The organism is Pseudomonas sp. S07E 245 (genome assembly GCF_019599025.1).
Lineage (GTDB): Bacteria > Pseudomonadota > Gammaproteobacteria > Pseudomonadales > Pseudomonadaceae > Aquipseudomonas > Aquipseudomonas shirazensis.
Window position 1 is genome coordinate 3,462,672 of record NZ_CP080625.1, and the last position, 57,671, is coordinate 3,520,342.

Annotated in this window: 44 protein-coding genes, 1 other RNA gene and 1 pseudogene (2 of these 46 cut by a window edge); 23 read left to right on the plus strand and 23 right to left on the minus strand. The window is 56.5% G+C overall.

Translation table 11 applies throughout. The features are described 5' to 3' along the window. From dapB to grpE, 4 genes are all read right to left on the minus strand, one after another. Positions 1-768, minus strand: partial view of a 4-hydroxy-tetrahydrodipicolinate reductase gene (gene dapB, locus K3F44_RS15925; protein ID WP_150571317.1) — the 5' portion only. Its footprint begins 39 nt before the window's first position; only the first 768 of its 807 coding nucleotides appear in the window; its start codon is at positions 766-768; its stop codon lies off the left edge, out of view. A 13-nt stretch (positions 769-781) separates the two neighbouring features. Then, entirely contained in the window at positions 782-1,906 is a 1,125-nt protein-coding gene (gene dnaJ, locus K3F44_RS15930; RefSeq protein WP_101322168.1) for a molecular chaperone DnaJ, read from the minus strand. Between the two features lie 213 nt (positions 1,907-2,119). Then, positions 2,120-4,048, minus strand: a complete 1,929-nt coding sequence (gene dnaK / locus K3F44_RS15935; protein ID WP_101322169.1) for a molecular chaperone DnaK — start codon at positions 4,046-4,048, stop codon at positions 2,120-2,122. A 100-nt stretch (positions 4,049-4,148) separates the two neighbouring features. Beyond that, positions 4,149-4,703 (minus strand): nucleotide exchange factor GrpE, encoded by a 555-nt coding sequence (grpE, locus tag K3F44_RS15940; protein ID WP_220632554.1) that lies wholly within the window; start codon positions 4,701-4,703, stop codon positions 4,149-4,151. A 193-nt stretch (positions 4,704-4,896) separates the two neighbouring features. Here grpE and recN point away from each other — a divergent pair, with 193 nt between their 5' ends. Beyond that, positions 4,897-6,567, plus strand: coding sequence for a DNA repair protein RecN (recN, locus tag K3F44_RS15945; protein WP_220632555.1), 1,671 nt, complete (start codon positions 4,897-4,899; stop codon positions 6,565-6,567). 175 nt (positions 6,568-6,742) lie between these two features. Here recN and fur read toward each other — a convergent pair whose 3' ends face one another. Next, a complete protein-coding gene (gene fur, locus K3F44_RS15950; protein ID WP_101322172.1) occupies positions 6,743-7,147 on the minus strand; it encodes a ferric iron uptake transcriptional regulator in 405 nt (134 codons plus the stop codon). A gap of 97 nt (positions 7,148-7,244) precedes the next feature. Between fur and K3F44_RS15955 the strand changes: the two genes are divergently transcribed. Next, complete coding sequence (locus K3F44_RS15955) at positions 7,245-7,775, plus strand: outer membrane protein assembly factor BamE (protein WP_101322173.1); 531 nt, start codon at positions 7,245-7,247, stop codon at positions 7,773-7,775. Between the two features lie 69 nt (positions 7,776-7,844). On the opposite strand, the gene K3F44_RS15960 is transcribed toward K3F44_RS15955, so the two are convergent. Beyond that, on the minus strand, positions 7,845-8,279 hold the full coding sequence (locus tag K3F44_RS15960) for a type II toxin-antitoxin system RatA family toxin (protein ID WP_101323113.1): 435 nt from the start codon (positions 8,277-8,279) through the stop codon (positions 7,845-7,847). Between the two features lie 163 nt (positions 8,280-8,442). On the opposite strand from K3F44_RS15960, the gene smpB reads away from it, so the two are divergent. After that, positions 8,443-8,925 carry an SsrA-binding protein SmpB gene (gene smpB / locus K3F44_RS15965; protein WP_101322174.1) on the plus strand — a complete coding sequence of 161 codons (483 nt, stop codon included), beginning with the start codon at positions 8,443-8,445 and terminating at the stop codon, positions 8,923-8,925. Positions 8,926-9,084: 159 nt separating this feature from the next. On the opposite strand, the gene K3F44_RS15970 is transcribed toward smpB, so the two are convergent. Further along, positions 9,085-9,852, minus strand: coding sequence for an FCD domain-containing protein (locus K3F44_RS15970; protein WP_188036683.1), 768 nt, complete (start codon positions 9,850-9,852; stop codon positions 9,085-9,087). A gap of 457 nt (positions 9,853-10,309) precedes the next feature. On the opposite strand from K3F44_RS15970, the gene K3F44_RS15975 reads away from it, so the two are divergent. From K3F44_RS15975 to K3F44_RS16015, 9 genes are all read left to right on the plus strand, one after another. Continuing rightward, a complete protein-coding gene (locus K3F44_RS15975) occupies positions 10,310-11,980 on the plus strand; it encodes a lactate permease LctP family transporter (protein WP_220632556.1) in 1,671 nt (556 codons plus the stop codon). Positions 11,981-12,049: 69 nt separating this feature from the next. Then, the gene (lldD, locus tag K3F44_RS15980) at positions 12,050-13,195 is read left to right on the plus strand and encodes an FMN-dependent L-lactate dehydrogenase LldD (protein ID WP_101322177.1); all 1,146 of its coding nucleotides are present in this window, start codon (positions 12,050-12,052) and stop codon (positions 13,193-13,195) included. 75 nt (positions 13,196-13,270) lie between these two features. After that, positions 13,271-16,081, plus strand: a complete 2,811-nt coding sequence (locus K3F44_RS15985) for an FAD-binding and (Fe-S)-binding domain-containing protein (RefSeq protein ID WP_220632557.1) — start codon at positions 13,271-13,273, stop codon at positions 16,079-16,081. 352 nt (positions 16,082-16,433) lie between these two features. Beyond that, positions 16,434-16,706: a hypothetical protein gene (locus K3F44_RS15990; protein ID WP_220632558.1), complete on the plus strand. Its 273-nt coding sequence runs from the start codon at positions 16,434-16,436 to the stop codon at positions 16,704-16,706. Beyond that, positions 16,703-16,963: a DUF3077 domain-containing protein gene (locus tag K3F44_RS15995; protein ID WP_150572266.1), complete on the plus strand. Its 261-nt coding sequence runs from the start codon at positions 16,703-16,705 to the stop codon at positions 16,961-16,963. The genes K3F44_RS15990 and K3F44_RS15995 overlap by 4 nt, the downstream gene beginning before the upstream one ends. A 105-nt stretch (positions 16,964-17,068) precedes the next feature. Further along, the gene (locus tag K3F44_RS16000; RefSeq protein ID WP_101322181.1) at positions 17,069-17,362 is read left to right on the plus strand and encodes a hypothetical protein; all 294 of its coding nucleotides are present in this window, start codon (positions 17,069-17,071) and stop codon (positions 17,360-17,362) included. Between the two features lie 107 nt (positions 17,363-17,469). Continuing rightward, positions 17,470-17,861: a transfer-messenger RNA gene (ssrA, locus tag K3F44_RS16005) on the plus strand. Positions 17,862-18,099: 238 nt separating this feature from the next. Beyond that, a complete protein-coding gene (locus K3F44_RS16010) occupies positions 18,100-18,348 on the plus strand; it encodes an AlpA family transcriptional regulator (RefSeq protein WP_220632559.1) in 249 nt (82 codons plus the stop codon). Beyond that, positions 18,345-19,850 (plus strand): YfjI family protein, encoded by a 1,506-nt coding sequence (locus K3F44_RS16015; RefSeq protein WP_220632560.1) that lies wholly within the window; start codon positions 18,345-18,347, stop codon positions 19,848-19,850. Before K3F44_RS16010 ends, K3F44_RS16015 begins: the two co-directional genes overlap by 4 nt. Positions 19,851-20,012: 162 nt before the next feature. On the opposite strand, the gene K3F44_RS16020 is transcribed toward K3F44_RS16015, so the two are convergent. Further along, entirely contained in the window at positions 20,013-20,867 is an 855-nt protein-coding gene (locus K3F44_RS16020) for a hypothetical protein (protein WP_220632561.1), read from the minus strand. Positions 20,868-22,558: 1,691 nt separating this feature from the next. Between K3F44_RS16020 and K3F44_RS16025 the strand changes: the two genes are divergently transcribed. Both K3F44_RS16025 and K3F44_RS16030 read left to right on the plus strand, forming a co-directional pair. Then, entirely contained in the window at positions 22,559-22,897 is a 339-nt protein-coding gene (locus K3F44_RS16025) for a hypothetical protein (RefSeq protein WP_220632562.1), read from the plus strand. A 150-nt stretch (positions 22,898-23,047) separates the two neighbouring features. Continuing rightward, entirely contained in the window at positions 23,048-24,055 is a 1,008-nt protein-coding gene (locus tag K3F44_RS16030; protein ID WP_220632563.1) for a hypothetical protein, read from the plus strand. A 3-nt stretch (positions 24,056-24,058) separates the two neighbouring features. Here the strand turns inward: K3F44_RS16030 and K3F44_RS16035 are convergent, their stop codons facing one another. Beyond that, positions 24,059-24,673: a recombinase family protein gene (locus K3F44_RS16035; protein ID WP_220632564.1), complete on the minus strand. Its 615-nt coding sequence runs from the start codon at positions 24,671-24,673 to the stop codon at positions 24,059-24,061. Between the two features lie 167 nt (positions 24,674-24,840). Further along, on the minus strand, positions 24,841-25,677 hold the full coding sequence (locus K3F44_RS16040; RefSeq protein WP_220632565.1) for a hypothetical protein: 837 nt from the start codon (positions 25,675-25,677) through the stop codon (positions 24,841-24,843). Between the two features lie 142 nt (positions 25,678-25,819). Between K3F44_RS16040 and K3F44_RS16045 the strand changes: the two genes are divergently transcribed. The 4 genes from K3F44_RS16045 (at position 25,820) to K3F44_RS16060 (ending at position 30,503) form a co-directional block, all read left to right on the plus strand. Then, complete coding sequence (locus tag K3F44_RS16045; protein WP_220632566.1) at positions 25,820-26,185, plus strand: hypothetical protein; 366 nt, start codon at positions 25,820-25,822, stop codon at positions 26,183-26,185. 477 nt (positions 26,186-26,662) lie between these two features. Next, positions 26,663-27,868: an Arm DNA-binding domain-containing protein gene (locus K3F44_RS16050; protein ID WP_220632567.1), complete on the plus strand. Its 1,206-nt coding sequence runs from the start codon at positions 26,663-26,665 to the stop codon at positions 27,866-27,868. A 56-nt stretch (positions 27,869-27,924) separates the two neighbouring features. Next, complete coding sequence (locus K3F44_RS16055) at positions 27,925-28,983, plus strand: ParA family protein (RefSeq protein WP_220632568.1); 1,059 nt, start codon at positions 27,925-27,927, stop codon at positions 28,981-28,983. A gap of 263 nt (positions 28,984-29,246) precedes the next feature. Beyond that, positions 29,247-30,503 (plus strand): integrase domain-containing protein, encoded by a 1,257-nt coding sequence (locus tag K3F44_RS16060; protein WP_220632569.1) that lies wholly within the window; start codon positions 29,247-29,249, stop codon positions 30,501-30,503. A gap of 65 nt (positions 30,504-30,568) precedes the next feature. On the opposite strand, the gene K3F44_RS16065 is transcribed toward K3F44_RS16060, so the two are convergent. Beyond that, positions 30,569-32,224, minus strand: coding sequence for a hypothetical protein (locus K3F44_RS16065; protein ID WP_259406998.1), 1,656 nt, complete (start codon positions 32,222-32,224; stop codon positions 30,569-30,571). Positions 32,225-32,320: 96 nt separating this feature from the next. Further along, entirely contained in the window at positions 32,321-33,484 is a 1,164-nt protein-coding gene (locus K3F44_RS16070; protein ID WP_220632571.1) for a dsDNA nuclease domain-containing protein, read from the minus strand. Between the two features lie 228 nt (positions 33,485-33,712). On the opposite strand from K3F44_RS16070, the gene K3F44_RS16075 reads away from it, so the two are divergent. From K3F44_RS16075 to K3F44_RS16095, 5 genes and pseudogenes are all read left to right on the plus strand, one after another. Then, the gene (locus K3F44_RS16075; RefSeq protein WP_220634199.1) at positions 33,713-34,042 is read left to right on the plus strand and encodes a hypothetical protein; all 330 of its coding nucleotides are present in this window, start codon (positions 33,713-33,715) and stop codon (positions 34,040-34,042) included. A 90-nt stretch (positions 34,043-34,132) separates the two neighbouring features. Further along, positions 34,133-35,101, plus strand: a pseudogene (locus tag K3F44_RS16080) (DUF932 domain-containing protein). 79 nt (positions 35,102-35,180) lie between these two features. Continuing rightward, a complete protein-coding gene (locus K3F44_RS16085; RefSeq protein WP_220632572.1) occupies positions 35,181-36,185 on the plus strand; it encodes a YqaJ viral recombinase family protein in 1,005 nt (334 codons plus the stop codon). 106 nt (positions 36,186-36,291) lie between these two features. Further along, positions 36,292-37,212 (plus strand): hydrolase or metal-binding protein, encoded by a 921-nt coding sequence (locus K3F44_RS16090; RefSeq protein WP_220632573.1) that lies wholly within the window; start codon positions 36,292-36,294, stop codon positions 37,210-37,212. A gap of 45 nt (positions 37,213-37,257) precedes the next feature. Then, complete coding sequence (locus tag K3F44_RS16095; protein ID WP_220632574.1) at positions 37,258-37,755, plus strand: JAB domain-containing protein; 498 nt, start codon at positions 37,258-37,260, stop codon at positions 37,753-37,755. 163 nt (positions 37,756-37,918) lie between these two features. On the opposite strand, the gene mcrC is transcribed toward K3F44_RS16095, so the two are convergent. From mcrC to K3F44_RS16150, 11 genes are all read right to left on the minus strand, one after another. Continuing rightward, positions 37,919-39,052: a 5-methylcytosine-specific restriction endonuclease system specificity protein McrC gene (gene mcrC / locus K3F44_RS16100; RefSeq protein ID WP_220632575.1), complete on the minus strand. Its 1,134-nt coding sequence runs from the start codon at positions 39,050-39,052 to the stop codon at positions 37,919-37,921. Continuing rightward, on the minus strand, positions 39,052-41,268 hold the full coding sequence (locus K3F44_RS16105; RefSeq protein ID WP_220632576.1) for an AAA family ATPase: 2,217 nt from the start codon (positions 41,266-41,268) through the stop codon (positions 39,052-39,054). The genes mcrC and K3F44_RS16105 overlap by 1 nt, the downstream gene beginning before the upstream one ends. Positions 41,269-41,277: 9 nt before the next feature. Next, the gene (locus K3F44_RS16110; RefSeq protein WP_220632577.1) at positions 41,278-44,265 is read right to left on the minus strand and encodes a type I restriction endonuclease subunit R; all 2,988 of its coding nucleotides are present in this window, start codon (positions 44,263-44,265) and stop codon (positions 41,278-41,280) included. 4 nt (positions 44,266-44,269) lie between these two features. Continuing rightward, complete coding sequence (locus K3F44_RS16115; RefSeq protein WP_220632578.1) at positions 44,270-45,424, minus strand: restriction endonuclease subunit S; 1,155 nt, start codon at positions 45,422-45,424, stop codon at positions 44,270-44,272. Next, the gene (locus tag K3F44_RS16120) at positions 45,417-46,943 is read right to left on the minus strand and encodes a class I SAM-dependent DNA methyltransferase (RefSeq protein WP_220632579.1); all 1,527 of its coding nucleotides are present in this window, start codon (positions 46,941-46,943) and stop codon (positions 45,417-45,419) included. Before K3F44_RS16120 ends, K3F44_RS16115 begins: the two co-directional genes overlap by 8 nt. Further along, positions 46,940-48,436, minus strand: a complete 1,497-nt coding sequence (locus tag K3F44_RS16125; RefSeq protein WP_220632580.1) for a class I SAM-dependent DNA methyltransferase — start codon at positions 48,434-48,436, stop codon at positions 46,940-46,942. Before K3F44_RS16125 ends, K3F44_RS16120 begins: the two co-directional genes overlap by 4 nt. Positions 48,437-48,650: 214 nt before the next feature. Further along, positions 48,651-50,219, minus strand: coding sequence for a hypothetical protein (locus tag K3F44_RS16130; protein ID WP_220632581.1), 1,569 nt, complete (start codon positions 50,217-50,219; stop codon positions 48,651-48,653). Beyond that, a complete protein-coding gene (locus K3F44_RS16135) occupies positions 50,212-54,138 on the minus strand; it encodes an N-6 DNA methylase (protein WP_220632582.1) in 3,927 nt (1,308 codons plus the stop codon). Before K3F44_RS16135 ends, K3F44_RS16130 begins: the two co-directional genes overlap by 8 nt. Positions 54,139-55,172: 1,034 nt before the next feature. Continuing rightward, positions 55,173-55,832: an inovirus Gp2 family protein gene (locus K3F44_RS16140; protein WP_220632583.1), complete on the minus strand. Its 660-nt coding sequence runs from the start codon at positions 55,830-55,832 to the stop codon at positions 55,173-55,175. Positions 55,833-56,316: 484 nt separating this feature from the next. Continuing rightward, positions 56,317-56,529: an AlpA family transcriptional regulator gene (locus tag K3F44_RS16145; RefSeq protein WP_220632584.1), complete on the minus strand. Its 213-nt coding sequence runs from the start codon at positions 56,527-56,529 to the stop codon at positions 56,317-56,319. A 61-nt stretch (positions 56,530-56,590) separates the two neighbouring features. After that, on the minus strand, positions 56,591-57,671 hold the 3' portion of the coding sequence (locus K3F44_RS16150) for an Lrp/AsnC family transcriptional regulator (RefSeq protein ID WP_220632585.1). Its footprint extends 287 nt past the window's final position; 1,081 of the gene's 1,368 nt are visible here — the last part of the coding sequence; its start codon lies off the right edge, out of view; the stop codon is at positions 56,591-56,593.

The window sequence follows — 57,671 nt, forward strand, 5'->3', positions numbered from 1 at the left end:
TGGCTCACGCCCATCCAGCCACAACGCTGCACGCACCGCGCCCTTGGCGAAGGTCATGCGGCTCGAGGCCTTGTGGGTGATCTCGACGCGCTCGCCATCAGCGGCAAACAGCACCGTGTGATCGCCCACGATGTCACCCGCCCGCACAGTAGCAAAACCAATGGTCTTGCGATCACGCGCGCCGGTCTGGCCTTCACGGCCATACACCGCCACTTCCTGCAGATCACGACCCAGCGCCTGAGCAACCACTTCACCCATGCGCAGCGCGGTACCCGACGGTGCATCAACCTTGTGCCGGTGATGCGCTTCGCTGATCTCGATGTCGACCTCGTCACCCATCACCCGGGCAGCGATGTCGAGCAGCTTCAGGCACAGGTTGACGCCAACACTGAAGTTGGCGGCAAACACGATCGGGATGTCTTTACCGGCTTCGGCCAGCAGCAGTTTCTCTTCTGCCGAGAACCCGGTCGTACCAATGACCATGGCCTTGCCCGCCTTGCGGCAGAACGCCAGGTTCTTCAGGGTCACCGACGGGTGCGTGAAGTCGATCAGCACGTCGAACTCATCGGCAACCTTGGCCAGGTCACCCGAGATGGTCACACCGATCCGGCCCAGCGCCGCCAATTCGCCTGCGTCAGCGCCGACCAGCGAGCTGTCGGGCTTGTCGATGGCAGCCGTGAGGCCAGCGCTTGGCGCCTGTTGCTGCACAGCCTCGACGAGGATCTTGCCCATCCGCCCTGCTGCACCCATTACCGCAATACGTCGCATAGCCTGTTCCTTGTCAGAGATCGCCGAAGAAGCGCTTCACACCCTCGAACCAACCGTTGGCCTTGGGCGAATGGGAGCTGTCACCTTCGAGCGAGTCACGCAGCTCTTCGAGCAGCTCACGCTGACGACGGCTGAGGTTGACCGGGGTTTCCACCGCGACCCGGCACAGCAGGTCACCAGCACCACCGCCACGCACCGGCGCGACGCCCTTGCCACGCAAGCGGAACTGCTTGCCGGTCTGGGTGCCTTCAGGGATCCTCAGTTTGACCCGACCATCCAGAGTCGGCACTTCCAGCTCGCCACCCAGGGCGGCATCGGTGTAGCTGATCGGTACTTCGCAGTACAGATGCTTGCCGTCACGCTGGAAGATCGCGTGCTCACGCACGTTGATCACCACATACAGGTCGCCAGTCGGGCCGCCATGGGCACCCGCCTCGCCTTCGCCGGACAGGCGAATGCGGTCGCCGGTATCGACCCCAGCCGGGACCTTGACCGACAACGTCTTGTACTCTTCGACACGGCCTTCGCCGTGGCACGAACCGCACGGGTCGGTGATGATCTTGCCCTGGCCATGGCAGCGCGGGCAGGTTTGCTGCACCGAGAAGAAGCCCTGCTGCATGCGCACCTGGCCGATACCGCCGCAGGTCGGGCAGGTCGACGGGGTCGAGCCCTTCTTCGCACCACTGCCGTCGCACGGCTCGCAGTTGACCAGCGTCGGTACACGGATGTTGACCGTGGTGCCGCGCACGGCTTCTTCCAGGTTCAGCTCGAGGGTGTAGCGCAGGTCGCTGCCGCGTGCGGCGCCACCACGGCCACCACCCCGGCTGCCGCCGAAGAAGTCGCTGAACACATCACCAAAGATGTCGGAGAAGTTGGCGCCACCGAAGCCTGCACCGCCGCCGCCCATGCTTGGGTCGACACCAGCGTGACCGTATTGGTCGAACGCTGCACGCTTGCTCGCATCAGACAGCACTTCGTAGGCCTCGTTGGCCTCCTTGAACATGTCTTCGGATTCTTTGTCGCCCGGGTTACGGTCCGGGTGGTACTTCATCGCCAGTCGGCGGTAGGCCTTTTTGAGGTCACCTTCACTGGCGCCGCGCTCGACCCCCAGGACCTCATAATAATCACGCTTGGACATAGGTCATTTGCACTCTTGTGGGCGTTCGGCAAAGCTCTGCGCGTTCCGCGCCGTGCCGCCAGCACCTGCCGCTACACATGACTCATGCGCCCTGACAGATGCTGTAAAAATTCTCGTATTCCAGACACACCAACGCGGGAGCAAGCCCCCGCGCGGCGACATCCTACCAGCTCAACACCAAGCGGCGCTGAGCTGGCCGACAACTAGCAGGGATTACTGCTTGTTGTTGTCTTTCACTTCTTCGAACTCGGCGTCAACCACGTCATCGTGCTTGGCTTCCGGCTCGGCTTGCTGCTGGGCGCCGCCCTGAGGCTGTTCAGCCGACTGCTCGGCGTACATCTTCTGGGCAACTGGTGCGGAGACCTTGGACAGCTCTTCGACCTTGGCGTCGATGGCAGCCTTGTCGTCGCCTTTGACAGCGGCTTCCAGAGCAACCACAGCAGCTTCGATCGCGGTTTTTTCTTCCGCGGTCACTTTGTCACCGGCATCGGCGACCATTTTGCGAGTCGAGTGGACCAGCGCGTCACCCTGGTTACGGGCAGCGGCCAGCTCTTCGAACTTGCGGTCTTCTTCGGCGTTGGCCTCGGCGTCACGCACCATGCGCTCGATCTCTTCGTCGGACAGACCGGAGTTGGCCTTGATCACGATCGACTGAGTCTTGCCGGTGGCCTTGTCTTTCGCGCCGACGTGCAGGATGCCGTTGGCGTCGATGTCGAAGGTCACTTCGATCTGTGGCACGCCACGTGGTGCTGGTGGAATGTCGGCCAGGTCGAATTTACCCAGCGACTTGTTCTGACCAGCCTGCTTACGCTCACCTTGAAGCACGTGAATGGTCACGGCGTTCTGGTTGTCGTCGGCAGTCGAGAACACCTGCGACTTTTTGGTCGGGATGGTGGTGTTCTTCTCGATCAGCGCAGTCATCACGCCGCCCATGGTTTCGATACCCAGGGTCAGCGGGCTGACGTCCAGCAGCAGTACGTCTTTGACGTCGCCGGCCAGTACCGCGCCCTGGATAGCAGCGCCCATGGCAACGGCTTCGTCCGGGTTGACGTCTTTACGTGCTTCTTTACCGAAGAAATCGGTAACCAGCTTCTGTACCAGCGGCATACGGGTCTGGCCGCCGACCAGGATCACGTCGTTGATCGCGCCAACGTCGATACCGGCGTCTTTCAGAGCGATGCGGCAAGGCTCGATGGTGCGCTGCACCAGGTCTTCAACCAGCGATTCCAGCTTGGCGCGGGAAATCTTCACGTTCAAGTGCTTAGGACCGGTCGCATCTGCAGTGATGTACGGCAGGTTGACGTCGGTCTGCTGGCTCGAGGACAGCTCGATCTTGGCTTTTTCAGCGGCTTCTTTCAGGCGCTGCATCGCCAGCGGGTCACCTTTGAGGTTCATGCCGCTTTCTTTCTTGAACTCGTCGACGAGGTAGTCGATCAGGCGAATGTCGAAGTCTTCACCACCGAGGAAAGTGTCACCGTTGGTGGCCAGTACTTCGAACTGGTGCTCGCCGTCGACTTCGGCAATTTCGATGACCGAAACGTCGAAGGTACCGCCGCCCAGGTCATAAACGATCACGGTGTGATCGCCCTTGGCCTTGTCCATACCGTAAGCCAGCGCAGCTGCGGTTGGTTCGTTGATGATACGTTTTACGTCCAGACCTGCGATGCGGCCGGCGTCTTTGGTGGCCTGACGCTGGCTGTCGTTGAAGTAGGCCGGAACGGTGATGACCGCTTCGGTAACTGGCTCGCCCAGGTAGTCTTCGGCGGTTTTCTTCATCTTTTTCAAGATTTCAGCCGAGATTTGTGGCGGTGCCATTTTCTGGCCGTTTACTTCAACCCAGGCGTCGTTGTTGTCAGCCTTGACGATCTTGTACGGGACCATCTGAATGTCTTTCTGCACGACTTCTTCGTCGAAGCGGCGACCGATCAGACGTTTTACCGCGTACAGGGTGTTGTGCGGGTTGGTGACTGCCTGGCGCTTGGCCGACTGACCGACGAGGATTTCGCCGTCGTTGGCGTAAGCGATGATCGAAGGGGTAGTACGCGCGCCTTCGGCGTTCTCGATAACCTTGACGTTACCGTTTTCCAGGATGGAGACGCACGAGTTGGTGGTCCCCAGGTCGATACCGATGATTTTGCCCATGTTAACTCTCCCGAAACTGAATTAGCTGGCAGCGGCTACATTGGCCAACTGCGGTAATACTTGAATGCTTGACACTAAGATGGGGTCACCCAAACAGATTTCAAGCCTGTTCGTTGATCGAAGGTTGCGCTGCCGCAGGCGCCTTGCTGACCACCACCATGGCAGGGCGCAGCAGACGGCCGTTGAGCATGTAGCCCTTCTGGAACACCTTGAGCACGCTGTTCGGCTCGACCTCGGCGCTCTCTTGCATGGCCATCGCCTGGTGATGTTCGGCGTTGAACGGTTCACCGTGCGGGTCAATGGCTTCGAGGTTGTAGCGCTTGAGGGTGTCGCTGAACATCTTCAGAGTGAGCTCGATACCATCGCGCATTGGCTTGATGGTTTCGTCGTCGGCGCTGGACAGTTCCAGGCCGCGCTCGAGGCTGTCGATTACCGGCAGCAGGTCGCTGGCAAACTTCTCCAGGGCGAACTTGTGCGCTTTCTCGACATCCTGTTCGGCACGACGACGCACGTTCTGCAGGTCGGCAACGGCGCGCAGGGATTGATCCTTGGCCGCGGCCAGCTGCTCCTCGAGCACCTGAACACGGGTACCGAGATCCTCAGAACCTGCTTCTTCGGTGTTTGGGGTGTTTTCGTCCAGCTGTTCGTCAGCCATTGGGTATCTCCTCCGCAATTTCTGTTGTGCGAGCCTTGCTCGCTCCGTTGACGGCTATATGGGGTCGGAAAAATCAGCTTCAAGGGCTGAGGCGGTTTTCCATGGGCGCGAAAGCAATCTACCAATGGATATTGTCAGGCAGGCAAAAAGCACTGTATAAATATCCAGACCTGACCTTTCGGGAGCCGCCCTCATGCTGGTGCACCTGTCCATCCACAACTACGCCATCGTCGAACACCTGGACCTCGAGCTGTCTCGCGGCATGAGTGTGATTACCGGTGAAACCGGCGCGGGCAAATCGATTATGCTCGACGCCCTCGGCCTGGCCCTGGGCGATCGCGCCGACAGCGGCGTGGTCCGCCCCGGCGCCGACAAGGCCGACATCCTCGCCACCTTCGACCTGGTCGACATTCCCGAGGCCAGCGTCTGGCTCAAGGAGCGCGACCTCGACGGCGAAGGCCTGTGCATCCTGCGCCGGGTGATCACCGCCGAAGGCCGCAGCCGTGGCTATATAAATGGCACGCCCTGCCCGCTCGGCGACCTCAAGGCCCTCGGCGAACTGTTGATCGACATCCACAGCCAGCATGAGCACCAGTCGCTACTGAAAACCGACACCCACCGCCGGCTGGTCGACGAGTACGCCGGTGCCAGCGACCTCTCGCGCCAGGTGCAACTGGCGGCGCAGCGCTGGCGGCAGACCCGCCAGGAGCTGGAGCGGCTGTCCAACTCCGGCGACGAACAACGCGCCCGGCAACAGCTGCTGAGCTATCAGCTGGAAGAACTGGACAACCTCGCCCTCGGCGAAAACGAGCTGGAGCAACTGGAGCAGGAACACAAGAGCCTGACCAACGCCGAAGCCCTGTTCGGCATCTGCCGCCAGGTCATTGATCAATGCAGTGAGAGCGACTCGGGCAATGTGCTCAATGCCCTGACCGCCAGCCTCAACCGCCTCAGCGCGGTAACCGGCGGGCCGAAGGCGCTGGACGAAGCGGCGACCATGATTGCCAGTGCGCAGATCCAGGTAGAAGAAGCGGTCGGCGAGCTCAATCGCTTCCTCGACAACTTCGACGCCGACCCGATGCGCCTGCAAGCGCTGGAAGAGCGCCTCGACACTATTTATACGTTGGCGCGCAAACACCGCGTGCACCCGACCGAACTGCCGCACCTGCAACAGCGCTTGATGGAAGAGCTTGAAGGCCTCAACGCCAGTGACGAGTCACTTGAGCGCCTGGGTGAAGAGCTGGCCGCCTATGCCCAGCACTATCAAACCAAGGCCCAGGAGCTCAGCGCCCTGCGCAAACAGGCGGCTGCGCAACTGGCCACGGCGGTCGAGCAGGAAGTGCAGCGCCTCGGTATGCCGGGTGGGCGTTTCTGTATCGAGCTGAACCCGTTTGAAAGTGCCGAGCCTTCGCCGCATGGCCTGGAGCAGATCGAACTGCTGGTCAGTGCCAACCCAGGGCAGCCGCTTAAAGGTTTGGCCAAGGTAGCCTCCGGTGGTGAGCTGTCGCGGATCAGCCTGGCGATTCAGGTGATCACTGCGCAGACCTCGCGGATTCCGACTTTGGTGTTCGACGAAGTGGACGTCGGTATCGGCGGGCCCACTGCGGAAATTGTCGGCCAGTTGCTGCGCCGACTTGGCGAACGCGGGCAAGTGCTGACCGTGACCCACCTGCCACAGGTGGCGGCGCAAGGGCATCATCATCTGTTTGTGCACAAGGTGCGTGACAGCGAAACCACGCACACGGCGGTGGCCAGTCTCGGCAAGCGTGAGCGGGTTGAGGAAGTGGCGCGGATGTTGGGCGGGATTGACCTGACCAAAGAATCGCTGGCGCATGCGCGCAAGATGGTCGTTACCAGCAAATAAGTGATTGGGGCCGCTGCGCGACCCTTTCGCGACACAAGGCCGCTCCTACAGATGACCGCGTGCTTTCTGTAGGAGCGGCCTTGTGTCGCGAAAGGGCCGCAAAGCGGCCCCAAAAACACAACTGGCGGGCACGACCTCGAAAGATCGCCCCGCCAGCCGTCAACGATCTAAATCGTTACCGCTTCTTACGCACATAAAGAACCAGATTATGGTCCACGAGCTCAAAGCCATGCTCGGCCACGATCTCTTTCTGGCGCTTTTCGATTTCCGAATCGAAGAACTCGATGACTTCGCTGGTCTCCACGTTGACCATATGGTCGTGGTGGCCGCCATCAGCCAGTTCAAACACCGCGTGGCCGCCGTCGAAGTTATGACGAACCACCAGGCCCGCTGCTTCGAACTGGGTCAAAACCCGGTAAACAGTGGCCAGACCGACGTCCTCGCCAGCCTCCATCAGCGCCTTGTAGACATCCTCGGCACTCATGTGTCGCTGCTCGGTAGAATCGAGCATCTGAAGGATCTTAACTCGAGGCAGTGTCACCTTGAGACCAGCTTTACGTAGTTCGCTATTTTCAACCATGGTCAGCTTTCTCGCCGATGCTGCTTCGCAGCTTCTCTTAATACGGGTATGATCGGGGTTTACGTTGTCCAGCCAAGATAGTGGAAGTCGCCCACCGATGCAAAAGTCCAAGCTCTTGCTAACCAGCCTCACCCTAGTGGGACTGCTCGCACTCGCCGGTTGCTCGTTTCCCGGGGTTTACAAAATCGACATCCAGCAGGGCAATGTCGTCACGCAGGACATGATAGACCAATTACGCCCGGGAATGACCCGTCGGCAAGTAAGGTTTATCATGGGCAACCCGCTGATTCAGGATACTTTCAACACCAACCGTTGGGATTATCTCTACAGCTTGCAGCCTGGTGGCGGTAAACGTCAGCAAGAGCGCATGAGCATCTTCTTCAATGAAGGTGATCAGCTGGTCAGTCTGTCCGGTGACTTCATGCCTGGCGTCAGCCGAGATCAAGAGATCCTCGGTGGCAGCGGTGATACTACCGTCAGCCCGGACGCTCAGCCTGGCCAACCCACCCAGCCAGAAGAAAAACCAGCTCGTCGCGGCTCGACCGAAGAATCGATCCAACGCGAAATCGACACCATCGAAGCCACACCGGTGCCGACCCCAGCTCCGCTGGATACCAATCCGCAGTAAGCAGATTGGCTCCAAGAAAAAGCCCGAACCTAGGTTCGGGCTTTTTTGTGCCTGCGCTTTGCCAAATCGTCAGCCGTTGAGCTGCTTGGCTCGCTGGCAGAAGGCATCAACCAGAGTATTCGCGGCCTGGTTGAACAGCGGCCCGAGGGTGGCGCGCACGATCGGCCCGGCATAATCAAACGACAGGTCGAGGCTGATCTTGCAGGCCTTGTCACCCAGCGGCTTGAACACCCACACGCCGTGCAACTGGCTGAACGGGCCTTCTTCAAGGTTCATCTCGATCGACTGCCCCGGCACCAGCACATTGCGCGTAACAAAGTGCTGGCTAAGCCCGCCTTTGGCCACTTCCAGTTTGGCGCGCATGCTCGTCTCGCTGCTCTCGAGCACCGTCGAGGCCGAGCACCACGGCAGAAATTCTGGGTAGCTGGCGACGTCATTGACCAGGTCATACAGCGCCTGGGCAGGGTACGGCAGCAGGGCAGAGCGTTGAATATGGGTAGTCATCCAGGCATCGATTCCAAGGCTGGGCGGCAGCACTTCGCAGCTCACCGAAAACAGGTTCTGTGGGTTACACAGTGTGTCCATTGTCCGGGATTCACCCGGCAGGCTCAAGCGCACCGAAAACCCCGTAGCCGACAACGCCATGACTGCCTATAATGCGGCCCCTATGGCTAAGCAAAAGAAACATCCGACCGGGACCATCGCGCAGAACAAGAAAGCGCGTCACGATTACTTCATCGAACACAAGTTCGAGGCCGGGCTGGTCCTGTCCGGTTGGGAAGTAAAAAGCCTGCGGGCCGGTAAGGCACACCTGACTGACAGCTACGTGCTGCTCAAGGACGGTGAAGCCTGGTTGTTCGGTTGCCACATTGCGCCGCTGACTGCCGCCAGCACCCACGTCATCGCTGACCCGATCCGCACCCGTAAACTGCTGCTGAACAAGCGCGAGCTTGAGCGCGTGCACGCTGCCGTGGCGCAGAAAGGCTACACCTGTGTGGCCTTGTCGCTGTACTGGAGTAAGCACCTGATCAAGTGCGAAATCGCCCTGGGCAAGGGCAAGAAGGAATTCGACAAGCGCGACACCGAGCGCGAGCGCGATTCCAACCGCGAGATGCAGCGGGCTGTGCGCAACAAAGGCAAGGAAGACTGATTCCTCGTTGATTTGTGGTGGCTGCTTTGGGGCTGCTTTGCAGCCCTTCGCGGGCAAGCCCGCTCCCACAGGGCACTAAGCTGCACTCAGATACCTGTGGGAGCGGGCTTGCCCGCGAAGGGCCGCAAAGCGGCCCCAGCCATCTCAAGCCAAACCCCATCACCGCCCACTGCGCCGCTCCGCCCGCGCCACCCGATGCGCCTCCTCCTGCGCCTCTTCGAGCACCTCCTGCACATACAGGATATGCCGGCTCGACACCTCCCTAGCCTCCTCCGCCCTACCCTCAACAATCGCCTGATACAGCTCGCGGTGCTGCCCAATCAACATATCCCGCGTCTCGCTACGCTGCTGATACATCCCGCCAATGTTGGTCACCACATTGCGCTTGAGCAAATCAAACAAGCCACGAATAGTGTGCAGCAACACCGCGTTATGGCTCGCCTCGGCAATCGCCAGATGGAACCGCGCATCCGCCGCGCCCTCCTCCGCCCGGCTCACCTCGGCCTTGCGTGAATAACAATCCTGCAGCTCATCGAACGCCGCCTTGAGTCGCTCACGGTCAGGTTCGGTCGCCCGCTGCGCCGCATAAAACGCACACGACGCCTCCAGCGTATGGCGAAACTCGAGCAAGTCTCGCTGCGCCTCCGGGCTGTGTTCAAGCAGCTGCAGCAGCGGGTCACTGAAGGTTGCCCCCAGCGACGCCGCCACATAATTGCCGCCACCCTGGCGACTCACCAGCAGCCCCTTGGCCACCAGCTTCTGGATCGCCTCGCGCAGCGATGGCCGCGACACGCCGAACTGCTCGGCCAGGGCGCGCTCGGCCGGCAGGCGCTGACCCGAGGTCAAGGTACCTTCAAGGATCATCCCTTCCAGGCGCTCGACAATGTCGTCGGACAGGCGCCGTTGGCGAACCTGATCAAAAACCATCACTTACTCTCCACAAACCCTCGCACACACAGCGAGGCCTACTATTTTGGCCTATCCAGGCTGCGCTCACACGTATCAGTTGCGTAATAAAAGCTGGGTATTCGTATGCCGCGCTGGCTTTGGTGCAAGCGAGCATCGCTGGGGGCGCTACGCACCCCTTTCGCGACACAAGGCCGCTCCTACAGTTGACCGCGCTGTCTTGGCGTTGCGCGGTCGGCGTAGGAGCGGCCTTGTGTCGCGAAAGGGCTGCAAAGCAGCCCTAGCACCCTCAAGACAAACGCAACGCCCAAAAACACCCCAACCCCAAGCCATTCATCGACATTCCACCAAAGTACAAGCCGAGACAAATTGACACAGGCCCAGCTGCGCTTTTAACCTAGCATCCGCACATTGTAAATTGGTCTTACCAATTACCCAGTGCCAGTGCTGACCAACAACAATTAGGGGCCAACCCATCATGCAAACCTGGCAACAAATCTATAGCCCATTGGGCAGTCTTGGCCTGTCCGCGCTGGCGGCAGTGATCCCGATCGTATTTTTCTTCCTCGCCCTGGCCGTATTCCGCCTCAAAGGCCATGTGGCCGGCAGCATCACCCTCGGCCTGTCGATCCTGGTCGCCATCTTTGCCTTCAACATGCCGGTCGACATGGCCCTGGCAGCTGCCGGTTATGGCTTCCTCTACGGCCTGTGGCCAATCGCCTGGATCATCGTTGCCGCGGTGTTCCTGTACAAACTGACGGTCAAGAGCGGCCAGTTCGAAGTGATCCGCAGCTCGGTGCTGTCGATCACCGACGACCAACGCCTGCAAGTGCTGCTGATCGGCTTCTGCTTCGGCGCCTTCCTTGAAGGTGCCGCCGGCTTCGGCGCACCCGTGGCAATCACTGCTGCCCTGCTGGTCGGCCTGGGCTTCAACCCCCTCTACGCCGCCGGCCTGTGCCTGATCGCCAACACCGCGCCAGTCGCCTTCGGCGCGCTCGGCATCCCGATCATCGTCGCCGGCCAGGTGACCGGTATCGACGCCTTCCACATCGGCGCCATGACCGGCCGCCAGCTGCCGCTGCTGTCGCTGTTCGTACCGTTCTGGCTGGTGTTCATGATGGACGGCCTGCGCGGCGTCAAAGAAACCTGGCCTGCCGCCCTGGTCGCCGGCCTGAGCTTCGCCGTGACCCAGTACTTCACCTCCAACTACATTGGCCCAGAACTGCCCGACATCACCTCGGCGCTGGCCAGCCTGATCTCGCTGACCCTGTTCCTCAAAGTCTGGCAGCCAAAACGCTCGATGGCCGTAGCCCAGGGCAGCGTCGGCGCCGCCGTGGTGCAGTCCAGCGGCAGCCAGCCAACCCCGTACAGCTTCGGTGAAATCTTCAAAGCCTGGTCGCCGTTCCTGATCCTCACCGTGCTGGTAACGATCTGGACCCTCAAGCCATTCAAGGCCGCGTTCGCCCCCGGCGGCGCGATGTACAACTTCGTCTTCAACTTCGCCATCCCGCACCTCGACCAGCTGGTGATCAAGACCGCGCCGATCGTTGCAGCCCCAACCGCCATGCCAGCGGTGTTCAAGCTCGACCCGATCTCCGCCACCGGCACCGCGATCTTCCTCTCGGCACTGGTCTCGATGTGGGTGCTGAAGATCAACTTCAAAACTGGTATTACCACTTTCAAAGAAGTGCTGTGGGAGCTGCGCTGGCCAATCCTGTCGATCGGCATGGTGCTGGCGTTCGCCTTCGTCACCAACTACTCCGGCATGTCCTCGACCATGGCCCTGGTCCTGGCCGGCACTGGCGCAGCGTTCCCGTTCTTCTCGCCGTTCCTCGGTTGGCTGGGCGTGTTCCTGACCGGCTCGGACACCTCGTCCAACGCCCTGTTCAGCTCGCTGCAAGCCACCACCGCGCACCAGATCGGCGTCAGCGACACCCTGCTGGTAGCGGCCAACACCAGCGGCGGCGTGACCGGCAAGATGATCTCGCCACAATCGATCGCCGTGGCCTGCGCCGCGACCGGCCTGGTTGGCAAGGAATCGGACCTGTTCCGCTTCACCGTCAAGCACAGCCTGTTCTTCGCCACCATCGTCGGCGTGATCACCCTGGTGCAAGCCTACTGGCTCACCGGCATGCTGGTTCACCACTAAAGTGACAGGGGCCGGGCGCACTCGACTGCGCCCGGCAGCCACCCCTCACCACCTTTGCAGCGAGCATCCATGATCATTTCTGCCTCCACCGATTACCGCGTCGCGGCCCAGCGCAAGCTGCCACCGTTCCTGTTCCACTACGCCGACGGTGGCGCCTACGCCGAATACACCCTGCGCCGCAACGTCGACGACCTGGCCAGCATTGCCCTGCGCCAACGCGTGCTCAACAACATGTCCGAACTCAACCTGCAGACGCAGCTGTTCGGCGAAACCCTGAGCATGCCGGTCGCCCTCGCCCCGGTCGGCCTGACCGGCATGTACGCCCGCCGCGGCGAAGTGCAGGCCGCCCGCGCCGCCGCCGCGCACGGCATCCCCTTCACCATGTCGACCGTCTCGGTGTGCCCGATCGAAGAAGTCGCCCCGGCGATCGACCGGCCGATGTGGTTCCAGCTGTATGTGTTGAAAGACCGCGGCTTCATGCGCAACGCCCTCGAGCGCGCCAAGGCCGCCGGCGTTAAAACCCTGATCTTTACCGTCGACATGCCCGTCCCCGGCGCGCGCTACCGCGATGCCCACTCCGGCATGAGCGGCGCCAACGGCCCGATGCGCCGCGTGCTGCAAGCCATGACCCACCCACAGTGGGCCTGGGACGTCGGCGTGATGGGCCGCCCGCATGACCTGGGCAACATCTCCACCTACCGCGGCAACCCCACCGGCCTTGCCGACTATATAGGCTGGCTGGGCAACAACTTCGACCCGTCGATCTCGTGGAAGGACCTTGAGTGGATCCGCGAATTCTGGGACGGCCCGATGATCATCAAAGGCATCCTCGACCCGGATGATGCCCGTGATGCGGTCAAGTTCGGCGCCGACGGCATCGTCGTCTCCAACCACGGCGGCCGCCAGCTCGACGGCGTGCTCTCCAGCGCCCGCGCGCTGCCGGCGATTGCCGATGCGGTCAAGGGCGACATCAAGATCCTCGCCGACTCCGGCATCCGCAGCGGCCTCGACGTGGTGCGCATGATCGCCCTCGGCGCCGACAGCGTGCTGATCGGCCGCGCCTTCCTCTGGGCGCTGGCCACCCACGGCGAAGCCGGGGTGAAAAACCTGCTGGCCCTGTTCGAAAAAGAAATGCGCGTGGCCATGGTGCTGACCGGCGCCAAGTCGATCAGCGAAATCAGCCGCGACTCGCTGGTCCGCGAACTGGGCGCCTGACGCGCCCTACCCCACACCGCCTGATTGCCCGGGGCACGTTGCGCCACAGATGCGACGGCCCCGCGAGGAGATTGCATGAGCCTGCCTGCCGCGTTCCTCAGAGATGCCGAGCGCCTGATCCCCGCCAACCGCCGCTTCAGCGACCCGACCTCAACCCTGGCCTTTGGCACCGACGCCAGCTTTTACCGGCTGATCCCCCAACTGGTGGTGCGCGTCGAATCAGAAGACGAAGTGGTCGGCCTGCTACAACTGGCCCAGCGCGAACGCGTGCCGGTAACCTTCCGCGCCGCCGGCACCAGCTTGTCTGGCCAGGCCCTCAGCGACTCGGTGTTGATCGTGCTCGGCGACAGCTGGAACGGCAAGGAAATCCGCCGCCAGGGCGAGCAGATCCGCCTGCAACCCGGCGTCATCGGCGCTCAGGCCAACGCCTGGCTGGCCCCGTTTGGGCGCAAGATCGGCCCCGACCCAGCTTCGATCAACGCCTGCAAGATCGGCGGCATCGTCGCCAACAACGCCAGCGGCATGTGCTGCGGCACCGCGCAAAACACCTACCACACCCTCGCCGGCCTGCGCCTGGTGCTGGCCGACGGCACCCGCCTCGACAGTGAAGACCCAGCCAGCGTCGCCGCCTTCGAGCAAAGCCACGGCGCCCTGCTCGCCGAGCTGGCCCGACTCGGCCAGGAGACCCGCGCCAACTCTGAACTGGCTGCGCGAATCCGCCACAAGTACCGCCTGAAAAACACCACCGGCCTGTCGCTCAATGCCCTGATCGACTACGACCAGCCGCTCGACATTCTCCAACACCTGCTGGTCGGCTCCGAAGGCACCCTCGGCTTTATCAGCGCCGTGACCTACGACACCGTGCTCGACCACCCGCACAAAGCCTCGGCGCTGATCGTCTTTCCCACCGTGGAAAGCTGCTGCAAGGCCGTCACCGTGCTCAAGAACCAGCCGGTGTCCGCCGTCGAGCTGCTCGACCGCCGCAGCCTGCGCTCCGTGCAGAGCAAACCCGGCATGCCGGTGTGGGTCCGCGCCCTGTCGGACAACGCCTGCGCCCTGCTGATCGAGTCCCGCGCCGCCAGCCAGACGCTGCTGCACGAGCAACTCGAGCTGATCATGGCGTCGATTGCCGAGTTCCCGCTGGAGCAGAAGGTCGACTTCAGCGAAGACCCGACCGTGTACAACCTGCTGTGGAAAATCCGAAAAGACACCTTCCCCGCGGTCGGCGCCGTGCGTCAGACCGGGACTACAGTCATCATCGAAGACGTCACCTTCCCCGTCGAAGTGCTCGCCGAAGGCGTCAACCGCCTGATCCAGCTGTTCGACAAACACGGCTACGCCGAGGCGATCATTTTCGGTCACGCCCTGGAAGGCAACCTGCACTTCGTCTTCACCCAAGGCTTCAACAACGCCGCCGAAGTCGCCCGCTACCAGGCCTTCATGGACGACGTCGCGCAACTGGTCGCCGTCGAATTCGGCGGCTCGCTCAAGGCCGAGCACGGCACCGGCCGCAACATGGCGCCCTTCGTCGAGCTGGAATGGGGCAAAGACGCCTACCAACTGATGTGGCAACTCAAGCGCCTGCTCGACCCCAACGGCATACTCAACCCCGACGTGGTGCTCAGCGAAGACCCGGATATCCACCTGAAAAACCTCAAACCGCTGCCCGCGGCCGACGAAATCGTCGACAAGTGCATCGAGTGCGGTTTCTGCGAACCGGTGTGCCCGTCCAAAGGCCTGACCCTCAGCCCCCGCCAGCGCATCGTCATGTGGCGCGACATCCAGGCGAAAAAGCGCGCCGGCGAAGACGTGCGCCAACTGCTGCGCGACTTCCAGTACCAAGGCATCGACACCTGCGCCGCCACCGGCCTGTGCGCCCAGCGCTGCCCGGTCGGCATCAACACCGGCGAGCTGGTGAAAAAGCTGCGTGGCCAAGCCGCCGACCACGGCAAAACCGCCGACTGGCTTGCCGAGCACTTCCAGGCCACCCTGCGCGGCGCCCGCTTCACCCTCGCCGCCGCCAACGGCGCCCGCAAACTGCTCGGTGCGCCGCGCCTCGCACGTCTCAGCGCCTCATTAAGTAAAGCCAGCAACGGCCGCCTGCCGCAGTGGACCAGCGCCATGCCGCAACCGCTGCGCGCCATCGACTTCGGCCCGGCCAGCAACGACGCCCGCCCCCGCGTGGTGTACCTCGCCGCCTGCGTGTCGCGGGTGATGGGCCCGGCCTACGCCGATCGCGAACAAAGCTCGCTGCTGGACAAAACCCAACGCCTGCTGGAAAAAGCCGGTTACCAGGTGGTATTCCCCGAAAACGCCGACAGCCTCTGCTGCGGCCAGCCATTTGCCTCAAAAGGTTACGCCGAGCAGGCCGAACACAAGCGCCAGGAGCTGATCAACGCCCTGCTGCTGGCCACCCGCGGCGGCATCGACCCGGTGTACTGCGACACCAGCCCGTGCACCTTGCGCCTGGTGCAGGACCTTGGCGAAACCCGCCTCGACCTGTACGACCCGGTGCGCTTCATCCGCACCTTCCTGGTCGACCGACTGGAGTTCACCCCGCAGGAGGAGCCGGTGGCGGTGCACGTCACCTGCAGTACCCAGCACCTCGGTGAAAGCCAGGCGCTGATTGACCTGGCGCGGCGTTGCAGCAAGCAGGTGGTGATCCCCGAGGGGATTCATTGCTGTGGGTTTGCCGGCGACAAGGGCTTTACCACGCCGGAGCTGAACAACCATGCGCTGCGCAGTTTGAAGGATGCGGTGCAGTACTGCAGCGAGGGGATTTCGACCAGCCGTACGTGTGAAATTGGGCTGTCGAGCAATAGCGGGATCGACTATCACGGGTTGGTTTATCTGGTGGATCGGGTGACTCGGGCGCGGGTGATCTGAATCTGGGGTCGGCGGTGTCTGGTTGCGGGTTTCCGTAGGACATTTCCGAACCTGAAACCAAATGCTTCTGGATTGGGGTCTTGGGAATTATCCTACGGGCGCTGACGCCGTTTCGCTGTTGTTGATCTTGGCCATCAGGGCTAATTTCCTCGGGTCGCCATTTTCAGGCGACAAGGGTGTGAGAGCCCGGGATGGTCGGTAGCACTGCAATGGCAGCCGCAATGCGGGCAGGCTTCGGTCTGGCCGGATTTTACCGATCTTTGCCGGTCTCTCACCCCGCATTCGGCTGCCACCCAATTCTGTGAGAGGAATCTACTTGGCAGCTCCTGATGACCTAGATCGGTAAGGTGCCATGAAAAAATTAGTTCCAGATCCGCCCCGCTTCAAAATGCTCAACAACCCCTTCTTCTCGCTTCACAACGACCTGCCCACGCCCGACGCGCTCGCTCATTCCAGCGAACTGCTACGCGGTGTAATCGAGACCATCGACGAGCACTGCCGCCATCACGCCGGCGAGCCCGGCCTGAACATGCTCAGCAACGCCGCCCACGCCGCTGAAACCGCCCGCGCCCTGGTCGAACACGTCATGCGCCGCGCCACCGTTGAAGAAGGAGCGCCGCAATGACCCACGACCTTGACAGCTGGACCACCGTTGGCACCGAAACCTGCCACGACCTCTACCGCATCAAGCCCGGCGTGCACGTCGAGCGCGCCTTCCAGGAACTGTCCGCGCTACTGAGCATGGTCCGCCACCTCACCCAGCAAGCCGACAAAAACGACGACCCCGTCGCCCTCGAAGCCGCCCGCTACCTGAGCGCTCTAGCCCGAGCCCTCGGCACCGACATAGAAAGCGGCAAAGCCCTACGCGACGCGATCCAATAACGACAGCCATGTCAGCAGGCCAGCATTTGCATTGAACCCTCGCGGAAACCGCGCAGTCCATCTTTACAGGCCCGCCTTCCAGAGGCCTTCCAGAAGGAGACACCCATGAAAGGTACTGCGCTTTCCGCTCTCTTCGCGGCTGCCACACTGCTGGCCTCGCCAGCGTTTGCTGCCGACGACCTCTGCGCGATCAACCTGCAGAAAATCGACGACAGCATGGCCACCGCTGGCGCCACCTCCGAAGGCCTCGACAAAACCCTGACCGAGCACGTCGACAAAGCCAAGGCCGCCCAAGCCAGCGGCGACACCAAAGAATGCATCACCATCACCAGCAAAGTGCTCCAGCGCCTCGAAAAGACCGACAAAGGCAGCGGCACCGCTGGCGGCAGCGGGACCTAAGCAACACGCGGCAAACGGACGACGGCACCCGCAGTCGACGTCGTCCGCATAAAGGCGTATACTCCGCCTTGCGTGCTGAAAAGCACGCTCAGCTCTAGAGCTGAGTTGGGGCCGATTAGGATTCGACGCCGGTCGCGAAACTCTAGGTGCATGCCGAGTTGGTAACAGAACTCGTAAATCCACTGTTGCAACTTTCTATAGTTGCCAATGACGAAAACTACGAGGGTTACGCTCTCGCTGCGTAAGCAGCTGAGCCCGCTCTCCTGGTAGCTTCGGCTCCAGCAATCACTAGGGGATGCCTGTAAACCCGAAGTGATTGTCATACAGAACAGGATCGTCGTGTAGCACGTTGGGGGCAAAGCGACTAAAACTTACCCAACTCGTCCAAAGCACCCTGCCACTCGGGCGGCTGCGGATTAACTTAGTTGAGATGGCTACGCATGTAGTACCGACAGCGGAGTACTGGCGGACGGGGGTTCAAATCCCCCCGGCTCCACCAAACACGTTAAACAAATCAGGCACTTAGCGAATCTCGCAAGTGCCTTTTTTGTGTCCAAATGGGCTGTTTTGGCTGGGGAATGCCAGCTTTATGACAGCCTCCCTGCCCGCGAAACCTATCCTCGGCTGCCTCAACATCCGGCAAAGCGTTTTCCGACGTTTTTCCGGTTTGAAATCGCGTCCCAGAAGTCTGTAAGGGTTATTAAATATGTGTCCGGCTTACACACAGAGACCCAAGCATGCCGACACATGCCCACAAGAAATACCTGATCAACAACACCTCTCTGCAGCAGTGCTTTGACAAGAGCCGCTCCGGCCTTGAAAAGCTGCGCGAAAGCGACCCCAGCTTCCCTCGCCCTATCAAATTTGGCCCGAGCAAACAGGCTGGCGTTTACTTCGTAGTTGCGGAGGTGGAGGCCTGGCTGGAGAGCAAGATCAGCGAGCGTGATGGCGTCACTCAGGATCTCTCCGAGAGAGATGAGCAATGACCACGCACGAGCAGATGCCGCCCTTCTTGGCAGAGATGCCCGAGCCGGCACTTACCTCATATCTGAGTCTGGAAATTGCGCCAAAGCCGCTCCCGAGCGGGCTGTCTCGGGTCACGCCCTGGCGTGACGAGCTATTGCCAGCCGATCTGCGGGAGTATGTACGCGATGTTGCTGAACGCACCCAGTGCCCACCAGACTTTATTGGGGTCGCACTTGTGGTTGCTGCCAGCGCTGTGGTGGGTCGCAAATTTACCATCCACCCGAAACAACACGACGACTGGATGGTCGTCCCCAATCAATGGGGCGTCATCATCGGTCGGCCATCAGCGATGAAATCGCCAGCACTCAAACAGGCATTGCGCCCACTGCATGCCCTGGAGTCCAGGGAGCGAAAACAGTACGGCCTGGCTGAGGCTGAGCACAAGGCCAGAAGCGAGCTGCTCGAAATGGAGCGCAACGCCGCCAAGGTCAAGGCAAAAAAACTTCTCGGTAGCGGTGACAAGAACGCAGCTTTGGCGGAACTGAACAGACTTTCCAGCGACATGCAGGCTCCAGTCCTGCGCCGGTACATCGTCAACGACTCATCTGTCGAGAAACTCGGCGAACTGCTCAACGAAAACCCCAACGGCCTACTGCTTGTGCGTGACGAGCTGGGAGGCTGGCTGGCGACGATACAGAGCGAGGACGGTTCTGTTGCGCGAGCGTTCTACCTGGAATGTTTCGATGGCAACGGCTCATTCACCTACGACCGCATTGGGCGCGGCACCATTTTCATCGAGTCGTGCTGTTTATCCTTGATCGGCGGCACTCAACCGTCACGAATCGCATCGCTGGTGCGCGCCGCGATCAGCGGCGAATTGGATGACGGCCTGATTCAGCGCCTGCAACTCGCCGTTTATCCCGACGATGTCCACGAATGGCGTCTGGTGGACCGCTGGCCGAACAAAGCCGCCACTGAGCGTGTGGATTGGGTTATCGAGCAGCTCGACCAAATACCCGATGAGCCTCGTTCTGCACTCAGGTTCAGCCCGGAGGCTCAGGAGATATTTAACGCTTGGTATACCCGTCACATGCAGGAAAGCCGGAGGGAAGAATTACATCCAGCATTGCAATCCCACTTCCTAAAGATGCCGCAGACCATTGCCGGATTAGCACTTCTATTCGAGCTTATCGGCGGAGGACAGCAAGTGGTCAGTGCAGAGGCTGCTAGCCGAGCAATTGGCTGGGCGGACTACCTGATGAGCCATGCACAGCGGTTGTACGGTGCAGCAATTAACGCCCCACTACTGGGGGCCCGGTTGCTCCTGGAACGTCAGCAGAAATTACCCGAGCCGTTTACCGCACGAGAGGTGCGCCAGAAGGACTGGACGGGATTGGGCTCGCAGGACGCCGTGAATAATGCGCTCGCAATTCTGGTTGAACACGACTTCATCGTTGGCTACGAGGTTGCCGGTGAGAAAGGTGGCCGCCCATCGACGCGATATGTCTGGCGAAATACATAGCCTCGTCCCAGCTTATTTACTCAAAAGGCCGGTAGGTAGCCCCACCATGGTTGGGAGGAATAATCTGCACTCTTGATAGAGGCACCTTTACACGAATTCAGCATGCAAAAATATGAAATTGCCAGCGGCGGCTAACGGCCAGAAGCAGCCATTCGATTTGGATTAGATCCTGAGTAAATCTTTGATGTCAGCAGGAAGATCTTCTTCTATACGCTGCATAACATTTTCCTTATTAAATTTTTCTATCCTACGCAAAATAAACTCTATGGTCGCAATTTTTTTGGCTGAGTTTTTCACAGTAAACGATTCCGTATCCTGACCATGCAGTATAGGGTTGCGCTCATTATAAAGTTCATCACAAAAGTAGGAGATGAAGTGCTTGTCAAACAGATCACCAAGGCCGGTTTGCTTTAAAAGGTTACCAATCGTAAATTTCTCCATCGTCTTCCCAGAGGCTAACAAGAGGACTGAACACTCATCATCGTGATAGATTTTTACATCCGCGATATGATTGTACTCCCTAGAGAAATCCCACAGCACACCTTCGATAATTGTAAGCGCAGTGCAGACAGCAGCAGAGTATATTTTTTGCTTGAAGCAGGCTAGAACATCCTTGACTACGTGGGATCTAGAACACAATACATGAGACATTGGATGAGTTAAGTACGTGCTGGATAAAAGCTCACTGAGGTTTTCGAATTTTCCATCTATATAGCTTGAGGCGAAAACCCCAGATATGTCGCCCCCACCCTTAAATATCTCAAATAGCATTCGCCCTGTTGTTGTAGGTAAATTATTTACATACCACTTCAGTGGAAATGATTCCCAGCAGCCATCTAAATGAATGAGCTGTATAAGTTGAAGCTTAGGATTTGTAATTATTGCTGCAGCCAAACTAAGATGATCAACTTCGCTAATCTTCGTTCTCAGCAGCGCAGGAGTCAGGCGTAAAAGAATGGGGCTATGCTCGTGAAGAAATAATAGGTCATCTATGATTTTAAGATGCTCCTTTTGCATATTGCTCGCTTTCGATATGCAATTCTCCAGCATTAAATTGGCTTTTTCTGGGTTTTTTCTTTTTAGTTTTTTAAAGTTTGATGCGGCATTAGAAAGTAAACCCCCTTATTAATCTCCCTTTCTTTATGTGCAAATAATTTCTAGTGTAATTCAATTGAATGCTATATGCTTCACTTAATTCCTGCTTGATTGCCCCGTTTGCTTCGCTTTCTTTCAGCAGGGTATGTATTTTTTGATATAATATGCTTGAATTAAGTTTCTCAACATCATATTCAGATGCAAATGTAATGCACGGTATGATACTAAGCAGGGCTTCCCTGTCTTCGTCGTGCAACCCATCCAAGAACTTCCTTTTTTTTTGATCTGCGACATAGTCTCCAATCACATTGAAGCTAGCCAGTTGCTCATTCGACAAGGACTTTAGTAACTTCCTGTTTCTTCGTACGCTCTTTCTATTCATGCTACTCAACAAAGCCTTTAGGTATATTTCTTGGATATTTGATGTCAAAACCATCAAGCCTGAGCGGTAAATAAGACTCCATCTGCGTTGGTGGCGCTTTGGCTGCAGACTGCAAGCTTTACCACATTATACGTAAGTGGCGCTTTGCCGGTACTGTGCGACTGCAGCACCCTAGAAAGTAGAGGTTTTGCTAAAGGCTGGCCGGCTGCAATGGGTCGTTAGCTGTCGGTCTAGAGCTGCTGCTTATGGACGGTTTCTGCCTATCGAACTATGCAACGATCACGGATCCAGCCCACCGTCGTCATCTGTTGCGCATTCATTAAACACGCCCTCTCGCTCAGCTAGTAGGTCGTCATGTGTCGCTCATTTGTTGTCGCTGTCCCGTCCTGATGCTCAGTTGTTATCCGTTGTTGAATTACTGCTGCCACATGGCACATTGCGAAGGGTGGGAGCCCTGAAATCGTAGCACTGCAGCGACGACACCTCTTCACGACACCCCTTACCTGAGCAACAACACCCCTTCACGACACCCCTTACCTGGGCAACAACACCCCTTCACGACACCCCTTAACCTGCACAAGACACCCTGAACAACCTGAAACCCAGCAACCATGCGGGTTGTAGCCGCAACACCTCTTCACGACACCCCTTACCTGGGCAACAACACCCCTTCACAACACCCCTTAAACCTGTGCAAGACGACCTGAATAACCTGAAATCCAGTAAACATGCGGGTTATAGCGGCAACACCCCTTCACGACACCCCTTCGCCAAAAATCCACAGATTCCCTCTATGTGAGGTGAACCGTCAGACTCCCATAAGCAATAGAGGTGGTGTGAGCATGTTTTTTGAACTCGTGTCGCGCAGCGGATAGGAGCGGTGCGCCGGTAGCTCTGGAATTTAATCAGCCAAGTGCCGGAGGGAGGGGGGTTGAGGTGGAAGAAATTCTTGGGATTGGCACAACAGGTGAGAAGCTGGATTCCGTGCAAATTTATAGCCCAGAAGGAGCAAGACATGGACACTATTGAGCTACTGGTTTACGCGGTCATTGGCGTAATCGGCACGTTGGGATTGGCGGCGGTGATTGGCTACAAGGTCGCGGATCATCTCGATAAAAAACGTCACACCGACTGACCTTGCAGGCACCTGCAGGCCCGCATGGCGGTGGCTTGGGATTCACCAGCGCTCGGGTAATGTTCAGTCATGTGCCAAGTCCAGCAGGTTCACGTCATGAGCAAAGTTGAGTGCCAGTGCTGCAAGAAGATGATGGTTCCAAAAGTGGTCACCAGCGCGCCGTTCTACATCAGCGGAGTACCTGTGGGTGGTCGTGACCCGGAGTCGTCCGTATGCCCATTCTGTCTGTCGCCGAAGTGGATGCTCACCGAACATCAGGCCCTGACTGCCGGCAAGGCCAATGCCGAGTTCTACGGCCTTATGGTTCTCGCCCTGGTGAACATCGTTGCGTTCCTCCGTTTCGGCGAACTGGCGGGTGGTTTAGCGCTTGCGGTGTCAGTCACAACCGTTTTCATGCGCGCCAAAATGATTCGAGCACTGCGCCGTCGCCTGTGACGTTAAACGAGCCAGTGCAATCCAGGCGACCTGAATACCGCCAGGGTAGAATTCGTACGGATGCCACTGCTGCTCAACTGCACGTAGAACTGCTTCGCTAGCTGCGTCTACAATGTCTGGCCTACCCGTATATCAATGGATAGGTATCGAATGGACAGTGTGCGGGATATCGAGGAGCGCATGATTAGCTTCCTCCAAAGCCAAGACCACGTGACGCCTCTCGACGGTCATGTTGCTCAGCCTGATGGCGTCAAGATCGCCGATTATCTGTTTTTCAACAGGCAAGCGGTTGTCGAACTCAAAACGCTTAAGATTGATCCGAAAGATAAGATTTTGGATGGTGCCAAATCGCTAATGGAGTCTGACGATTTTCCGCTGATCTTTGGCGACTATGACCTTGAAACCGCGATGAAGAACACGCGGGGAGGGCAAGAACATCTGGACAAAATTTTTTCTAACGCAACTAGGATGGTTGAGGGGGTGCTTAGAAATGCCAAACAACAGATTGCCTCATCCAAAAGGCTATTGAGCCTTGATCCCGACACCCCAGGGATCGCGCTCATATTGAATGACACCGTTGAAAGCATTCCTGCCTCTCGGCTCGCTGACAGGTTCAGCTCCCGGCTTACCGGTGATGGCAAAGATCCGGGCCGGTTCTCGGAGATTGATTTTATAATTTTGATCCAGACTACCTACCGGCTACAGCAAGGTGGTGGCAGATCGACGCGCCTGCCGACCTTTATTATAAGCAATCCCTTCAATGCTCATCGCCATCATAAAATTGAGCAAGAAATTCAGTTTTTCCTGCAAGCTTGGGCGCGCTCGCAGGGTCACAACTTTGAAAGTACGAGCGAAACCTCTGGCCTCCAATTTGAGCACAACCACGGTCCTCGGCCTGACCCTCAGTCTTTACAGGAATTGGTAGAAGCACAGTACCGGGCACGCAGGTATATGAGCGAATGGAGCGAAGAGAGACTAATTGCTCATGGCAAGGATGTGATTCAGAAGATGCTCCCAATATTTCTCATAGACGCAGAAAAGCCTTCAGAAGCCGACTCTCATCTGTACATAAAGCAATTTACGGAGCTGCTTGAGGAAGGTCGGATACGGGGGTTTGACTTGAGGAAAGTATTGAAAGAGATCCCTAGGGCCAGATAGTTACTATTCGTCTATCGCTTTGATTCGGAGGACTGTCGTAGTAGAGCAATTGGCGTGTCTGGCCGTCGCGCGTATACCTAGACCGGCCTCCAATAGCTCTTTCACTCGCTTGTGTAAATCGGCATCGACCGGGCGTCCTTGGTATTTGCCGGCCGCCCTGGCCTTTTCAATACCTTGGGCCTGACGCTCTCGCCGCTGCTCGTAATCCTTGCGGGCAATAGCTGCCATCATTTCCACAAGCATTGAGTTGATGGCCCCCAGCATCCGGCCAGTGAACTCGTCGCCCTTGGTGTCCTGCATTCCTTGGTGGCTGGTAGGCAGGTCAAGCGCCACGATTCGCAGGCCCTTGGAGTCGATGGCGGCTTTGAGCTTTTGCCAGTCCTCAACCGGGAGGCGCGAAAGGCGGTCTATAGATTCCACCAGCAGCACGTCACCCTTGCGGGCATCCTTGAGCAGGCGCAGCAGCTCAGGCCGATCTGAGGTGGCGCCGCTGGCGTTCTCCAGGTACACGCTCGCAATCATCTTGTTATGGTCGCTGGCGAACTGCTCGAGCGCGGCCCGAGCGCGGCCGGCGTCTTGTTCTTCGGTGGAGGCTCGGAGGTATGCGCGGATGAACATGATGAGTGCCTGTATCAGTTAGGGCGTTCTACTAATAATGTTCCACTTTGGGTGTTACTTATCAAGCGGGAAGCTCGAAAAAGACAAAACAAGCCTGTATCTGGATAGGCATACCCAAAAAATCGCCGCAGGTTTGCAAAAACCCACGGCGGTACAGGTCAGCAGAATTACTTCCCTACGAAGTAAAATGCCCTGCCCTGATTGAAGATTGCCGCAGGGATCGAGTTCTTTCTCAGCCGCTGGCCAGGGTGGTAGATGTAGATCCACTCAGGTAGGTGTTGCGATGCAAGCAGCATGGCTTCCGACGTCGTCATGTCGTTCTTGTAGGCATCAAGCGTGAACTGGTTGTCACGGATGAAGATCGGCCCGTAGCTGAGTGGCGATATCAGAAAGCTCGGCGATTTAGCAACCTCATCACTGTATGGAATCGACCGCTCCGCGTAGCTATCTGTCAGGGATGCATAGCTGCGGGCATGGCCATCAGGATATTTACCTGTTTGCATTGGCAGCTTCGATAGGCCATTAGCAAAAACCATCTCGCGAGCGTCTTCGACCTTACGCAATGCAAGAGCAGATGCCGCGTACGGCGAACTTGCCTGGTCAGCGGGCACCCACGCGACAACCTGGGTTGTGCGCGCCGGATCGCTCGTCCCACCCAATAGCATTAAACCCAAGCCAATTCCCGCTGCTGCGCCGCCACTCAGGCCTGTAGGTGGAGACGCAAAGCTAACTGCGCTTAGTCCAGCATCCCCAAGCACTGCCCCAGAGCCGCCGACAGGGCTAGCTCCATCAACTGCCCGTACCAGCTCGATTGGAACGTCACGCTGCCCGGAAATCCCCATGGCGGTCAGAACATGCATAGCATCCGACCATTTTTCCCTCGGCACATCCTTCGGCTCAGGAAGCTGCACAGTCCTAGCCCCCTGGGTGCCAGAGCACCCAACCAGAAGAGCTACTGTCGCTGCCAGCAAACCGATTCGGATCGTTGTTGATTTGTTACCCATGGCGCCACTCCCTGTTTTGATTGCCACAGGTTACGAACGCGTCCAGGAAACCCAATGGCATAAGCCTTTGAGCTCCGTAGGCTTGGGATTTCCAGAGCCTGGCATACGGTGTCATGCAACCTCATGCATGTGGAGCACCAACATGGAATTTCGTCACTTAAGCAATGGACAGACTTTCCCACCAGTAGCACCGAATGGCCGGATTCACGCCGTACCTGTGACACAGGAAAACCAAGTAGAAATTTTCTGCCTCACCCCAGCAGGCATTGTTGGAAGCGGCGTTGCGGCCAGCTGGGCTGAGATCACGGCCTTCTATTACGACGACGAGTCCTGGGAAATCATCCTGCGCAATTACACCGGGAGGGGAATGCGTTTCCGTCGGGGCGTGCCCTGCGTAATCGTCGAAGACGGTTGCGAAACCCTCAAAACAAATATCCAAGGATTTGAAATTCCAGTTTGCGTAATGAACCGCATCGCATACGAGCAGAAAAAACTGCAGCAGACCTGAGGTGACCCTTGAGTTTTACAGGTCTACCGGACTCACACCACGTTGCGGGGAGATCGTCGCCCTGGCAGGGAATTTCCGTCTTTTGATTTCCGTCGCTTTTGTTGCGTGAAAGCGAAACACACGCTGGACAGCCGCCCGTAGGCTATCCGTGTAGCTGAAATGGACTTGGGAAATGACCAAAAACAAAGTCAACCGCTGCCGGCAAAAGCAGGAAATCACCGAAAAATCGGAAGACAACGCTTTTCCAGCTCACCGGAGTCAACGAGCAGTTGCGCCTCCCTGCGCACGATCGCAAACCCTGATCAGTCAGGAGTAACGACACATGCGCTACGTGACCGTCAGGAAATTCGCCAGCGAGTCTGGCTACACCGAGGACGCGATCCGCTCCAAGATCCGCGATGGCATCTGGCGGCTCGGTGAGATTTGGCTAAAAGCGCCGGACGGCCGGACGCTTATCGATATGGAAGGATACGAGACATGGGTAGAGGCGGGAGCGGGGTCAGGGCAGTCTCAGACTCGAGTATCGAGATCACGTTCATGTACCGCGGCGTTCGGTGCCGGGAGCGCGTCTCGCTCAAGCCCACCTCCACTAACCTGAAGAAGGCTCAGCAGCACAAGGCAGCGATCGAGTACGCCATTGCTCAGGGGACGTTCGACTATTCCGTGACGTTCCCAGGGTCCCCTCGGGCCACCAAGTTTTCACCAGAGACCTGCCAGGAAACCGTAGGCGGATTTCTGTCCAGGTGGCTGGCGGCGAAGCAAAAGCATATCTCTAGCAGCACCTTTGAGGGCTACCGTAAGATTGTCGAACTCAGGCTCGCTCCTGCGCTTGGTCACCACCTATTGGTGGACTTGAAGCGGAAGGTAATCCGCGGCTGGCTGGACAGATTACAGGTCAGCAACAAGACACTGAGTAATATCCAGAGCTGTCTCCGATCAGCCCTGAATGATGCGGTCGACGAAGAGCTGCTGGACTTGAACCCGCTGGCCGGGTGGACATATTCCAGGAAAGAGGCGCCACCGAGGGATGATGATGTTGACCCATTCACTCCCGAGGAGCAGCAGGCAATTCTCGCAGCCTTGAGCGGACAGGCCAGAAATATGGTGCAGTTCGCAATCTGGACAGGGCTCCGGACAAGCGAGCTTGTCGCACTGGATTGGGATGATGTGGACTGGGTTCGGGGGGAAGTAATGATCAGCCGGGCAATGACCCAGGCTGCAGGTGGAGAGGCGGAGGTGACCAAGACCGCAGCAGGCAGGCGCTCAGTGAAGTTGCTGCTCCCCGCCATGGAGGCGCTCAAGGCGCAGAAAGAGCATACCCTCCTGGCGGACAAGGAGATTTTCCAGAATCCTCGCACGCTTGAACGGTGGGCCGGAGATCAGCCGATCCGCAAGACTATGTGGCATCACGCAATGAAAAAGGCAGGCGTGCGGTACAGGCGCCCCTATCAAACTAGGCACACCTATGCCTCCATGATGCTCTCAGCGGGGGAGCACCCGATGTGGGTTGCGAAACAAATGGGGCATAGTGATTGGACTATGATTGCCCGCGTCTATGGCAGATGGATGCCCTCGGCGGATGCAGATGCCGGATCGCGAGCGGAGCAGATCTGGTCAGGGGTTACTGGCACGAAAACGGAGCAAGCAAACCTCCCTGGGTCCACATTTTCGCGCAAGATTTAACAGTAATAGCCAAGCATGGTTTAGCATGCACGCAATCGAACAGACTGGAGGCAGCAATGGCAATTTACGCGCTTTGGAACAACAAAGGTGGGGTGGGGAAAAGCTATCTGACGTTCCAGATCGCCTCTGAATACGCTCGGCAGCATCCCGAAAAGCGGGTGCTGGTCATCGATGTGTGTCCTCAAGCAAATTCATCGTCGATGATCCTTGGCGGTATCGAAGATGGTGAGAACGCGCTGAATGCAATTCATCAGACCAATCCCAGACGCACGATTGCTGGTTATATTGAAGACAGGATTCTAAGCCCCTATGTAAATCCTCGGACTGGTGCAAACTTCGTAACGCAAGCGGCGACGATCAACCATCGTGTGCCTGACAATCTTTATCTCGTGGTTGGCGATGAACAATTAGAGATTCAAGCCTCTCGTGTGATGTCTGCAACTTTCCCTGGCCCACAAGATGCTTGGCGGATTGTACATACTTGGCTGAGCGACCTGATTAACGATATTGCGGAAAGCTGGAACGACGCTGATCACACTGTCTTTATCGACTGTAATCCAAGCTTTTCTGTTTACACCGAACTCGCAATGTCTGCTGCTGACCGCTTGCTGATCCCGTTTTCAGCTGACGGCTCCAGCAAACGCGCAGTAAGGGCTGTGCTATCGCTGGTTTATGGTATTGCGCGTCAGGCTGGCCAACAGCAGTCGGAGTTCTTCCTTAACACCACCCGATACCGGATGAGCTTCCCAGACATCTATATGTATATCGGCAATCGCCTAACCCAAATGAATCAGTCCTCGGCAACCGCCTTCAAGACCGTAGTAAATGAAATAGGTGATGAAATTTACGAAGTTTGGAAAGCCAACGCCAACCTTTTCTGCATTCATCCAAATGGCACTGCGATACCCAGCACCAAGCGCCTCTTTAAACAGATGTTCCAGTATGAAGTTAATGATGCAAACACTGCCTCAGTCGTTTCGGGTGCTTGCGGGATACCAATTTCGACCCTTCGTTCTGGACAGGCCGACGTACTTGGTAGATCAGTGACCGTCAACCAGAGTCAGCTCGATAAGCAGGTTCCCAACGTGGTGAGCCTGGTCAATGCAATCGAATGACAGCATTATGGCAGCTTTAGCCTTGCAACCCGCGCCAGCCTTGAGCTAGACGCGGGTTCAAATCCCCCCGGCTCCACCACTTCAACATCTAAAGACGTCCACGGACGTCTTTTTTTGTGCCTGAAATCCAGTGAACACAAGGGTTTAGGGTCCAATAGAGTCCGTGGGGGTCCAAGACCATCTACGATCTCGTGTATTCCACGTGGTATTCCAAGCGCTCACCTGCTATTTTTTGGAATACATAAACCGCACTGGAATACATCATGGGTGCTCAAGCCACTCGCCTTTCAGACGTAAAAGTGAAAGCCGCAAAGGTCAAGGAAAAAGACTACATCCTCACGGATGGTAACGGCCTACAGATGCGAGTGAGAATCAATGGCTCTAAGCTGTGGAATTTCAACTACATCCAACCCGTTACCAAAAAACGGATCAACATGGGTCTGGGAACGTTTCCTGAGGTCAGCTTGGCTCAAGCGCGCAAGAGAACCGTTGAAGCGAGAGAGCTCGTTGCGCAGGGGCTAGATCCCAAGGAGAAACGCGATGCCGAACGACATGCGAAAAAGGCAGCCACGGAACACACTTTTGAACATATCTCTACAGCGTGGTTCGAGCTCAAAAAGGACTCAGTCACACCTGCGTATGCCGAGGATATTTGGCGCTCCCTAACGCTGCATGTTTTCCCTGACCTGGGTTCGACCCCAATCACCGCTATCACTGCTCCAAAGGTCATCACTTTGCTTCGCCCCCTTGAGACGAAAGGCAGTCTCGAAACTGTTAAACGTTTGGCTCAGCGTCTCAATGAAATCATGACTTACGGCGTTAATTCGGGACTGATCCACGCGAATCCACTTCGCGGGATTCGCTCCGTCTTCAAAAAGCCGAGAAAGAAGAACATGGCAACACTCGCTCCCGATGAGTTAAAAGAGCTTATGGTGGCGATTGCCAATGCAAGCATCAAGAGAACCACGCGCTGCCTAATTGAGTGGCAGCTTCACACCATGACCAGGCCGGCCGAGGCGGCTACATCACGCTGGGCTGATATTGACTTCGAAAAGAAGATCTGGACGATACCAGCAGAGCGAATGAAGAAGCGGCGAATACACATCATTCCTCTCACTGATCAAGCCTTGGCGCTCTTGGAGGCGATCAAGCCCTACAGTGGGCATCGGGAGTATGTGTTTCCTGCCGACCGAGACCCTCGCACGCACTGCAACAGCCAGACGGCCAACATGGCATTGAAAAGGATGGGGTTCGAAGGGCGCCTGGTTAGCCACGGCATGCGATCAATAGCGAGCACAGTCCTCAATGAGCACGGATGGAATCCTGAGCTGATCGAAGTAGCGTTGGCTCACGTCGACAATAATGGGGTTCGAAACGCTTACAATCATGCTGACTACATTGACCGTAGACGCCCCATGATGGCTTGGTGGAGCGAGCATATTCAAGAGGCGGCGACTGGTAACCTTTCTGTGTCAGCAACCAATGAAAATAGAGACCGCAATGTAGTTTCTTTCAGCTGAAACGAGAACCGGTGGCGAGCAGCAGCCTCAGGGATGTGACGCGCGGAGCGCCATCAGTTCTTTCATCACTCGCTGTCCACCCCCTCAACATCAGATGTCATTTTCGTGTACATCTTCTCGAGTAATGGTTCGACGACGAGCTCCGCCTCAGCCCAATCGTCTTCCCGGAGCATTGAGTACGGCACATCCAGGTGGATCTCTTTGTCAAACGGAAAGTCCGTTTCGGTTTCTAATCCAACGATTAGCTGCATGTCATCTGGTAATTCTTTTGCAATGAACTGAAGCACCGCCGGCAAGTTGATGTCGTCTTGAGCTTGCTGGTTCGGCGAGTCGATTACCACGGGTACGTCGAAAGTGCCGTTTATACCCTGGCACGTTTGCCAGATTGCGGCGTAGTAAGCCAAAATCGATCGAGGACCTCCGCTTCCTGATAGATCTGGACGCCCAGCAAGCTTCATCTTCGATGCGTCTACTGCGGGAAGTTGCAAGGCTATACGCCCGGACACGTAGTAGGATCTGAACTTTTCTAATATAGTCCGAGTCCTTTTCGGGGCACGGAGCAACTTCATTTTTTCATCTAGAGCATCCACGGTACCCAGCGCCTTGTCGATCGCACCTTGCAGAAGTTTACGCTCGGTTTCGAAAGCCGCGACTGCGCTTTCCGCCCCAATGCCTTCAACGACATCCTTAAATTTTAGGTCTCCTTTGCGAGTATCTAGAAGATTAGAAATTCGCTGGTAGCTATCGTCTAGGGTATGGAGCCTGGCTAACGTGGCACCGTATCGATTCCGGACCTCGTTCGCGTCATCTCGGAGACACCCTGCGAGCTCCCGTAGCACGCGTGCATCCTCAGCGAATTGGAGCAAGTCATGAAACGACTTCGTATGTTCTGCATTACAAGTTGGGCAAATGAGAGGTTCCGCCCCCTCAGCCCGAAGGTACTTTGCGTCATGACCATATGCCGTGAGAGCGTCATCGGCTAATCGAATCTGTTGCTCAAGACTGGAAAGCAAATCTTGCTCACGGACGGCTGCACTACGAAGCATCTCCTGCCTTTGATTAAGCTCAGTAACCTCATGGGTCAGCAGTGCAATTTCATGGGCAAAATTCTCAGGGTTGAGTTTGGGACCAGATAAGGGCAGCGTTCGGCTGAACCGCTCCATAGTGCGTTCTAGAAGTTTGTATTCTCGCCGATGCTCCTCAAGCGCTTTGGATTCTTGAACTCTTTCGGCTCTAGCCCGATAGTACTCGGGCGGACATATACCAGTGAAGTACTCCAAGATTGCGCTCCAGGGAGAGCTGAATCTCTGGAGGCCGATAAAGGTGTTCCAGCCTGACTGCCAACTGCCATCCTGATTTACGTAGAACGGAAGGAAAAAACATGCAGGGTCCGCCGGTTTAATAGCTGACTCTCTTTTATCGGTAAACACCAAATTAAAATCAGTGATGCTGCAGAATGCCTCGGACCACTCTCCGAAATTAGAGGTGGCGACGATCATCTCCTGATTTTCGTTGAAAAGCGCGCGTCGCCCATTCTGGTGCAGTGCGAAGAAATTACATCCTCCAATTGAGAACTCTAGGAGAGAAACGGTATTTTCATCCCACGATTCTAGCTTCCCCTGGGGCTTGGCACCTAGGGTCTCAAAGATGCTTCGAATCAGGCTCGTCTTGCCAGTGTGGTTCCTCCCCCTCAACAGGTTTTTCTTCGGGTGGAAGCCCACGTGTCTCGCCTTCCTGTCGCGGTGCGAGAGTAGCCAGATGTTTTCGAATCGAAAGCTTTTCATAGTTCTTAGTTCTCAAGCTACGAACGAGGAATCTCAGTTCGGGTCCACGCATTTTTTAATAGCCCTCATTGCAAAGCGCGCGAGTAGTTCGGCATCGCGAAAGCTAGTGAAATTCTTTGTAAGTTCGGCTAAACACGCCTCGAAGTACGGCCGCAAATATGGTCCGGCCTCATTGAGGTCGATCCAGCTGTCACAAAAATTGTGAACAGATCGGGCATCGGTAGGTGTTGTGCCTGCTAGTTGCTCCCGAACAACGCGCGCAGCTTCAGCTCGCACCGCGGTAACCAACATAAAGTCCATTCCTTCGGTTTGTAGCTGCGTGAGCCAGACACTCAGATAGGCCGAATAATCTGGAATTGCCTCAAGTGCCCCCAATGCTGCTACAAATTCATGCCTCGCAAACCCACGCTGCTTGATGAGCTCTCCGAAAGATGAACAGGTATCAGTGTGGCGACCTAGAGGCGAAATCTTTGTGACGAGGGATTCTACGAACGAAGCGGCCTGGCCCGCATGAGCGGGACTGCGATGCATCAATAATTCCAGCGCAACTTTGATGACATAGCTACTGGGCTCATCGGGGTGGATAGCAACTCTCTTCAGCGTGACCTTCGTCAAATCCGCAGCAGGCGAGCCGCTCGCGCCAAGTGAACTCAACGCTTGAGACAACAAATCTGCATGATCAGGAGAAAAATCCGCGAGCGAGCAAGGCATCGCCGTAGCTGCATTCCCCCCCGCCGCAAGAGGAATGTCACATCCAGCGTTCGAGATAAAGAAGGCTTGAACAGGTAACTTATCGAAAGCTGCGAGGCTGAGCTGAAGCTTGCCAAGAGCGCTGTCGCCGACTTTTTCGAACTTAGGTATTACCGCCTTCGCTGAAGCTGCTAGATTCTTCTTTTTCGGAGGCAACGTTGTTCCGGTGAGTACGGACCAGCTCCACTCACCTCGATCTTTCTTTTTTACCTGGTAAACGCGCGCGAGTGACGGAGTGTCTGACGAGTCCAGCTCGGTGACATCCTGCACCGTTTCGAAAAGCAGCAAGAAATCAATCTCGCCCGCTTGCTCCAGCTCTACCATTCGGAGCACGGCCCACCACCGCTGAAAATCCACACCCTTTGCGCCGTGGCCACCGCCAGTCTCTGTGAGGCCCGGTTTGTTCGCGACGAGGAGTAACTCTGCGGCGCCAGCTGAAATGGTCAAGGCATGCTCCCTATGCACTTTCGCCACCTACGATGGCACCTTGTGATCATCAGCCACAACGCGGTCGCTGTAAAGGTGCCCGCTTCTAAATCCAGGACGTACAGCCTGTACTAGACCATTGCGACGGACTATCAAAATGGATGCTGGCACCCGAAGATCACCTCCCTACGATTCAAAAAAATCTCAGCGCTACATCACCTCCATGATAACCAAACCATGGAGCAAACCATGTCATTGCAATGCCCTCTCTGCAATTCTCCCAAGATCGCCACACTCAAAACCGCCATGAAGATCGGTGCGGCTGTTGGTACTGTTGGCGGTGCCGTCCGCGGCGCCAGCACAGCACTAGCTGGAGGTCAATTTGGAGCTGCTGTTGGCGCCATCGCCGGACCTCTAGGTATCAGCCTTGGCGCTATATCAGGTGCAGTTCTGGGCGGCCTTGTTGGCGGCGTAGGCGGATGTGCGCTAGGCGCTCAGCTTGGCGAAAAACTGGACCGTCATATCTTGGCAAACAACCTCTGCCTGATCTGTGGGCATCGCTTCAATCTACCCGCGTAAACCATTCTTTCCTCTCTCTTTCAGTCCACCCGGACAGTGCCACGCGATGCGTGGCATTTATGCCGGCTTGCAGCCTAAGGAATCGTAATCATGGCTCATCAAATCGAACAAATGGCTTACGTTGGCGCGACCCCATGGCATGGCCTCGGCAGTCAACTGACTCAAAAACAACCTATTGAAATCTGGCAGCGTGAGGCCGGTATGGACTGGAAGATCCAGGAAAGCCCGGTTTACTTCAAAGCCGACGCTATCGGCCACCTGGGTAGCATTCACTCGTTCACGGAGCAGAAGGTGCTTTACCGCTCTGACACCAAAGCGCCGCTGTCAGTGGTTTCCAACCGATACCAAATTGTCCAACCGCGTGAGGTGATGGAGTTCTATCGAGATCTGACCGAGGTTTCCGGCTATGAGTTGGAAACCGCTGGAGTGCTCAAGGGCGGTCGTAAGTTCTGGGCACTAGCACGAACCGGGCAAAGCACCTCATTGAAGGGCAATGATCAGGTCAACAGCTATTTGTTGTTGGCGACCTCTTGTGACGGCACGCTCGCCACCACAGCTACTCCGACCACCGTTCGCGTGGTCTGCAACAACACCTTGACCATCGCACTAGATGGCGTCACTCGCGCCATCAAGGTTCCGCACAGCACCCGCTTTGACGCACAGGTCGTCAAGAAGCAACTGGGTGTTGCCGTCTCGCAATGGGACCAGTTCATGTATCGCATGCGCATACTGGCCGAGCGCAAAGTCCAGTGACATGAGGCCATGGGGTTCTTCATGAACGTGTTGTGTGACGTAGCACCTAATAGCAAATTACCTGAAATCCTCCCCAACGAACGCGCCTTGCGCAAGGTACAGAGCCTGTACGAGGGACGCGGCCGTGGTGCAACGCTTGAGTCGGCGCAAGGCACTGCCTGGGGTCTGCTCAACGCCGTGACCGAGTATGTCGACCACGAGCGCAGAGCGCGTAGTAACGAGTACCGCATGGACTCCGCCTGGTTCGGTCAGGGTGCACAGATAAAGCAACGTGCGTTGGATGCAGCCCTGCAACTCGTAGCCTGAAATGCCTCCCACCCCTCAACCATAACGCCCGTTCAACACCGAGCTCAACGGGCGTTTTTGTGTCCGCAAGGTAACCCCAATGAAAGCGATCCCTCTAAATGAAAACACCTACAAGAGCCGTCCTGCCCTTCGTCTGATCGGCACTAAGGAACTACCCCGTGAAGATTGGCTCGCCGTGCGTAAGCAAGGTATCGGCAGCTCAGACGCAGGCGCAGCGGTTGGCCTCAACCCCTACAAATCGCAGTTGGAGTTGTGGCTTGAAAAGACTGGCCGGGATGCCACGTTACCGAAAATAGATCCTCAGGATGAGGAAAGCCCAGCCTACTGGGGCAATGCTCTGGAGCCCATAGTGGCCTGGCATTACAGCCAGCGCAGCGGCAATCGGGTTCGCCGGATCAATGCGGTACTGCAGCATCCGGATCCTAATCTGCCCTGGATGCTGGCCAATATCGATCGCGAGGTTATCGGCGCAGACGATGTACAAATCCTCGAATGCAAAACTGCCGGCATAAATGGAGCACGCCTCAGGAAAGAAGGCGTGCCCGAGTATGTGCAGTTGCAAGTCATGCACCAGCTCGCCGTCACCGGCAAACAGGCGGCGGATGTGGCGGTACTGCTCGGTGGTCAGCACCTGGAGATCCATCGCATCGAGCGCGACGAGTCACTGATTGCTCGGCTGATCGACCTGGAGCGGCTGTTCTGGGATTACGTCGTCAGTGATACCCCGCCGCCGGCAGACGGCTCTGACTCGGCGGAGCAGGCATTGCGGTGTCTGTATCCACAGGACAGTGGGCAAAGCCTGGACTTTAGCCAGGACACTCTGCTGTGTACGACCTTTACCGAACTGCAGAGAGTGCGCGAATCGATTGCTCTGCAAGAGAAGCAGGAAGCTCAGCTCAAGCAAACGTTGCAACAGGCCATGGGCGATGCCAGTCGGGCGACCTTCGCCACCGGCAACATCACGTGGAAGAAAGCAAAAGACAGCGTGGCCCTGGATATCCCCCGTCTAATGAAAGAAAAGCCCTATCTGCAAGTGCGCTACTCGACCACCAAAACCGGCAGTCGACGTTTTCTGCTGGCCTGAACGCTCGTTCGCTCTTCCCTTATTCCCATGCCCTTTCTCTCCAACGCCACCCTGGCCGTTTGCGCGGCCTCGGTGGCGTTTTTATTTCAGATACAGGAGAACTCCCATGCTCAAAGGTTTAGCCATCACACCCCCGATTTTGGGCAGAATTTCCATCGGTAAGGTCGTCGAAAAGAACGGCAAACGTCTGCCGGAAAAAGATGATCAGTTCACCATTACCTCGCAGGTTCAGAGCCGCGATGGCTGGCTGCTGCATCCACTCAATGAGGAGCTGCGCAATGGCCAGGACGGCAAGCTGCGCAGCGTTCCGATCCGTTTGCTGTTCAATGAGCCAGACCTCAACTTTCGGGCTGACTACAGCCTGTTCGACCGTAACACCGGCCGGCCGCTGTGCGTCGGCAATGGTGAGACCTGCAAGCGTTTAACCAAGGACGGCATCCAGTCGTTGCCCTGCCCTTCACCGGATGGCTGTTCACTGGCCCAAGGCAATACTTGTAAGCCTTACGGCCGGCTGAACGTGGTAATTGGCGATGACGATCCGCTGGGCAGTTTTGTCTTTCGCACCACGGGTTACAACAGCATCCGCACCCTGGCAGCACGCCTGCATTACCTGCAAGCCATCTCCGGCAATCGGCTGGCCTGTCTGCCGCTGGAGCTGCGTCTGCGCGGTAAATCCACCCGCCAGAGCCATGGCACGCCGATTTTCTACGTCGACATCACGGTACGCAGCGGGCTGCGCCTAGAAGATGCCTTACTGGAAGCCAAGCAACTGGAGGAGCACCGGCAAGCAGTGGGCTTTGACCAGAGCGCCTTGGATCACGCAGCCCGGCAAGGCTTTAACAACGGAGCCTTTGAAGACAGAGAGGAGGACAGCGGGTACGTCGTCGAAGAGTTCTTCCCCGCCCTTGAAGATCAATCCGGCCCTGTAGAGCCCCAAGGCCAACGGACAGCGCCTGCCCAATCCTCACTCGCACAAAAGTTGGAGTCGCAAGTCACTCGGCACTACAGCAAATCCACCGTCCAGTAACTGGATTTCTCAACCCGCCCTTCGCATTCGTACAGGAATACCCGCATGAAATATCACAAACTTATAGCCGGTGAAATGACCGGCACGTATGTAATGGAATCCCCGGTCACCGAAGCGGACATCATGCAGATGGCTCAACAGCTGGCGATGAGTCGCCTGTCTAAAGGCCGGTCACTGACTGAGCCGAAGCAGGTCTTCAGCCACCTGCAAACACTGCTGCAATACCACGAGTACGAAGTCTTTGCACTGCTGCTGCTCGACAGCAAACATCGGATAATTGAGTTCAGGGAACTGTTTCGCGGCAAGCTAGATGGCGCCAGCGTGTATCCAAGGGAAGTGGTCAAGATCGCCCTGGAGTACAAAGCAGCTGCAGTAATTCTGGTTCATAACCATCCCTCTGGAGATACCCAACTCAGCCAGGCTGATCACACCCTGACCACGACCCTTAAAAACGCCCTCAACATGATTGGCACCAAGACGTTGGATCATATCGTTGTGGGCAGTGAAGGCTGCGTATCGATGGCTCAACGAGGCTATTTATAATTCCTTGGCTAACACCACCCCATGTCTGCCCTTGGCTGATGCCGGGGCGGTCTTCGAACTAAATTTCTCTCACTTAATTTTTTTGTCATAAGTGGCTACGTAGCTAGCCGGATATGCAGTAATGCGGAAATCCGTACTGTTCGTGGTAAGTGCAACCGCCCAATCAGCTCGGATGACCAAATCCTCCCGTCGCAAAATTCAACAGCTGGTTTCGAATTTCTACAACTGAAGCTGCCAGATCAACTGTGGCAAACCGAATGGCATGCCCCTGAATCACGACCGTCTCGTCAACCGACAGGCCGATCGCGGGATGCAGCAGTAATCCGCTGGCGCAATCGGCAAGAGCATCGCCACGTCCCACCTGAGATCGCAGGTAGGCGTAGATTTGATACACATAGCCGCTACGCAGGGTTTCCTCGCGGTACCAGCCACTCGTCACGATTGATGTGAACTTGGTATCGATCACGATTCGACGCCCAGTTGATGGGTGATCGAGAACAACGTCAGTTCGCATGGAAGGCAAGATCTTGTCAATCCCAGCGGTTTTTTGCTCAATTTTCCAACCAAGTGCGCCACCGCACTTTACCCGCCACCCCTGAGGACTTAGCACCACCTCGTAGAGCCCGCCTACAGCCCGCTCGAACAATCGGCGCACCCACGTCACCTCTCGATCTGGCAACGAGAGCACATTCGCCCCAGACACTTCAGCCGGTATCGCCAAGTCAAGTGCCAGCTTCGCGGCTGCCACCATGAGTCGATCGTCGGCATCGTTACGTCCAAAACGATCGGTGCTCATTTGAGCTCGCGTGGGCGCCTCTCCAGACACCCCCAGCGCCTTCATGCCACTCGCAAGTGAGCGGCATCGGTGTGCAAGCTCTCTTCTCCGCACGATCCTTGAAATGGACTCCAGAGCCGCTCGGACAAAGCGATTGCGGGGCGTGTCGATAGTCAGCTCATCGAATCGGCATGCTACCAAACCGCGATCCAACAACTGGTGGCGTTCGCTAGTCAGGACATCGATACGGCCCCGGACACGATTAACCACGGCATCACGAGAACGATAGCCAAGACTTAGCCTGCGCCGTAGCCTCATCTCAACAGCATGAGCAAGAATCTCCGCAACCAGATCCGGCAGATCGTCAGGACTGTCTTCCAAGCCGACCTTGCCGATATCACAAGTGCGAAAGAGGTCCGAGGCATAGAGCATCAGCAGCCAAAGGTTGCGCACCGGAATGCGTCCGATGAAGCCCTCGGCACTCGCGGGCACGTTATCCACCAGCTCTTCGGCGATGCTCATCACCAACCCTGTGTCAGTCGTGCAATCGCCTTCTGTGCTTCGTCGGGCGCGTCGAACCAATATTCATCCAGCAGCGGGCCGATCTCCGTCTCTACAACCTGCTGGAACCACTTCTTCGTGTCTCCCAACTCTAGTCGATGCGCAGGTGTCACATAACTGTGGCCAATCCGGAACGGCTTACCGAGACGGGCATCCGCCGCAATTTGATCGTTCAGTTTGGAAAAGCGTTGTTCGATATCGTCCACCAGGACTGGATCAACAGCACACTCTTTCACCACCCATTCCCGCCATACGAGACCTAGCCTCGGCTCTAATCCAACGAAAGCGAAGCGGCGACGCAGTGCCAGATCGACCAGCGCCAATGATCGGTCAGCGATATTCATAGTGCCGATAACATAGAGATTTTCGGGAACGTGGACCGGACGCCGCTTGCCATCTGCATCTGGGTAGCAGAGTTCCAATGCTTCGCTTGGCGTGCGTTTCCCAGCTTCCAGCAGCGTCAATAGCTCTCCGAAGATCTGCGCGGGGTTACCACGATTGATCTCCTCAATCACCACAACAAACTTCGAAAACGGGTCTTTGCTGGCCGCCTTAATCGCTTCCATGAAGACACCGTCCGCCAGCGACAACTTTCCTTCGCCAGTCGGACGCCAGCCTCGTACGAAGTCCTCGTAGGAGAGGTTGGGATGGAACTGAACTGCTCGGACTTTGCTGTCGTCCTTCTGCCCCATTAGCGCGAACGCCAGCCGCTTGGCCAGCCAAGTCTTTCCAGTTCCCGGTGGCCCCTGCAGGATCAGGTTTTTCTTCGCTCGCAACCGATCGAGCAGAAGGTCGATCTCGGTCCGAGCAAGGAAGCACCCATCCTTGAGAATGTCCTCAGCCGAGTACGGGATGGTTGGCGCCGCCACCTGAAAGGCTTCACGAGCCGCACTTACGGTTACTTGGTCTTCAGCGACATCATCTTCAGCATCGCCAGAGGATAAAAGCTCGTCGTCCGGGTCCTTGTACATCCAGGACTCCAACGACAGGTCCGGAAAGCTGTGGACGGGATAACCGTCTTCGTTGAAGCGCGCACGCAGATCGTCAACCAGCTTTAGATAGCTCCCAGCGTTACAGGGACCTTGCTGACCACTAATGGCGACATTCAGACCTAGCCGCTTGTTGATGTAGTGACGCGACTGGCTATCGAGGGTCAGAAACTCCCACGGATGTGTCCAGTAAAGGCCTGTTGAGAGATTCCAGGCGACGCCCCACACTTGGGTCGCCTCGTCGTAAGCATGGATGAAAGCATCCCGGGTCGGCTGGTCGTCTTCCACCATGCTGTGAGCGGCCACGAACACTTTCCACAAAGCGTCAACGTCGCCCGCCCAGCGTTTGTCGGCGTAGGCAAAAAACCAGGAGCGCTGATTATTGAGGACGGGAATGCCCTCGAATGAAGGCGGAACTGAGACGGTTACACCTAACAACTTGGCCAGCTCACTCGCTATGATTTTGCGATTGGTATCGGTCATGGACCGGTTGAAGGTCCCCATAGTGGTGAACGGGCAAATATCCCGCAGCGGGCCACTGGTGCCATCTGGAAACTTGTCCTGCAGATAACCGAGTCCCGGCACACGCGAGCCGATCTCGTGGATACCCTCAATGAGCGGGGTTCGATCGTCCGCGTAGGTAAGCAGTTTTTCAGCCACCGCTTCGTAGAAGTCCGTCCACTGAAAGCGCTGCTTGTCCGACAAAACCGACCCAAAGCGCTCACGCCAATAGGGCTCATTGCGAAAGCGATCCACATCCTGCAACTGTTTGTCGAAGGCGAACGCGATCAACGCGTCGTTCATCCAATCACCTGGAGTCACACGCCAGATGGTGGCTCGGAAGGTATAGAAGTACCACTCACGCACCCCTTCAGTCGGTAACCACTGCACCTGCACTCGCTCACCATCTTGCGGATTGTCGAGGATGGTACCAATGGCCTTGATGCCCAGGACGGAAACAGTGCGCCCTCGGTTATCGAACGGCAGCCCATGTTTACGCGTATAGGCGGCCTTAATGGCGATCCGTTCTCCGGGGCGCATAGAGCGAACCAGAGCCATTTCCTTGTCGTTCGGTTTACTGATCTCCCAAAGCCCTTGAGAAAGAAAACGCTCGCTCTGGTCGTTGGTGTGTCCAAAGCTGGCGCCGACAAACCAAGTCGTACTCACTGTGCTGTCACTGGTGATCATCCATGTCCCCTAGTAATACTGTCGGATGTAGCTATAGGCTTTTTCAAAAAGCTCTTCATCCGCGTGCAGCTTGTACTTGAAGAGGGCTTTGCGCAGGGCTTTCTTGACCTCACGCTCACCAGCTTGCGTACCCTGCCAGCCAGGGAAGCGCACTAAACGCACGATCTCATCAATGTCCGCGACTACCCGCTCGACCATGATCGGCGTATCAGCCGTCTTAACCTCGTTGAACAACTCGGTCAATGCTGCCTTACCACGATCCTCGTCCTCTTCGGGCGGTATTTCCTTCTCGGCCTGCCGCGTTTCCTTGGCGATCTCCAGCAATGCTTTCAAAAACTCTACGCTGTTGATCTGCCCGGTCTCGAAGCGATCTTTCAACGCATCAAGTCGCTCCGATAATTGCTTGAACTTGGGGTTGCCACTGTGCCCACGAAGACGGCGCTTAAGTTTTATCTCGATTTCCTTCGCCTTCTTCGGGTCAGGGTTCGAAAGAACTGCCTCTAGCAGATCGGCGTCCAGTACCAGGGTGTCGAGGTCATCGCGCACAGCATCCACATGTACGTTCTGGTGAATCAGCTCGATAGTCTTGGCGCCTAGTGAGTGCCAGATCAGCTTGCCATGACCGCTGGAAGGCTGCACGGACTGATACACCTGTGAAAGCCACTTGTAGTCTTTCTCGAAAGGGCCCAGAACCGTATCGGGCGACAGCGCCTCCCAAATCTTGTTGAGTACGCTGTATTCGGCGGCAAAGTTGTCCCTCACCTCGTTGTTCGGCAAACACTCCTGCGCAGCCATCAGGCCTTCATAGCCTTGCTGGTCACGATCGATACCGGGGAAGAAGGCCAGACATTTCTGAATGGCTTCGGGCAGCTTGTCCTTCAGCTCTTGGATGTTGCTAACAACCTGTTTGACGCTCTGATCATCGAACTCCAGCGCAGAGGCCACATCGTCGAAGATACCCAGGTAATCAACGATCAGGCCATGAGTCTTCTGCTCGGAGTAGGTCCGGTTCACCCGGCATATCGCCTGCAACAAGGTGTGGTCACGCAGTGGCTTGTCCAGATACATCGCCTGCAAGATCGGCGCATCGAAACCAGTCAGTAATTTGGCTGTGACGATGATCAGCTTCAGCGGGTCGGCCGGGTCTCGGAAGCGGTCGAGCAACCGCTCCTCTTCATCGCGGGAGCGGTCGTAAGCTGCGTACTCCGGGTGCATTTTCTTATCGGCGGCCTGCACCGACATCACGATGTCGCTAGTCTCCGGTGGCAGCAGCTTATCCAACTCTGCCTTGAACAGCAGGCACGACTCCCGGTCGAAAGTGACGATCTGGCCCTTGAAGCCATTGGGTTCTACCTTGCCCTGAAAGTGCTGAACAATGTCCTCACATACCTTGCGGATACGCTCTGGCGTCTTAACCAACACCGCCATCTTCGCGGCAGTCTTGGCGAGGTTGTCCTTGTCCAGATCCGACAGGCCGCCGGTCAAGTCCTTGTAGGCGGCGTCGAGGGCAGCCTTGTCGATGTGCAGGTCAATTAGGCGCGGCTCGAAGTGCAGTTTCAGCGTGGCGCCGTCGCGGATTGACTCCTCGAAACCATACCGGCTCATGTAGCCCTTTTCGTCCTCGTCGGCACCAAAGGCATAGAAAGTGTTGCGGTCGGCGCGGTTAATGGGCGTGCCAGTCAGGCCGAACAGAAACGCATTGGGCAGGGCCTCGCGCATCTTGCGTCCCAGGTCGCCTTCTTGCGTGCGGTGGGCTTCGTCCACCAGCGCAATGATGTTGCTACGATCGTTCAGGCTACCTGTGGCCTCGCCGAATTTGAAAATCGTGGTAATGATGATCTTGCGCACATCCTGCGCTAGCAGTTGCTGCAGTTTCTCGCGCGTGTCGGCCTTTTCCAGATTAGGAATGTCCGCCCCAGTGAAGGTGCCGGTGATCTGGCTGTCGAGATCGATGCGGTCCACCACTATCAAAACCGTGGGGTTCTTCAAGCCCGCGTGCATACGTAGCTTTTGCGCGGCAAACACCATCAAAAGCGACTTTCCCGAACCCTGGAAATGCCAAATCAGGCCTTTCTTGGGATAGCCTGCCAGCACGCGCTCGACAATCTTATTGGCTGCCTCGTACTGCTGATAACGGCAGATGATCTTTATGCGGCGTTTCTTTTGGTCCGTCGCAAACAGCGTGAAACTACCCAGGATGTCCAGTACTACATGCGGCCGCAGCATGCTCTCGGCCGACAGCTTGAGGGATTTCAGTGGATGGTGCTGCGTATCGCCTCCATCTAGATGCCAGGGCCCCCAATCCTTGACCGGCAGGCCAATCGATCCGAAGTGGTAGGCCTTGCCCTCGGTGGCCACCGAAAACACGTTGCAGACGAACAGCTCCGGTACGAACTTTTCGTAGTCATCGTGTACCTGTACTGCGCCATCGACCCAGCTAATGCATTTTTTGACCGGCGTCTTGGCCTCGATCAGCACCAGCGGCAGACCGTTGACCAACAGCACTAGATCAGCCCGGCGTTCGGTAGGACCCGCGCGATAGATGTACTGCTGTGTGACGACATACTGATTCTGCGACAAATTATCCAGATCGATCAGCCGCACCGGCACATGCTCGTTGTTCTGACCGAAGGGCATAGAGCGCTCGCCGCGCATCCACGCAGTCATCTCTTCATTGGCCCGTATTAGGCCATCTGAACGCACCGATAGCACTATAGCGCGCAGCTTGTAGAGCACCTCATCGGCTCGATCTGGCTGTGCGGCGATCTCCGAGTTCAGGCGGATCAGCGCATCGCGTACCCAGCTCTCGACCAACACTTCCTGAATCTGGCGGGGTACTTCAGCAGGTGCCGCGTAGCGCCAGCCAATACCTATTGAGATGGGCCCATAGCTGACCAGCGGCTCTTGGGTGACATTAGCCGGTGCCGCCTTCACTGGGCCAGCGAGCAGGTCACGGACGTAAGCTTCGACAGTGTTGGACTCATTGAAAACGGCCATAGTGCTACTCCATTGACAACGCATTTAGATGGGCAGCACGGCGCATTTCATGAGTCATATCAAGCCGCAATGCCAACCGAATTTCTGCCGCCTCAATATCCTTGAGCTGACTTACCAACACCTGCTGTACTTCAAGTGGTGGAACGGGGATCGGGTAATTTTTCAGTAGACCGCAACTCAGCGCACGCTGGTTCGTACCCTGCGACCAATGACGAAGAGCCTCATATTTCGACTCCAACAGGTAAAACAGATACCAAGGGTCAAGCGAGCTTCCAGGAATAACTGCACCGAAGTTTTGGTTAATGCACGAGTCAATCGCTAGCATTGCTGCACGGCCTCGTGTTTGGCCTTCACCAATCATGGCAACGAGTGTTGCGCCCGCGGGGATTAATGCCAGAGGGCACTCCGATAACGCTTTCTCAGTGATGAATTCATCAGCAGCTCTAATTACCCGATCGTTAACTTTACCTGTCGGAAGCCATGGAATGCTCCCCTTCCAATAGGCATCAGTTGCTCGACGCGGTGTTGAGCCGTTTCTTATCTCTGCCACCGCGCCCATTCTGATTATTGGATAATCGCTGTTTGAGAACGCCTCTAGCGCTATCGACTTCCTTAATTTCGTCGCAGCTGTGAGCGCATGCAGAACAGCCTCCGACTGGTCCTCGACGGCAGAAAGGAAGTGGACTATTTGTTGCTGTTTTTCAAAAGGGGGCAACACAAATTCCTGAGCTGCCATCGTTTTCCAGTTGATCGTTGGCGATAGAGAGCCAACCGATATTTCCACTGCGCGCCTCATGAACAAATCGCTCTGCATGAACAATGGCAGAAATTCGGGTAACACAACCTCAGGTTTAGCACGCAGCACCATCGCATGGGCCGAGCAAATTCCATCGAACTCTGCTACACCCAACTTGCGCTGGTAAGCCCGGCGGCGCCCAAAAATAATATCGCCCTTCATGAACATCAGCTTGGTGGCTTCCACGTCATCCGGCGAGCCCCAACGGCGGATCTTCAGTGAGTCCGCATCGAGGTGTTCCAGGCCAACGTAGTGCTCCATGCCAGACTCGGACGGGTTGTCGATGCGGACATTGACGTTGGTCGCCATTTGATCGAAGCGCCAGACCGTCCAACCTGAGTTAAGATTTTTGTGATCAGACACGCTCGATGTCCTCCGTGATCAGTCCATCCAACGTTTCTCTCAGCGTGTCCATCTGTTGCCAGAAAGCGCGACTGTCGTTTTGCCATTGGTCCCAGGTGGAGCGCAACGATACCGCATCGCCATTGCTGTCAATTGAGGGTGCGGCCGCAACTCGCTTCACGTACAGCGGGATCGACAAGTTGCCATCATTGGCACCGATTTCGGCCAGAGTGGCGACCTTGGCGAAACCAGACACATCCACAAAAGTCTTGTAAGCGGTCAGGATGTGCTGCTGGTGCTCAAGCTTGAGGAAACTCTGTGCTCGCTCGCGGGTGACCTCGTTCACCGCATCGATGAAGATCACTTTGCCCTTGCGCGCAGCCGTCTTCTTGCCGTTACAGATGACGATGCACGACTCCATTGGGGAGTTATAGAACAGGTTGGGGCCCAAGCCGATGACTGCCTCGACCCAGTCCTGCTCAATCATCTTGGTGCGCATCGCCCGTTCTTCATTGCGGAACAGCACTCCATGTGGCCAGAGCACAGCGCTACGCCCCTTGGCCGTCAGGCTGGTCAGGATGTGCTGCTGAAAGGCGTAATCGGCGCGGCCTTGCGGTGGAGTGCCGAGAGAGTTGCGACCCCACTTGTCACTGCTCCAAGCCTCGCGGTTCCACTGTTTAATGGAATATGGCGGGTTGGCCAGGATCACGTCGAACTGGCGAAGTCGGTCGCCCTCGATGTGCTTCGGATCGGCCAGGGTGTCGCCCCGGATGATTTCAAAGTCTTCAACTCCGTGCAGGAACAAATTCATACGGGCAATACTTGACGTTATGAGGTTGCGCTCCTGACCATAGAGTTTGAGCGTGCGGTACTCGCCGCTTGAGCGTTTCACCTCGTCCAGCGCCGAAATCAACATGCCGCCGGTACCGCACGTGGGGTCATAGATCGACTCGCCTGCCTGGGGCTCCAGGAGCTGCGTCATCAGGTGGACGACGGTCCGGTTAGTGTAGAACTCGGCTGCCGTATGGCCCGAGTCATCAGCGAACTTCTTGATCAGGTACTCGTAGGCATTGCCAAGCTCGTCTTCGGGCACGTTGACCACCGAAAGCGTCTGGGTCGAAAAGTGCTCAATGAGGTTTTTAAGCGTTTCGTCGGGTAAGCGCTCCCGGTTAGTCCAGGACGCATCGCCGAAAATGCCATCGAGCAGATCCGGGTTGGCTGATTCAATGTCGCGCATGGCCCTTTGAATCGCAGCTCCCACATTCGTCGCAGTCTGTCTTACATCCTTCCAATGGGCTCCATCAGGAATCTGAAACCTGTGGTTTTCAGCGAACTGGGCGTAAGAGAGGTCGCCGGCGGAGTTGGCTAGCGCCGCTTGGTATTCCTCCTCCCATACATCGGCTACACGTTTGTAGAACAGCAGGGGGAAGATGAACTGCTTGTAGTCGCCCGCATCGATGAGGCCACGCAGCAGCACGGCTGCGCCCCAAAGGTAGCTTTCAAGTTCTTGTTGGGTGATGCGTTTGCTTGGGTGACTCATTTCAGCCAGTCCCCTTCTGTCATGACCTTCGCGAGTCGTTCTTCGGTCTCGCGACAGCGGGTGAGTGCGTCCTTGAATTCCGCAATGGCGTCAGGCAGTGGCGGAATATCTTCTTGCCGCGGCGGCAGGACATAGCGCGAAATGTTCAGCGTCCAGTCTTCCGCCTTAATTTCATCAAGGGTGACGACCCTTGCTGCATCCTGCACATCGATAAAGCTTTGATAACAGGCCAGAATTTCATCGGCATGTTCCCGCTCAAGGAAGTTTTGCGCTCGCCCCCGCTTGAACAGGCGTGATGCGTCGACGATTAATACTTTATTTTTGTGTTCAACTGGCTTGCGTTTGCGTAGGACCAAGATACTTGCGGCAAGGCTCGTGCCGTAGAAAAGATTGGGTGCAAGACCGATAACGGTATCAATCAAGTCCATTTCCAACAACTTCTGGCGGATGCTGCCTTCCGCGCCTTTGCGAAATAAGGCCCCCTGGGGTAGTACCACAGCCATTCGCCCCGTTGCATCAGCCATGGATTTGACCATGTGTTGCACCCAGGCGAAGTCGCCCGAATTGGATGGTGGTAGACCAGCGAAATTCCGGCCGAAAGGATCATTGATCCACTGTTCCTCCCCCCATCTTTCAAGCGAAAAGGGCGGATTGGCAATCACGCAGTCGAAATTCGCCAGATGGTCGCCTTCGAAGAAAGCAGGGTTGCGCAGCGTGTCGCCTCGCACTACCTGGAAGTCCTCAATGCCGTGCAGGAACAAGTTCATGCGGGCGATGGCTGAGGTCGTTAGGTTTTTCTCCTGGCCGAAGAGCTTGCCCCAAAGGCGTTTTACATCGCCGTGTTTTTCCTTCACATGCTGAACAGCAGCGAGCAACATACCTCCCGTCCCACAGGCTGGGTCGTAGATGGTGTCGGTCTCTTTCGGATCGAGCATGTCGATCATCAGCCGCACCACGCTGCGAGGGGTATAGAACTCACCGGCTTTCTTGTTAGTAGCGTCGGCAAATTTCTTGATCAGGTATTCGTAGGCGTCGCCTAGAAGGTCTGAACTTACATTTTTGTTGCCTAGCGGGAGCTTGGAGAAGTGCTCGATCAAATCCTTAAGAAGAGGATCCGAGAGACGCTCCTTGTTCGACCACTGCGCATCGCCAAAGACGCCGTAAAGGCTCTCTGGGTTCGCTTTTTCGATCTCACGCATAGCCCATTGAAGAGCTGAGCCTACGTTGATCGACTTCTCGCGCACATGCTCCCAGTGACAGTAGTCTGGAATCTGGAATCGATGCGACTCAGGGAAAAGAGCCAGTTCAGGATCGCCGCCCTCGTCAAGGACTTCGCGACTCTCGTCATCCCAGACGTCGCAGATGCGCTTGAAGAACAGCAGCGGAAAAATGTAGGTCTTGAAATCGGCCGCATCCACCGGGCCGCGAAGGATGTTGGCTGATTCCCAGAGGTGGCTTTCGAGTTGATTAAGTGTGATTTTTTGCTCGCTCAAACGCGTAGCCCTTTTTAATAAAAATCGCCGCAAAGCGGCCTATATGCGTGATGATTCTTCGTTTGTTAGCCGAAAAAATTGGTATGTTTAGCGATGTACCCACTATCTTCTTCTGCTTCTCGATAAATCCCTCAGGGAAGTCTTAACCAATCTTTGCTAGCTGACATTTTTTGGATACCGAGTACAGGCAAAGCCAAACCATCAGAGAACCTGGTTACTGATTTGGCAACTCGCGAGCAAGCGAAGCGGCCAGTTCAACACAGAGATGCAGCGCAGAATACGCAGTACAGGGATCAATTGGCGCGCCCTCTTGGTGTTGCCCAAAATCTCCAAACCCTTGGACTGCATTCGCGAGCACATATGTGCTCTTAGTAACATATTGCGCACATGGGTCGCACCGCTGTGTGCCTGTCATGAGATCAAGCAGTCGAAGACGCTGGCCGCCTTGAGGAAAACGTGTCAGCCACTCTTCGGCTCTACTCTCCCCATTAATTCGCCATACTGAAGTCCATTCTGATGGGATTCGCTTCTTATCGAATTCGGCGCTCCAGATCATTTCTAGAGCTCGATCAACGATTCCACGAATGTTTGAGAAGAACACCTTTGGAAAGTCAGGTAACTCCCTCACGCCCAAGGTCAAATAGCGTTGAAGCTCCTTATCTATGCCGCCAATTTGCGCAACTCTTCGCTCCAGGACGTACCTCATATTGAGTAGATAGTCTCCTTGGTCACGGAACAAACGTACTATGGCATTACCCTCGTTTGAGTGTTCCTCCAAATATCTCGCCAGCAGCCTACTCGGTCTCTGCATCCTGTTTGCAGCTGAGTGGACGAACCCACGATCAATAAGCGCCTCCGCATCTGCAGTTGCGATGCCAGTGCGAGCGACAGTCCCCTCATCCAGAACACGCCGCAGCAGGTCTTGAGAAGAAGGCGGGCAATCGATCCAGAGCGCGTCTAGCTTATCGCGCAGAGCAGGGAATGCACTGTCACATGCAGCCCGTATTGCTTCGGGGCTGACTGTTCCCGCTGTGCTCGCTTCGCAAACGGCGTTGAGAACACCTAGCGTCAATATTGGAAATCCGTTACTCGCGTTCCAGAGTTCTGTTTGAGCTCCCGCAGCGAAATTCAGAGCAGGGAAAGACGCCAACAAGGAAGACATATCGCGCTCATCGAAACATCCGATGTGTACCTTCGTGTCGAAAATCCCCCAAAAATCACTGGTCTGGGACTCCGGACTTCGTAGCAACTGGTACAGACTTCGGCGACTTGCGGTTACAAGTCGAAAACTCGGCTTGCGGGCTAAGTCCAACAATTGATCCCACAAATTGCGCGTCAACTGACCGTTGGCCAGCGGCTTGTCAAAGCCATCCATAATCGCCAGCACTTTGGCGCCCTCGTCCTTCAGAAGGTCGAGAACCTCAGCAATGTCCCGATACGGATTTCCTTGCGAACTTCTGAGATGCTCGGCGTAGTCGTGATGGCTATTTTTCAGCGCACAAGAAAGCTCCCGCGCCAGGGCTTGCATGAAAAGCTCGTCTGTCCCCGGCGTCTGATGGCCGAGATCCCAAAGCACGACCGCTGAATAGGGTGAACCGGCCTTCTGCAACCGTGCAGTAAGCTCATGCAGAATCACTGTCTTGCCCGCGAATCTCGGACCTACCACTTGCAAGTGATCCGGAATCGCCTTAGTAAGCGCCCCCATCATCTTCTGCAGAATATCCGCCCGCCCGATCATGGGTGGCACCGAGGTACCTAAAATAGGAAATCGTATATCAGGCATTGTCTTCCTCTGCCTCCGTGCGTGCGCGACTAGCCACTACATCGGAATCCTGTTGTTGTTCGATCCAATCCGCCATAAGTGGAATGGCCAGGTGGTATTGACCATCACCTATCTCGCCGGAGAACTCGATTAGTTCCAGCTCACGCAAATAAGCCAGATCGGCGTCTAGTGCTTCGTCGTCGACATCTACGCCGACCTGCGCTAATTGCTCGTTCAGGGTGCCGAAGCCAATGTGCGTTCCATGCTTGAAGCTCATCGCGCAAAGCATCAGGATCAAATGCCGGCGGTGACGCCCACTGCCTGGACCATGGCCGGCGTAGTCCCACAAGCTGGCGAAATGCTCGTTGTCCCGGACTAGCCCAAGTGCTGCATCATTGACCACGCTCGCGGTAATTGACCGGCTCTTGGTCTGCACGGCGTAATCGAACACTCGATTACACAAGCACTGCATAAGGTAGGGATGCCGTGCTGTGACCTCAATCACACGCTCGACGGCCTCCTTCGAAAATGCCAATTGATCACGTACGGGCTCGATGACCACTTTGCGCGCGCTTTCCGTATCCAGCACTGTCACTGGAATGCTCATTCCGAGGCCGTATAGTGCAGACCAATATTCCTCACGCAGTCGCTTCAGACGACGTGATCCGGTCAGGATGGCTGAGAATTTCGGATAAGTTTGGATCAGAAAGCGGATGTTCTCTGGCACCTGAGGTGAGGTCACACCGTTGTCGATGCCCTCTTGTAGCTTGTCAAACTCGTCGAGCATTAAAACCAAACCAAGCTCCAGAGGTTCCAGAGCGGTCAGCACCAATTCTAGATACTCACGGAAGTCTGCAAACGGTGACTCGGTACTGATGCCCTCACGGCAGGCGCGCGCGACCCCTAGTGCTCGCTTACCATTGGCAATTACCTGGCCATTGGGCAACGGTACACCTACGCCCAGCTTCGTTACGGCGGTGGCAATACTACGCGCAATCTCACGGAATACCTCAGCAGTGGGAACACCCACAACTTGCGAGGCGCCTTCGGCCCCTTGCAGGCTGGAATAGACCGTCAACCAGCCCGGGATGGCGGAGCACCCCTCCAAATGCTTAAGGACTGAGGTCTTGCCAGCCCTCCGGTTGCCTTCGAGCAGTACCACGTTACCGTGGGTCGCGATCTGGCGACTGATCTTACCGATCAGTTCTTCACGGCCATAGAAAACACCGTGGCCATGCCTTGGCTCCAGCGGGCTTCCAGTCACATAGGGACTCCCGCCGAGTTCGGCAGATAATGTGTTCGCCATTTGCTCAGGTTCGGCCACGCGGATAGCCAGCTCGATCGCGCCTTCGACCACCTGACCAGACAAGGCACGCGCATGCCATTGCATGCACAACGTAAGATCACTACCTTGCTGGGGCACATCCCCACGCAGATTAATCACGAAAGTACTTCGCTCCGCGAGATAGGGTATTTCAGCGATGCCCCAGTCAGGCTGCGTTTCTATACGCACATTGCGCAGAGGCAAAGCACCATGGTTCTCCAGCTCAACAGAAAACTCGGCGAAGCAACCTGCGACCAGTGATGCTGGCGAGGCGCGTACCTGCAGACCAACGGCATCGATTAGGTCCGTAATTGCAGCACGCAGCCAATCGCGCAGACGCTCGGCGATGGCTCGGGCCTGCGATTCGGCGGGCAGATGACCGGTCGTCTGTACTAGTACAGCCTGCACACCACGCTCTGCATCCTGCAACACACTCAAAAGTCCGGGCCCTTGCGGAATCTGCGCTACTCCTGCCAGAGGGAGTAGTGCTTGATTGAGCGGCATTAACCAATTCGCCTGGCTGCCGACCTGCCCATGAGCCACCCAATTCCGACCCTTATTAATCAAGGTTGCAACGGGCTCAAAGTGACTAAGTGCAGGAGTCTCGTCCAGGCCGCCTACAAACCTGGGCACCTTTTCGTCTAACTCGGCGAGCCAGGCAGTAAGGCGGCCAGACTCCCGGCTTCCCGTGGCTTGCGACAGAAACGTAAGTGCATCGGTGCCGAACTCGCGAAATTGCGCGGAGGCACGGGCTTGCATCTGCAGCGGCGGCAGCGGTACCGGCAAGCCATCAAGCACGGCCCGATTGAGGTGTTGAATCACCGCTCCGCGTGATTGAGCGGCCAGCCAGTTTTGACAGGCAGAGCTTGAGAGATAGGCAAGCAGGAAGCTCGGGTCCAGCCGTTCTTGGTTGACGCGCAGCACATAGAGTCCGTTCGCAGCAATTGACCCGACCGCAACATTCCGCACCAAGGCGGACTTACCGATGGTACCGGACTTGGATACCAGCACATCACCGGGCAACAACGCCCAACGCTGCTCGACGCTGACCAGCTCCGGCCGCAACCAACTGGAAGCGCGACCCACCTTGCCCGAGCTCAGATCCCTGATTCGTAAATAGCCCACAGCCCGTTCGAAGGGGGGGTGATCCATCAAATCGGCTGATTTGATGGACCGCCCGGAAAACACTTTAGCCACGTCAGACAGAGTAACCACTGCGTCAGACTTACCCAGGGCTTCCTGAATACTGCCCAAAAGCTCATCCAACCCCCCCTTTTCGCGACGACGGGGCGACAAATCCCACTCAGCGGCTGCAAGCTCCTCGACGCTCACCTCCCATACCGAACGCGCTAGAACACCGGAGCCCGGCACACCTTCGGAAACACCGGGTAGCAGATCACTGTGTTTGCGTAGTTCTGCTCCTCGCACCTCACTAGCAAGTTGCTCAGCCTGTGCCGCGAGTATCAACGGAGCTTTGCGACCTGACCTCGGCTCAAACAAGGCACTGGCATCGACCATCCGTACACGGTTAGCGCCTCCCTGCTTAGTCAGCACCAACAAGCTGCCTTTAACATGTGTGTAGGGAGCAAACGCGCCCGGTGGCAGGCCGATTACAGCTTCCACCTGACCCTGTTCCAGCAGGTATCGGCGCAACTCACGCTCAGCCCCACCGCGAAACAAGAAACCCTCGGGTACCGCAATCACTGCGCGGCCCTGCGGTTTCAGCTGCGACAGCGCGTGCTGCACAAACAACCCCGTGCTGTCATTGGTGGGAATGGCAAAATGTTGATAGCGCCAAAGCTCGCGACTGGTCCTGACGCCGATGGGCGGGTTGGCAAGAACTAAATCGAATCCCTGTCTACTGGAGCTGCTTAGCAACTCGCGCTCCAGGCTGTTGTTCCATTCCAGACGTGGGCTATCAATGCCCGCTAGCAGCATACGCGTGAGCCCGATTAGGAAAGTGCTCGCGTTGATCTCGATACCTGCGACTTCGAGCAATGCACCCGGACGGCGCTGCTCGACAAGGCTGCGATCGGCCTGCTGCCAAGCCGCCACCAGAAAATTCCCGGAGCCAAAGCACGGGTCATACACCCTCTCACCTGGTTGCGGATTGGCCAAAGCGGCGACGAGATAGGCGATATTGGCCGGCGTGGAGAATTGGCCGTGGTAGATATCGCTTGTTTCGGTCAACACTTGATCGAATATATCGAGCAAAGAGGAACGCTCACTTGGCGTCTCAAAGGGCAATTCCCCCACCCAGCGCACAAAGTCAATCAGGTAAACAAAGTTCACCTTTAGCACTCGACGCAATGGATCGACCAAGGCATGTAAGTAGCTGACAACCGGATGCTCCGCGTCGACCTTCAGGTGTTCTATGTAGTTGGCCAGTTCCTGCAGCCGGTCAGCGATGACTCCAGAATGGTCTAGGCGAAACCAGTGGCGCCACTGAAGCGACTGCGGGAGAAGAGGCTGGTGAACACGGTTTTCGAAAACCGCTATCGCCTCTAATTCAGCCTCTTGCATATCGACCCACCGAAGCACCAGTAGAGTCGCGAAAACCTCTCGAGTGAACGACTTGGATTCGCTAACAGGCATCTCGCTTCTCAACGCATCCATTGCCGCAATCCATTGCGACGTAGCATCGCGCAGTACTTGCTCTTGTACGAACCTCACAGCTCCATGCCTTCGGTGTTGAGCTCATCGCAAGCACGCTTAACGTGCTTCTGCACCTCAGCGCGGCGGTGGTTGAAGTTGTTCTGGATCATGTCTGTTCCTGTTGTTCTGTTGGCCTAAGGCATCAGGCAACCATTGACACGTTAAGGCCGCTATAGGTGCGGATTGATAAATCGCGCGATCAAACAGCGCACCGCCAGTGTCCAACTATCCCTGGATAAGCGCTGGCACAACGCGCAGTGCCAACCGATGCGCCTTAGCGACGGTGCGCTGCGTAGCTGCACGATGATGAATGATCGCAGTGAAGGCAGGGTACTTCGGCAAGGCTTGCTGCCGAATGAGCACCTCATCTGCGGCACTGCTAACGGTGAGTGTAAACTCTGTAACGCGCTCAAAAGGGAATGTTTGCCCCCAGCTCCCGAGATGACTCGATCAGGCGCGCTAGGTCACCCGTCTCTGCCAACAACTACCAAACTGCCGCCAGGGCCTGAATGCCCGTACTGAGCTGAAAAGCTAGCCGTTCAGAGGAGGAATTGCGCCAAACAAAATCGGTCACATAGAACAGCCGACCAAGATTCTAGCCCCTCAGCAGCTGATAAAAAACAGGAATCACCTAGGGGTCGAACCAACCATAGCGTCTGAGTAGTCACAGACACGGTCCGCCTGCTGATTGGTCTCATAACGACGGTACCCCTTCTCACGGCGATACCATTGCTCACGAGTCAACTGACGGATCCGGGCGACCAGTACGTTCTGCACTAGCCCCCTAAGAAAGCAGACGGTCATCTCTTACTACACCAAATCCATGTTGTCGGACTCTGTACACCTTGGTAGGTGACTTTACAGCTGACGTTGACACCCACAGGCAGTAGGGCCAGAAGGCTGATAGGCGCGTTCGCGACCTCATCGACAGCATAGATATCGGCGAGCAGCATGAGACGCCCCCAGCTCGATCATGGCGTGCTACACGGGACCCATTATCCTCTGCTACAACCGAACGCACGGCATCGACTACCGTAATCCTTGGTCTCAGCCTTGCAGAGGTAACTGATCCGATGGAAGTATCGATCCATTTCTTCCGGATCATCCTGAGATAGGTGGAACGTGGCGTTTGCAGGGATATTCACCAAGCCATCAGCCTCCTCGAACGGAATCCTCAACGCACTGGCCCAAGCAGCTTGAATGCGGCTGTATAGATTCTCCCTCTCTGATTGAAAGCACCCCACCTTGTGGTACGCATCCCGATTGAGCAGCAGCACGAAGTGGTAGTGTGGCCGCCCCTGCCGCCCAATCTCCCTGACCCAGCACCAGCGAACACTAGTTCGATGAGCAGAGCCATTCAGACGCTTTGAGCGATTACGAGCTGATTGAATCCTGAAGGTCAAGGAATCGACAAACCTAGAGATTACGGTATTGCGTGAGTCGGGTAATGAGTCGTCTGGAAAACGCGGATCGAAACGTAACGCGAACACCTCGCGATGATCGCTCAGTGCTAGCTGAGTCGTTTCGTACAGTCGTTCAAGGTATTCGGAAATGAAGGGGGTGTAGGACATCATCACGGGAAGACCGCGAAAGCTGTCCTCGTGGTGCAGGTGAAGATTGCTGTTGCCGATGTGACGCTTGGATTGGTAAGCCATGAGAGGGATCCGCTGAGTGAATGCATAAACTCAGGGGGATGAGTATTTATTTACGGCTTGATCACCAATGGACTGCCCTCGGATCAGCGTCTGGCGCTGATCCTGTGACTGGCTGAGCTACAGAAGAGTGAAGGAGTTCTGGTGCTTACCCATTGAGAGGGGAAGCCTAATAGCCCTCTGAATAGAACCTGGATTGGTGCCTATATTGATGAGGTGGTGATGAAAGGATCTATTAGTCTTTTTGAAGGTCAGTGATAGATTAATCTAATGATTAATAGATGGTGTATTAATAATACTAATACAGAGATCCACCACCGCGCTCCAGCGAGAGTAGAGCCGCGAATTACCGGAGAGCGCGGGGAGAACGTAGTCTTTTCAGTGATTCAGAGACTCTGGAACTAAACCACCGACTACTGAGACAAGTTCAAGGAATGCCGCCGGATGACTAGACGCAAGCTCACCCATCGACTGCTTTCGCCGACCTTCAGCATGACTGTGCTGCGAGCGACTCGTGAGCATCACGCGCATTAATCCGCGCTTCGACCCAAGCCTCTACCTCACTCTCCAACCACGCGACCGCGCGCTCCCCTAATGACACCGGTTTCGGAAATTTCTCCTCGGAGATGTATTTGTACAGCGTCGAGTTCTTAAAGCCGGTAGCAGCCAATACTTCTTTCTTACGGATCAATTTCTTCATGGCCGCAGCCCTCTGATTGGTTCAGAGGATGGGTACGTTCCATAAAAAATGACCCAATCCTTTAACGCTCAGCCCTTGGCGGCGTGAGCAGGCCAAACTCATAGCGCTGCTCCAGAGGGATATCCGCTTCATGAGTAAACGACTCTACCCCACCCAGAGGGTCATGCCCGAGAATTAGACAGCCTTGCTCAGTAGATCCTAGGACCAGTAGCGTAATGGCCTCATAGGCGTTCACATCTGACACAGGAATGATGCACAACTCTAACCACTCGAAAAAAATCCAGTCGGCCTGTTCGAATCGTGACTTGTATTCCTCCGCCAGCTCCAACGCCAGCCCACAGAAGTGCTCAATGATCACTTGCCAGTCACGCTCTCCTCGCTCAGCGTTGAGAGGTAATGAAGGCGCAGGCTTACGCAGATCACTACAGATCATCTTTCGCAGCTCGTTGTCGACATGACCCGCGGGTGCCCCGAGGGTGGACCAGTGGTGCGATAGCAGATACGAGGCGTACCGGGACAGCAGCAACTGCAACACCGCAAAGACCTCCGGCCGCTGCCGCCACAAAAATCGGAGCACAGGCCTTGGTGTCATGCTTCCATTCACTGATGACTTCTTGGCTGCTATGACATCATTGCGAAGCCTATCGCCATGATGTTGGAAGCGCCGCCCGTTGTCTTCAAGGGTCCAGTGACTGAAAATCTGGAACCCTGGCGTCTGGGTCAACTGCCGGTGACCCAGGTTGAGAAAATAGGTGCTCATTACTTTTCTGGAAAGAATCGAGCAGGACACCCCTGCGACATAGCTGCGGATAAACCCCAGATCCATCAGCCTGCGCAACCTTTGCCTCAAAGTGGCGGGTGCCAGCCCCGTCAACTGAACCAGCTTCACGTTTCCAAGATTACTGACCACCCCAAAAGCATCTGCGCGGCTCAACAGGGCAGCTAGTAAGAGTCGGTTAGCCAGGCTGAGGTTGCCCCGGCGTCCCGGTGGAACCGGTTTACCGAACTCATCAATCAACTTCTTTGACTGGACCGCGCCTCCTCCATCACCACCGTCATCAGGCCCCACCGCACGAATGACCGGGCCAGCGATCAAGCGTTTGATGAGTCGCTCGTGGATAGAGGTCGGTACCTCACTCGCC

What these genes read in the sequence shown, in the direction of transcription:
- K3F44_RS16025 (WP_220632562.1), top strand. Translation starts at nt 22,559, where the DNA reads ATGAGCAAAGTTGAGTGCCAGTGCTGCAAGAAGATGATGGTTCCAAAA.
- lldD (WP_101322177.1), top strand. Translation starts at nt 12,050, where the DNA reads ATGATCATTTCTGCCTCCACCGATTACCGCGTCGCGGCCCAGCGCAAG.
- K3F44_RS16085 (WP_220632572.1), top strand. Translation starts at nt 35,181, where the DNA reads ATGAAAGCGATCCCTCTAAATGAAAACACCTACAAGAGCCGTCCTGCC.
- K3F44_RS16095 (WP_220632574.1), top strand. Translation starts at nt 37,258, where the DNA reads ATGAAATATCACAAACTTATAGCCGGTGAAATGACCGGCACGTATGTA.
- K3F44_RS16050 (WP_220632567.1), top strand. Translation starts at nt 26,663, where the DNA reads ATGGGTAGAGGCGGGAGCGGGGTCAGGGCAGTCTCAGACTCGAGTATC.
- K3F44_RS16060 (WP_220632569.1), top strand. Translation starts at nt 29,247, where the DNA reads ATGGGTGCTCAAGCCACTCGCCTTTCAGACGTAAAAGTGAAAGCCGCA.
- K3F44_RS16010 (WP_220632559.1), top strand. Translation starts at nt 18,100, where the DNA reads ATGCCGACACATGCCCACAAGAAATACCTGATCAACAACACCTCTCTG.
- K3F44_RS15985 (WP_220632557.1), top strand. Translation starts at nt 13,271, where the DNA reads ATGAGCCTGCCTGCCGCGTTCCTCAGAGATGCCGAGCGCCTGATCCCC.
- K3F44_RS16135 (WP_220632582.1), bottom strand. Translation starts at nt 54,138, where the DNA reads ATGGATGCGTTGAGAAGCGAGATGCCTGTTAGCGAATCCAAGTCGTTC.
- K3F44_RS15960 (WP_101323113.1), bottom strand. Translation starts at nt 8,279, where the DNA reads ATGACTACCCATATTCAACGCTCTGCCCTGCTGCCGTACCCTGCCCAG.
- smpB (WP_101322174.1), top strand. Translation starts at nt 8,443, where the DNA reads ATGGCTAAGCAAAAGAAACATCCGACCGGGACCATCGCGCAGAACAAG.
- K3F44_RS16015 (WP_220632560.1), top strand. Translation starts at nt 18,345, where the DNA reads ATGACCACGCACGAGCAGATGCCGCCCTTCTTGGCAGAGATGCCCGAG.
- K3F44_RS15955 (WP_101322173.1), top strand. Translation starts at nt 7,245, where the DNA reads ATGCAAAAGTCCAAGCTCTTGCTAACCAGCCTCACCCTAGTGGGACTG.
- K3F44_RS16130 (WP_220632581.1), bottom strand. Translation starts at nt 50,219, where the DNA reads ATGCCTGATATACGATTTCCTATTTTAGGTACCTCGGTGCCACCCATG.
- recN (WP_220632555.1), top strand. Translation starts at nt 4,897, where the DNA reads ATGCTGGTGCACCTGTCCATCCACAACTACGCCATCGTCGAACACCTG.
- K3F44_RS16020 (WP_220632561.1), bottom strand. Translation starts at nt 20,867, where the DNA reads ATGCAAAAGGAGCATCTTAAAATCATAGATGACCTATTATTTCTTCAC.
- K3F44_RS16120 (WP_220632579.1), bottom strand. Translation starts at nt 46,943, where the DNA reads ATGAGTCACCCAAGCAAACGCATCACCCAACAAGAACTTGAAAGCTAC.
- grpE (WP_220632554.1), bottom strand. Translation starts at nt 4,703, where the DNA reads ATGGCTGACGAACAGCTGGACGAAAACACCCCAAACACCGAAGAAGCA.
- mcrC (WP_220632575.1), bottom strand. Translation starts at nt 39,052, where the DNA reads ATGAGCATCGCCGAAGAGCTGGTGGATAACGTGCCCGCGAGTGCCGAG.
- K3F44_RS16105 (WP_220632576.1), bottom strand. Translation starts at nt 41,268, where the DNA reads ATGATCACCAGTGACAGCACAGTGAGTACGACTTGGTTTGTCGGCGCC.
- K3F44_RS16090 (WP_220632573.1), top strand. Translation starts at nt 36,292, where the DNA reads ATGCTCAAAGGTTTAGCCATCACACCCCCGATTTTGGGCAGAATTTCC.
- K3F44_RS16140 (WP_220632583.1), bottom strand. Translation starts at nt 55,832, where the DNA reads ATGGCTTACCAATCCAAGCGTCACATCGGCAACAGCAATCTTCACCTG.
- fur (WP_101322172.1), bottom strand. Translation starts at nt 7,147, where the DNA reads ATGGTTGAAAATAGCGAACTACGTAAAGCTGGTCTCAAGGTGACACTG.
- K3F44_RS15995 (WP_150572266.1), top strand. Translation starts at nt 16,703, where the DNA reads ATGACCCACGACCTTGACAGCTGGACCACCGTTGGCACCGAAACCTGC.
- K3F44_RS16045 (WP_220632566.1), top strand. Translation starts at nt 25,820, where the DNA reads ATGGAATTTCGTCACTTAAGCAATGGACAGACTTTCCCACCAGTAGCA.
- K3F44_RS16035 (WP_220632564.1), bottom strand. Translation starts at nt 24,673, where the DNA reads ATGTTCATCCGCGCATACCTCCGAGCCTCCACCGAAGAACAAGACGCC.
- K3F44_RS16110 (WP_220632577.1), bottom strand. Translation starts at nt 44,265, where the DNA reads ATGGCCGTTTTCAATGAGTCCAACACTGTCGAAGCTTACGTCCGTGAC.
- K3F44_RS15990 (WP_220632558.1), top strand. Translation starts at nt 16,434, where the DNA reads ATGAAAAAATTAGTTCCAGATCCGCCCCGCTTCAAAATGCTCAACAAC.
- K3F44_RS16040 (WP_220632565.1), bottom strand. Translation starts at nt 25,677, where the DNA reads ATGGGTAACAAATCAACAACGATCCGAATCGGTTTGCTGGCAGCGACA.
- K3F44_RS15975 (WP_220632556.1), top strand. Translation starts at nt 10,310, where the DNA reads ATGCAAACCTGGCAACAAATCTATAGCCCATTGGGCAGTCTTGGCCTG.
- dnaJ (WP_101322168.1), bottom strand. Translation starts at nt 1,906, where the DNA reads ATGTCCAAGCGTGATTATTATGAGGTCCTGGGGGTCGAGCGCGGCGCC.
- K3F44_RS15970 (WP_188036683.1), bottom strand. Translation starts at nt 9,852, where the DNA reads ATGGTTTTTGATCAGGTTCGCCAACGGCGCCTGTCCGACGACATTGTC.
- dnaK (WP_101322169.1), bottom strand. Translation starts at nt 4,048, where the DNA reads ATGGGCAAAATCATCGGTATCGACCTGGGGACCACCAACTCGTGCGTC.
- K3F44_RS16075 (WP_220634199.1), top strand. Translation starts at nt 33,713, where the DNA reads ATGTCATTGCAATGCCCTCTCTGCAATTCTCCCAAGATCGCCACACTC.
- K3F44_RS16000 (WP_101322181.1), top strand. Translation starts at nt 17,069, where the DNA reads ATGAAAGGTACTGCGCTTTCCGCTCTCTTCGCGGCTGCCACACTGCTG.
- K3F44_RS16030 (WP_220632563.1), top strand. Translation starts at nt 23,048, where the DNA reads ATGGACAGTGTGCGGGATATCGAGGAGCGCATGATTAGCTTCCTCCAA.
- K3F44_RS16145 (WP_220632584.1), bottom strand. Translation starts at nt 56,529, where the DNA reads ATGAAGAAATTGATCCGTAAGAAAGAAGTATTGGCTGCTACCGGCTTT.
- K3F44_RS16055 (WP_220632568.1), top strand. Translation starts at nt 27,925, where the DNA reads ATGGCAATTTACGCGCTTTGGAACAACAAAGGTGGGGTGGGGAAAAGC.